The organism is Cupriavidus sp. FW305-46, from assembly GCF_058787075.1.
The window spans coordinates 1-56,467 of sequence record NZ_JBYSZI010000005.1 but is presented as its reverse complement, the minus strand read 5'-3'; the positions used below and the strand labels follow the sequence as shown (position 1 = coordinate 56,467).

Annotated in this window: 48 protein-coding genes and 1 other RNA gene (1 of these 49 cut by a window edge); 23 read left to right on the top strand and 26 right to left on the bottom strand. The window is 68.8% G+C overall.

Annotated features, from left to right (window positions below):
* The 3 genes in view from AC3WON_RS03740 to AC3WON_RS03730 are tightly spaced (at most 34 nt apart) and all read left to right on the top strand, a layout consistent with a single transcriptional unit that may run on beyond the window.
* Positions 1-901, top strand: partial view of a leucyl aminopeptidase gene (locus AC3WON_RS03740; RefSeq protein ID WP_492351175.1) — the 3' portion only. The gene continues 638 nt to the left of window position 1, outside the view; the window shows 901 of its 1,539 coding nt (coding positions 639-1,539); its start codon lies off the left edge, out of view; the stop codon is at positions 899-901.
* A gap of 34 nt (positions 902-935) precedes the next feature.
* Positions 936-1,370 (top strand): DNA polymerase III subunit chi, encoded by a 435-nt coding sequence (locus tag AC3WON_RS03735; protein WP_010814936.1) that lies wholly within the window; start codon positions 936-938, stop codon positions 1,368-1,370.
* Complete coding sequence (locus AC3WON_RS03730) at positions 1,367-1,846, top strand: hypothetical protein (RefSeq protein ID WP_492319698.1); 480 nt, start codon at positions 1,367-1,369, stop codon at positions 1,844-1,846. Before AC3WON_RS03735 ends, AC3WON_RS03730 begins: the two co-directional genes overlap by 4 nt.
* Before the next feature lie 104 nt (positions 1,847-1,950).
* On the opposite strand, the gene ilvD is transcribed toward AC3WON_RS03730, so the two are convergent.
* Complete coding sequence (gene ilvD / locus AC3WON_RS03725) at positions 1,951-3,624, bottom strand: dihydroxy-acid dehydratase (RefSeq protein ID WP_492351174.1); 1,674 nt, start codon at positions 3,622-3,624, stop codon at positions 1,951-1,953.
* Between the two features lie 169 nt (positions 3,625-3,793).
* Between ilvD and AC3WON_RS03720 the strand changes: the two genes are divergently transcribed.
* Positions 3,794-4,738 (top strand): LysR family transcriptional regulator, encoded by a 945-nt coding sequence (locus tag AC3WON_RS03720; protein ID WP_492319699.1) that lies wholly within the window; start codon positions 3,794-3,796, stop codon positions 4,736-4,738.
* A 72-nt stretch (positions 4,739-4,810) separates the two neighbouring features.
* Positions 4,811-5,629, top strand: a complete 819-nt coding sequence (gene lgt / locus AC3WON_RS03715) for a prolipoprotein diacylglyceryl transferase (protein WP_492351173.1) — start codon at positions 4,811-4,813, stop codon at positions 5,627-5,629.
* Positions 5,630-5,642: 13 nt separating this feature from the next.
* Here lgt and AC3WON_RS03710 read toward each other — a convergent pair whose 3' ends face one another.
* The gene (locus AC3WON_RS03710; protein ID WP_492319701.1) at positions 5,643-6,662 is read right to left on the bottom strand and encodes a M48 family metallopeptidase; all 1,020 of its coding nucleotides are present in this window, start codon (positions 6,660-6,662) and stop codon (positions 5,643-5,645) included.
* Positions 6,663-6,691: 29 nt separating this feature from the next.
* Complete coding sequence (locus tag AC3WON_RS03705; protein WP_492351172.1) at positions 6,692-7,786, bottom strand: YjgN family protein; 1,095 nt, start codon at positions 7,784-7,786, stop codon at positions 6,692-6,694.
* Positions 7,787-8,602: 816 nt separating this feature from the next.
* Here AC3WON_RS03705 and AC3WON_RS03700 point away from each other — a divergent pair.
* The 5 genes from AC3WON_RS03700 (at position 8,603) to AC3WON_RS03680 (ending at position 14,475) form a co-directional block, all read left to right on the top strand.
* The gene (locus tag AC3WON_RS03700; protein WP_011615942.1) at positions 8,603-9,322 is read left to right on the top strand and encodes a GntR family transcriptional regulator; all 720 of its coding nucleotides are present in this window, start codon (positions 8,603-8,605) and stop codon (positions 9,320-9,322) included.
* A 68-nt stretch (positions 9,323-9,390) separates the two neighbouring features.
* Positions 9,391-10,860, top strand: a complete 1,470-nt coding sequence (locus AC3WON_RS03695) for a malonyl-CoA decarboxylase domain-containing protein (protein WP_492319703.1) — start codon at positions 9,391-9,393, stop codon at positions 10,858-10,860.
* Positions 10,861-11,007: 147 nt separating this feature from the next.
* The gene (locus AC3WON_RS03690; protein ID WP_492351171.1) at positions 11,008-12,021 is read left to right on the top strand and encodes a Bug family tripartite tricarboxylate transporter substrate binding protein; all 1,014 of its coding nucleotides are present in this window, start codon (positions 11,008-11,010) and stop codon (positions 12,019-12,021) included.
* Between the two features lie 44 nt (positions 12,022-12,065).
* A complete protein-coding gene (locus tag AC3WON_RS03685; protein ID WP_492319705.1) occupies positions 12,066-12,848 on the top strand; it encodes an enoyl-CoA hydratase/isomerase family protein in 783 nt (260 codons plus the stop codon).
* Positions 12,849-12,921: 73 nt separating this feature from the next.
* The gene (locus tag AC3WON_RS03680) at positions 12,922-14,475 is read left to right on the top strand and encodes a malonate--CoA ligase (RefSeq protein WP_492319706.1); all 1,554 of its coding nucleotides are present in this window, start codon (positions 12,922-12,924) and stop codon (positions 14,473-14,475) included.
* A gap of 104 nt (positions 14,476-14,579) precedes the next feature.
* On the opposite strand, the gene AC3WON_RS03675 is transcribed toward AC3WON_RS03680, so the two are convergent.
* The 6 genes from AC3WON_RS03675 to AC3WON_RS03650 all read right to left on the bottom strand — a co-directional run bounded on the left by AC3WON_RS03675 (position 14,580) and on the right by AC3WON_RS03650 (position 17,995).
* A complete protein-coding gene (locus AC3WON_RS03675; protein WP_492319707.1) occupies positions 14,580-15,278 on the bottom strand; it encodes an SIMPL domain-containing protein in 699 nt (232 codons plus the stop codon).
* 114 nt (positions 15,279-15,392) lie between these two features.
* Positions 15,393-16,217, bottom strand: a complete 825-nt coding sequence (locus AC3WON_RS03670; RefSeq protein ID WP_492319708.1) for a sulfite exporter TauE/SafE family protein — start codon at positions 16,215-16,217, stop codon at positions 15,393-15,395.
* A gap of 52 nt (positions 16,218-16,269) precedes the next feature.
* Positions 16,270-16,752 (bottom strand): EVE domain-containing protein, encoded by a 483-nt coding sequence (locus AC3WON_RS03665; RefSeq protein ID WP_010814922.1) that lies wholly within the window; start codon positions 16,750-16,752, stop codon positions 16,270-16,272.
* A gap of 109 nt (positions 16,753-16,861) precedes the next feature.
* Positions 16,862-17,079, bottom strand: a non-coding RNA gene (gene ssrS / locus AC3WON_RS03660) — 6S RNA.
* A 266-nt stretch (positions 17,080-17,345) separates the two neighbouring features.
* A complete protein-coding gene (locus AC3WON_RS03655) occupies positions 17,346-17,678 on the bottom strand; it encodes a cell division protein ZapA (protein ID WP_035823521.1) in 333 nt (110 codons plus the stop codon).
* On the bottom strand, positions 17,675-17,995 hold the full coding sequence (locus AC3WON_RS03650) for a hypothetical protein (protein ID WP_010814920.1): 321 nt from the start codon (positions 17,993-17,995) through the stop codon (positions 17,675-17,677). Before AC3WON_RS03650 ends, AC3WON_RS03655 begins: the two co-directional genes overlap by 4 nt.
* A 582-nt stretch (positions 17,996-18,577) precedes the next feature.
* Between AC3WON_RS03650 and AC3WON_RS03645 the strand changes: the two genes are divergently transcribed.
* The 7 genes from AC3WON_RS03645 to AC3WON_RS03615 are packed head-to-tail and all read left to right on the top strand — an operon-like array spanning position 18,578 to position 25,430.
* On the top strand, positions 18,578-20,482 hold the full coding sequence (locus tag AC3WON_RS03645) for a TonB-dependent receptor domain-containing protein (protein ID WP_492351170.1): 1,905 nt from the start codon (positions 18,578-18,580) through the stop codon (positions 20,480-20,482).
* Positions 20,483-20,497: 15 nt separating this feature from the next.
* Complete coding sequence (locus tag AC3WON_RS03640; protein ID WP_492319710.1) at positions 20,498-21,505, top strand: FecCD family ABC transporter permease; 1,008 nt, start codon at positions 20,498-20,500, stop codon at positions 21,503-21,505.
* On the top strand, positions 21,502-22,344 hold the full coding sequence (locus AC3WON_RS03635; protein ID WP_492319711.1) for an ABC transporter ATP-binding protein: 843 nt from the start codon (positions 21,502-21,504) through the stop codon (positions 22,342-22,344). The genes AC3WON_RS03640 and AC3WON_RS03635 overlap by 4 nt, the downstream gene beginning before the upstream one ends.
* Positions 22,337-22,969, top strand: a complete 633-nt coding sequence (gene cobO, locus AC3WON_RS03630) for a cob(I)yrinic acid a,c-diamide adenosyltransferase (RefSeq protein ID WP_492319712.1) — start codon at positions 22,337-22,339, stop codon at positions 22,967-22,969. The genes AC3WON_RS03635 and cobO overlap by 8 nt, the downstream gene beginning before the upstream one ends.
* 33 nt (positions 22,970-23,002) lie before the next feature.
* The gene (gene cobT / locus AC3WON_RS03625; RefSeq protein ID WP_492319713.1) at positions 23,003-24,043 is read left to right on the top strand and encodes a nicotinate-nucleotide--dimethylbenzimidazole phosphoribosyltransferase; all 1,041 of its coding nucleotides are present in this window, start codon (positions 23,003-23,005) and stop codon (positions 24,041-24,043) included.
* Positions 24,040-24,864: an adenosylcobinamide-GDP ribazoletransferase gene (locus AC3WON_RS03620; RefSeq protein ID WP_051591649.1), complete on the top strand. Its 825-nt coding sequence runs from the start codon at positions 24,040-24,042 to the stop codon at positions 24,862-24,864. The genes cobT and AC3WON_RS03620 overlap by 4 nt, the downstream gene beginning before the upstream one ends.
* Complete coding sequence (locus tag AC3WON_RS03615) at positions 24,849-25,430, top strand: histidine phosphatase family protein (protein ID WP_492351169.1); 582 nt, start codon at positions 24,849-24,851, stop codon at positions 25,428-25,430. Before AC3WON_RS03620 ends, AC3WON_RS03615 begins: the two co-directional genes overlap by 16 nt.
* Here AC3WON_RS03615 and AC3WON_RS03610 read toward each other — a convergent pair whose 3' ends face one another.
* Genes AC3WON_RS03610 through cobU form a run of 4 tightly spaced genes read right to left on the bottom strand, consistent with a single transcriptional unit; the run spans position 25,431 to position 29,034 of the window.
* Positions 25,431-26,336 (bottom strand): cobalamin-binding protein, encoded by a 906-nt coding sequence (locus AC3WON_RS03610; RefSeq protein WP_492319715.1) that lies wholly within the window; start codon positions 26,334-26,336, stop codon positions 25,431-25,433.
* Between the two features lie 18 nt (positions 26,337-26,354).
* On the bottom strand, positions 26,355-27,374 hold the full coding sequence (gene cobD / locus AC3WON_RS03605; RefSeq protein WP_492351168.1) for a threonine-phosphate decarboxylase CobD: 1,020 nt from the start codon (positions 27,372-27,374) through the stop codon (positions 26,355-26,357).
* Positions 27,371-28,345, bottom strand: a complete 975-nt coding sequence (gene cbiB, locus AC3WON_RS03600; RefSeq protein ID WP_492351167.1) for an adenosylcobinamide-phosphate synthase CbiB — start codon at positions 28,343-28,345, stop codon at positions 27,371-27,373. The genes cobD and cbiB overlap by 4 nt, the downstream gene beginning before the upstream one ends.
* Positions 28,339-29,034: a bifunctional adenosylcobinamide kinase/adenosylcobinamide-phosphate guanylyltransferase gene (gene cobU / locus AC3WON_RS03595; protein WP_492319736.1), complete on the bottom strand. Its 696-nt coding sequence runs from the start codon at positions 29,032-29,034 to the stop codon at positions 28,339-28,341. Before cobU ends, cbiB begins: the two co-directional genes overlap by 7 nt.
* A gap of 42 nt (positions 29,035-29,076) precedes the next feature.
* On the opposite strand from cobU, the gene AC3WON_RS03590 reads away from it, so the two are divergent.
* Together AC3WON_RS03590 and AC3WON_RS03585 are read left to right on the top strand one after the other, a co-directional pair.
* A complete protein-coding gene (locus tag AC3WON_RS03590; RefSeq protein ID WP_492319718.1) occupies positions 29,077-30,597 on the top strand; it encodes a cobyric acid synthase in 1,521 nt (506 codons plus the stop codon).
* A 131-nt stretch (positions 30,598-30,728) separates the two neighbouring features.
* Positions 30,729-31,922, top strand: a complete 1,194-nt coding sequence (locus tag AC3WON_RS03585; protein ID WP_492319719.1) for a PepSY-associated TM helix domain-containing protein — start codon at positions 30,729-30,731, stop codon at positions 31,920-31,922.
* Between the two features lie 49 nt (positions 31,923-31,971).
* Here AC3WON_RS03585 and panC read toward each other — a convergent pair whose 3' ends face one another.
* The 3 genes from panC to AC3WON_RS03570 form a co-directional block, all read right to left on the bottom strand.
* Positions 31,972-32,820 carry a pantoate--beta-alanine ligase gene (panC, locus tag AC3WON_RS03580; protein ID WP_492319720.1) on the bottom strand — a complete coding sequence of 283 codons (849 nt, stop codon included), beginning with the start codon at positions 32,818-32,820 and terminating at the stop codon, positions 31,972-31,974.
* Between the two features lie 204 nt (positions 32,821-33,024).
* Positions 33,025-33,918 (bottom strand): segregation and condensation protein A, encoded by an 894-nt coding sequence (locus tag AC3WON_RS03575; RefSeq protein WP_492351166.1) that lies wholly within the window; start codon positions 33,916-33,918, stop codon positions 33,025-33,027.
* A gap of 31 nt (positions 33,919-33,949) precedes the next feature.
* Positions 33,950-34,141 (bottom strand): DUF3460 family protein, encoded by a 192-nt coding sequence (locus tag AC3WON_RS03570; RefSeq protein ID WP_010814904.1) that lies wholly within the window; start codon positions 34,139-34,141, stop codon positions 33,950-33,952.
* A gap of 167 nt (positions 34,142-34,308) precedes the next feature.
* On the opposite strand from AC3WON_RS03570, the gene AC3WON_RS03565 reads away from it, so the two are divergent.
* From AC3WON_RS03565 to bamE, 3 genes are read left to right on the top strand one after another with little or no spacing between them, the layout of a single operon-like run.
* Positions 34,309-36,111 carry an autotransporter assembly complex protein TamA gene (locus AC3WON_RS03565; RefSeq protein WP_492319722.1) on the top strand — a complete coding sequence of 601 codons (1,803 nt, stop codon included), beginning with the start codon at positions 34,309-34,311 and terminating at the stop codon, positions 36,109-36,111.
* 40 nt (positions 36,112-36,151) lie between these two features.
* Complete coding sequence (locus AC3WON_RS03560) at positions 36,152-40,300, top strand: translocation/assembly module TamB domain-containing protein (RefSeq protein WP_492351165.1); 4,149 nt, start codon at positions 36,152-36,154, stop codon at positions 40,298-40,300.
* Positions 40,301-40,343: 43 nt separating this feature from the next.
* Positions 40,344-40,892 carry an outer membrane protein assembly factor BamE domain-containing protein gene (gene bamE / locus AC3WON_RS03555; protein WP_492319724.1) on the top strand — a complete coding sequence of 183 codons (549 nt, stop codon included), beginning with the start codon at positions 40,344-40,346 and terminating at the stop codon, positions 40,890-40,892.
* Between the two features lie 15 nt (positions 40,893-40,907).
* On the opposite strand, the gene AC3WON_RS03550 is transcribed toward bamE, so the two are convergent.
* The 10 genes from AC3WON_RS03550 to AC3WON_RS03505 form a co-directional block, all read right to left on the bottom strand.
* Positions 40,908-41,873 (bottom strand): ABC transporter ATP-binding protein, encoded by a 966-nt coding sequence (locus AC3WON_RS03550; RefSeq protein WP_011615927.1) that lies wholly within the window; start codon positions 41,871-41,873, stop codon positions 40,908-40,910.
* A 17-nt stretch (positions 41,874-41,890) separates the two neighbouring features.
* Positions 41,891-42,937 (bottom strand): ABC transporter ATP-binding protein, encoded by a 1,047-nt coding sequence (locus tag AC3WON_RS03545; RefSeq protein WP_492351164.1) that lies wholly within the window; start codon positions 42,935-42,937, stop codon positions 41,891-41,893.
* Positions 42,934-43,827: an ABC transporter permease gene (locus AC3WON_RS03540; RefSeq protein ID WP_492319727.1), complete on the bottom strand. Its 894-nt coding sequence runs from the start codon at positions 43,825-43,827 to the stop codon at positions 42,934-42,936. Before AC3WON_RS03540 ends, AC3WON_RS03545 begins: the two co-directional genes overlap by 4 nt.
* Positions 43,820-44,731 (bottom strand): ABC transporter permease, encoded by a 912-nt coding sequence (locus AC3WON_RS03535; RefSeq protein WP_492351163.1) that lies wholly within the window; start codon positions 44,729-44,731, stop codon positions 43,820-43,822. Before AC3WON_RS03535 ends, AC3WON_RS03540 begins: the two co-directional genes overlap by 8 nt.
* Positions 44,732-44,800: 69 nt before the next feature.
* Complete coding sequence (locus AC3WON_RS03530) at positions 44,801-46,402, bottom strand: ABC transporter substrate-binding protein (RefSeq protein ID WP_492351162.1); 1,602 nt, start codon at positions 46,400-46,402, stop codon at positions 44,801-44,803.
* 59 nt (positions 46,403-46,461) lie between these two features.
* Positions 46,462-47,253 carry an IclR family transcriptional regulator gene (locus AC3WON_RS03525; RefSeq protein ID WP_492319730.1) on the bottom strand — a complete coding sequence of 264 codons (792 nt, stop codon included), beginning with the start codon at positions 47,251-47,253 and terminating at the stop codon, positions 46,462-46,464.
* Positions 47,254-47,374: 121 nt separating this feature from the next.
* Positions 47,375-49,108: an AMP-binding protein gene (locus AC3WON_RS03520; RefSeq protein WP_492319731.1), complete on the bottom strand. Its 1,734-nt coding sequence runs from the start codon at positions 49,106-49,108 to the stop codon at positions 47,375-47,377.
* Between the two features lie 46 nt (positions 49,109-49,154).
* Positions 49,155-52,481 (bottom strand): acetyl-CoA carboxylase family protein, encoded by a 3,327-nt coding sequence (locus tag AC3WON_RS03515; protein ID WP_492351161.1) that lies wholly within the window; start codon positions 52,479-52,481, stop codon positions 49,155-49,157.
* A 355-nt stretch (positions 52,482-52,836) separates the two neighbouring features.
* Positions 52,837-54,897 carry a methionine--tRNA ligase gene (gene metG, locus AC3WON_RS03510; RefSeq protein ID WP_492351160.1) on the bottom strand — a complete coding sequence of 687 codons (2,061 nt, stop codon included), beginning with the start codon at positions 54,895-54,897 and terminating at the stop codon, positions 52,837-52,839.
* Positions 54,898-55,183: 286 nt separating this feature from the next.
* A complete protein-coding gene (locus AC3WON_RS03505; RefSeq protein ID WP_492319734.1) occupies positions 55,184-55,822 on the bottom strand; it encodes a YiaD family glycine zipper/OmpA-like lipoprotein in 639 nt (212 codons plus the stop codon).
* Between the two features lie 340 nt (positions 55,823-56,162).
* On the opposite strand from AC3WON_RS03505, the gene AC3WON_RS03500 reads away from it, so the two are divergent.
* Positions 56,163-56,467 (top strand): iron-sulfur cluster assembly protein (locus AC3WON_RS03500; protein WP_492351159.1); only part of this gene is annotated, 305 nt, incomplete at its 3' end.

Sequence of the window (56,467 nt, the reverse complement as noted above, 5' to 3'; positions counted from 1 at the left end):
TATCTGCACGCCGACCTACCTGGCCAATACCGCCCGCGGCATTGCCAAGCGCCACAAGCTCAAGGCCGAGGTGCTGGGCCGCAAGCAGATCGAGGCCCTGAACATGGGGGCCTTCCTGGCCGTGACCAAGGGCAGCGAAGAGCCGCCGCAGTTCATCGTGCTGCGCTACGACGGCGCCGGCGCCAAGCAGGCCCCGGTGGTGCTGGTGGGCAAGGGCATCACCTTCGATACCGGCGGCATCTCGCTCAAGCCGGGCGAGGGCATGGACGAGATGAAGTACGACATGTGCGGCGCCGCCTCGGTGCTGGGCACGATCCAGGCCGTGGCCGAGATGGGCCTGAAGCTCAACGTCATCGCCGTGGTGCCGACCTGCGAGAACATGCCCAGCGGCATCGCCACCAAGCCGGGCGACGTGGTCACCAGCATGTCCGGCCAGACCATCGAGATCCTGAACACCGACGCCGAAGGCCGCCTGATCCTGTGCGACGCGCTGACCTATGTGGAGCGCTTCAAGCCGGCCGCGGTGATCGACGTGGCCACGCTGACGGGCGCCTGCATCATCGCGCTCGGCCACATCAACAGCGGCCTGTACGCGCGCTCCGACGCGCTTGCCGATGCCCTGCTGCAGGCCGGCCGCCGCGCCATGGACACCGCCTGGCGCATGCCGCTGGACGACGAGTACCAGGACCAGCTCAAGTCCAACTTTGCCGACATGGGCAATATCGGCGGCCGCCCGGCCGGCAGCGTGACGGCGGCATGTTTCCTGTCGCGCTTTACCGAGAAATACGACTGGGCCCACCTGGACATCGCCGGCACCGCCTGGAAGAGCGGCGCGGCCAAGGGGGCCACCGGCCGCCCGGTGCCGTTGCTGGCGCAGTTCCTGATGGACCGCGCGGCCTGATGGCGGCGGCAGGCAACAGAGGCAGCAAGGGTCCATGACGCGCATCGATTTCCACAGCAACGTGCCGGACGTGCTCGGCTATGTCTGCCGGCTGGTCCGCAAGGCCTACGGCGCCGGGCAGAAGGTGGTGATCCACGGGGCGCCGGCGCAGCTGGCGGACCTGGATGCGCGCCTGTGGACCTTCTCCGCGCTGGACTTCCTGCCGCATTGCGGGCTGGAAAGCCCCAATGCGGCGGTCACGCCGATCCTGCTGGCCGCCACCACCGAAGGCGTGCCGCATCACCAGCTGCTGATCAACCTGGCAGACCAGGCCCCGGCGCAGTTTGCCAGCTTCGAACGGCTGATTGAAGTGGTGGGCGCGGGCGATGCCGCGCGCGAGGCCGGCCGCCAGCGCTACCGTTTCTACCGCGAACGCGGCTATCCGCTGACGCACCACGACATCGGCCAGCCCAAGGGAGACGCCGCATGAGCGAACGCACCACCTCGCGGGTGATCCCGCGGCTCGATCCGAACGACAGCATCCCGCTGCTGACCGAGGTGTTCGAACTGCCGGACGCAGGGGCAGCAGCGCCGGCTGCCGCTGCGCAGGAGGGCGTGATCGATACCTTCGGCATGGCCGATTCGGGCCTGGTCATGCATGTCGGCGATACCGGCGACGCCGTGGCGGACGAGGGCGCCGCACCGGCGATGCCGGCAGATAGCGGCGCGCCGGGCGAGGACGACCTGCGCGCGGTGCGCACCGAGTTGCTGACGCGCGTGATGATGCGCTTCCGGACCGAATGGCCGCAGGTCGTGGCGGCCCATACCGAGGCCACGCTGCAGTCGCGCCTGGCGCCGCTGACGGCGCAACTGGCCAGCGAGCTGACGCAGTCGCTGGAGGCGCGGCTGGTGGAATGGCTGGATGCGACGCTGGAGGAGATCGAGAAGACGCCAGGTGAGGATTAACGGCGGCTGAAGGGCTGGAGCGGACCGGCGGGTCTCGACAGACGTCGGCAAACAAAAAAGCCTGCGATCGCTCGCAGGCTTTTTTGCATCAGCGCGGCCGAGAGTCAGTCCGTCACTGCACCCTTGCTCGCCGTCGACGCCAGCTTCGAGAATTTCGCCAGCACCCCACGCGTATAACGCGGCGCCGGCTGCTTCCAGTTGGCCCGGCGCCTGGCCAGTTCTTCATCCGCCACGTTCAGCTGCAGCAGCAGCTTGTGCGCATCGATGGTGATCGAATCGCCTTCCTGCACCAGCGCAATCGTGCCGCCCACATACGCTTCCGGCGCCACGTGGCCAACCACCATGCCCCAGGTACCACCAGAGAAGCGGCCGTCGGTAATAAAGCCGACCGATTCGCCCAGCCCCTTGCCGATGATGGCCGAGGTCGGGGCCAGCATTTCCGGCATGCCGGGGCCGCCCTTGGGGCCGAGGTAGCGCAGCACCAGGATGTCGCCGGCGTTGATCTTGTCGGCCAGGATCGCTTCCATCGCGCTCTGCTCGTCTTCGAACACGCGCGCCGGGCCAGTGATGACCGGGTTCTTCAGGCCGGTGATCTTGGCGACCGCGCCTTCTTCGGCCAGGTTGCCCTTCAGGATGGCCAGGTGGCCTTCGGCGTAGAGCGCCTTCTCGATCGGCAGGATCACGTCCTGGTCGGCACGCGGGGTGTCGGGAACGTTTTCCAGCTCTTCAGCCAACGTGCGGCCGGTGATGGTCAGGCAGTCGCCATGCAGCATGCCGGCCTTGAGCAGGACCTTCATGACCTGCGGGATGCCGCCGGCCTTGTGCAGGTCGGTCGCCACGTACTGGCCCGACGGCTTCAGGTTGCAGATCACCGGCACCTTGCGGCGGATGCGCTCGAAGTCGTCGATGGTCCATTCCACCTCGGCGGCGTGGGCGATGGCCAGGTAGTGCAGCACGGCGTTGGTCGAGCCGCCCGTGGCCATGATCAGCGCCACGGCATTCTCGACCGACTTGCGCGTGATGATGTCGCGCGGCTTGATGTCCTGCTTGATCGCCTCGACCAGCACGCGCGCCGATTCGGCGGCGCTGTCGACCTTCTCCTGGTCCGGGTTGGCCATGGTCGACGAGTACAGCAGCGACATGCCCAGCGCCTCGAACGACGAGCTCATGGTGTTGGCGGTGTACATGCCGCCGCACGAACCGGTCGACGGGCAGGCGTTCTTTTCCACGCCCTCGAAGTCTTCCTGGCTCATGCGGCCGGCGGTGAATTCGCCCACGGCCTCGAACGACGACACGATGGTCAGGTCCTTGCCCTTCCAGTTGCCCGGCTTGATGGTGCCGCCATAGACGTAGATGCCCGGCACGTTGGTGCGCGCCAGCGCGATCATGCCGCCCGGCATGTTCTTGTCGCAGCCGCCGATCACGACCACGCCGTCCATCCACTGGCCCTGCGCGGCAGTCTCGATGCAGTCGGCGATGACCTCGCGCGAGATCAGCGAGTACTTCATGCCCTCGGTGCCCATCGACATGCCGTCCGAGATGGTCGGGGTGCCGAACACCTGCGGGTTGGCGTCCGAGGCCTTGATCGCGTCGATGGCCGCATCGGCCAGGCGCTGCAGGCCCGCGTTGCAGGGGGTGATGGTCGAGTGGCCGTTGGCGATGCCCACCATCGGCTTGTCAAAGTCTTCCTTCTTGTAGCCGAGTGCGTAGTACATCGAACGGTTGGGCGAACGCGCCACGCCTTGCGTGATGTTCTGCGAGCGTTTGTTGAATGCCATGATGGGGAATCTCCGTGGGGTCTTCAGTGCCGCTCCGCGCTGCGCCCGAAGACCTGGAGGCACGAACGCACGGCGGCGATGTTGTGGGCCAAAGAATGACGCTTGCGTTTTGGAGTGTCAAATATATTATTTGACCTTTATTGAGTCGAAAAACATATCAGGAGCGCGTTTGGACCTGCGTCAGTTGCGTTACTTCATCACTGTGGCGGAAGAGTTGCATTTCGGCCGCGCGGCAGGCCGCCTGTCGATGACGCAGCCGCCCTTGTCGCAGCAGATCCAGGCGCTGGAAGAGGAAATCGGCGTGCAGCTGTTCGTGCGCACGCGGCGCTCGGTGGCGCTGACGCCGGCCGGCCAGCAGTGGCTGCCCGAGGTGCGGCGCGTGCTGGCCGATGCCGCGGCGCTGCCCGGGCTGGCGCAGCGGCTGGCGCGCGGCGAGGTGGGGTCGCTGTCGCTGGCCTTTGTCAGCACCGCCGACTACGGCATCCTTCCCGACTTGTTGCGGCGCTTTCGCGCCCGGCACCCGGAGGTGCAATTGCAACTGCGCGAGGCCACCAGCGACGTGCAGCTCGAGGGGTTGATGGAGGGGGCGATCGACGCCGGCCTGGTGATCCGGCCGCAGTTGCCGGCCATGCCGCACGGGCTGGCCTACCTGCCGCTGGTGAGCGAGCCGCTGGTGCTGGCCGTGCCCGACGGCTGGCGGCCGGCGGGCGCGGTGCTGGCGGGCGACGCCGCGGTGTCGCTGCGCGAGGCCGCCCATGAACCGCTGATCATCTTCCCGCGCCGAAGCGCGCCGGCGTTTTATGACATCATTACGGGCTACTATGCGCGCGAGGGCCTGGTGCCCGTGATCGCGCAGGAAGCCATCCAGATGCAGACCATCGTCAGCCTGGTATCGGCGGGCATGGGCGTGGCGCTGGTGCCGGCCTCGCTGTGCAACCTTCGCCGCACCGGGGTGTCCTACCTGGCGCTGCGCGAGGCCGGCCCGCAGATCGAGACCGGGCTGGTCTGGCGCGACGGCGCGTCTGCCGGCGTGGCGCCGGTGCTGCGCTCGTTCATCGATATTGCGACCGCGCTCGCGCAAGAAGCAGGCGCAGCCGGGCCCGCCCCTCGCTGACACGTCACCAATGTCACCGAGGCCACTGACAATACGCAGGCCGCGGCCTTTACAACCTCCATTCACGCCAACATGCTGATTCATCCCCAGTTCGACCCGGTTGCCATCCACCTGGGCCCGCTTGCCATCCGCTGGTACGGGCTGATGTACCTGGCCGGGTTCATCATGTTCCTGGGCTTCGGGCGCCTGCGCATCCGCCAGCCGCATATCGCGGCCAAGGGCTGGACCACGCGCGACCTGGACGACATGCTGTTCTTCGGCGTGCTGGGCGTGATCCTGGGCGGGCGGCTGGGCTATGTGCTGTTCTACAAGCCGTCGTACTACCTGGCCCATCCGCTCGAGATCCTCAAGGTGTGGGAAGGCGGCATGGCCTTCCATGGCGGCTTCCTGGGCGTGGTCGTGGCGATGTGGCTGTTCGGCAAACTGCGCCGGCGCCACTGGATGGAGGTGACCGACTTCATCGCGCCGATGATCCCCTGCGGGCTGGCCGCCGGCCGCATCGGCAACTTCATCAACGGCGAGCTGTGGGGCCGCGCCACCGACCTGCCGTGGGGCATGATCTTCCCGCAGGCGGGCGACAACATCCCGCGCCATCCGTCGCAGCTGTACCAGTTTGCCGGCGAGGGCGTGGCGCTGTTCATCGTCCTGTGGCTGTTCGCGCGCAAGCCGCGGCCGATGGGCGCGGTGTCGGGGGTATTCCTGATCGGCTATGGCGCCTTCCGCTTTGCCGCGGAATTCGCGCGCGAGCCCGACAACTTCCTGGGCCTGCTGGCGCTGAAGCTGTCGATGGGCCAGTGGCTGAGCCTGCCGATGATCCTGGCCGGCATCGCCATGGTGGTCTGGGCCTACCGGCGCCAGCCCGGCGCCGGCGCTTCACAGCCGGCGGCCTGAGAATCCGCCGGCGCTATTTGCCGGCGCGGCGCAAGGCGTCGATGCGCGCCTGCGTTTGCGGGTGGGTCGACATGAAGTCCTGGCCGCGTTCCGGCTCGGCGTCCGACGCCGCACCGCGCCGATTGTCCAGCCTGACCAGCACATCGGCCAGCGCCGCGGGCGGCAGGCCGTTGCGCTGCATGACCTCGATCGCAAAGGCGTCGGCCTCGCGCTCATGGTCGCGTGAATAGCGCAGCGTCAGGATCGCGGCCGGCACCCCGGCCAGCACCGTCGAGATATCCCCGAACAGGTAGGCCGACAGCGCCGCCAGCGCCGACCCCTGGATCACCTGCTGCAAGCCGTGCCGGTTGGCGACATGGCCGGCTTCATGGGCCAGCACGCCCATCATGCCGGCACCGGTGCCGGCCAGGCTGACCAGTTCGTCGGTGACCACGATGGTGCCGCCCGGCAGCGCCAGCGCATTGGCGCCGATCTCGCCGCCCTGGCGGAACAGGATCTGGTAGTCGTGGCCGGCATCGCGCGGGCGCTTCAGCGCCGCGAAGGCCGAGCGGATGCGTTGCTGCTCGGCGGGCGGCAGCTGCGTCGGCTTGACCATGCCGTTGTCCAGGCTCGCCAGCGTCAGCTTGCCGAGATGGGCCTCCACCTCGGGCGGCACCGTGCGCGCCATCATGCCGGCGCCCCATGGCAGCAGCACGTAATAGCCCAGCACCAGCACCGCCACCAGCCCCGCCACGGCCAGGCCGGCCAGGCGCCAGCTGTTCTGCGCGCGCGCCACCAGGCTGTCGCGATGGCCGGTGGCGGCCAGCAGGTGGTCTAAGGCGGCGTGGTCGGTGATCTCGCAGAAGGCGCCGTCGGCAAAGGTGACCAGCCGCGGCGCGCGGCGCACGCGCTCGGACACGCGCACGTCCGACAGCGGCGCGCGCCGCAGCTCGGCGCCGGAGTCGTCGCGCAGCACGGCCTGCTGCGCCTCAACGGCCAGCGTGGCCGGATGCGCGCGCGACGAGCGGCCATCGAAGAAGGTGACTGGGATCATGGTGCGGGCGGGGTCAGCGCACGGCGTGCTCAGAGCGCGATGTCGATGTCGTACCAGTCTACCGCCGCATCGCCCAGCGCACCGACTTGTTGCGCCTCGCCGGCCACGAAGGTGTCGAGCGGGCCCGCCGCCAGCATGGTCACGCATTCGAGCCGGTAGCGCGCCGAACGCACCCGCGCGAACGGCAGGTACAGGCCCAGCGTCAGCGCGATCGCGATCAGGTTGGTGACGAAGATAAAGACCATGCGGCCGGCCCCCACCTCGCTGCGGAACGCATGCGGCGCCAGCGTGGTGTGGCTCCACACGACATTCTGCAAGCGTGCCATCACGTAAGGGCTGACGGCCAGCAGCGCCAGGTAGAAACCGGTCACGCCGATGCCGAACGACAGCATCGCGCCCGCCTTGCCCGACGCGGTCACGCCCAGCACGAAGCCGGCCAGTGCCGCGGCCGCCACCAGCGCGACCATCACGCCGATGGCACGCAGGTAGACGCCATAGAAATCGCCCGCGCCGGCGTCGAAGGCAAACGGTGCGGTGCCGAAGCGGGTGTGGTTGTGCTGGTAGCGCTTGAAGCGCTGGTGCGCCAGCGGCCCAAGCAGGCCCAGCGTGGCCACCGCGGCCAGCGGCCACAGCACGAACACCTTGTAGGCATCGGCATCGCCGCCGGTGAAGGCGAAGCGCAGGCCGCGGTAGCTGGAGTTGGCCATGCGGAAACGCAATGAGCGCACCAGCAACAGGGGGAACACCGCCAGCAGCGCCACCAGCATCGCCAGCGCAAGGAAGGGCGAGACCGTCGAGGCGAACTGGAAGGCGAGCACCAGCGCGAACACGATGGCGCGGCCTTTCAGGATCGCGGACGGCTTGCCGTGGTAGTCAAAACTCGCGCCGTCGAGCCGCGTGTTGCGATAGAAATACTGCAGCGTGCGCACCTTGGCCCAGGCCGAATAAATGCCGAAGGTGACGATGGTCAGCAGTGCATTGACGATCCAGATACGGAAGTACTCTGAACCGGATCCGGTAAAGGACAGGCCCAGCGGCCGCGGCACGGCGTAGCGCGGCTCGGCAGGCGCCGGTGTCTCGTCTGCCGGGGTACCGGCCAGGGTGAAATCGCTGCCAGCTTGCATGGCGGAGCTCCAGTGTGTGTGGAAAGCGACAGTCAGGATTGCGGCCTCGGCCGCAGTTTCAGAAATGCAACCACTTTAGATCGGGCATTTGCGGCGATGCGCTCACATTCTCGCACTGATAAATAGCGACCACGGCACAATCTGCATATGCCATTGCCGCCAGGCGGGCACGCGTATAAGAAAATGTGGGAAAACCCTCGTAACACTCTAGAAACATCCTGTTACACTAGACGTATTCTGTAACAACTTTCCAATGCGTGTTGCCAATAAAATCAGTGACTTATTCACGCTGGCACGTAAATCGCTATCTTGATTGTTACAAAGATGAGCGGCAAGCCACAGCCGCCAACGGAAGTGCCAGGGAGGGAGTGACGGCTGACAGGCCACACTTGCCGGCACTTCACGTACAGCCAGGGCGACGGGAAAATCCGCGCGCAAGCGCGTTTCAAAGGGGGGCGCAGGGCCAGCGCCGGCAATCCATGGACCCACGCGGCAGATACTTTTGAAAGTACCCGCCGACGATGAAAAGCAGTACTGCAGTACTTTCAGGCGCGGGCGTTTCCTTGCAGGGAGGCATGGAAACGCCCGCCGCACCTCATATCGCACCCACGCCGTACCCCACGGACCGCATCTCGCCGGTCAACCACCAGAACACCACCACCCGCTCCGGCTTGTTTGCAGCGCAGCATCGAAATTCCTTGTATCGTTCGCGTCCTAATCCATAATTATGAATTATGGCTGACCGGGCGCATCTGCCTGGCCGACGCCAGATCGTGACCGGGACGCGTCGGTCACGCGATCCGACCCGGGGGAAGCATGCGCATCGTCCAGCAGGCGTTGTACCTGGAAGTGGCAGACCGGCTGCGCGCCATGATTGACGCGCATACGCTGGTGCCCGGCGCATGGATCGACGAGAGCGCGATGGCCGAAACGCTGGGCATCTCGCGCACGCCGCTGCGCGAAGCGCTCAAGGTGCTGGCCGCCGAAGGCCTGGTGCGGCTGGAGCCGCGGCGCGGCTGCTTCGTCAATGAGCTGTCCGAGCAGGACCTGGACGAGATCTTCCCGCTGATGGCACTGCTGGAAGGGCGCTGTGCCTACGAGGCCGCGCGCAACGCCACGCGCGCCGACCTGGACGCACTGGACGGCCTGCATGCCGACCTGGCGCGCTATGCGCAGGCGGGCGACATCGACGCCTACTACGAAACCAACTTCCAGATCCACGAATCGATCCAGCGGCTGGCCGGCAACCGCTGGCTGTCGGGCCTGATCAGCGACCTGCGCAAGGTGCTGCGGCTGTCGCGCCACAAGAGCCTGAAGCTGCCGGGCCGGATCCAGGAATCCTGCGCCGAGCACCTGTCCGTGTTTGCCGCGCTCAAGGCCCGCGACCCGGAAGGCGCCGAGGCGATGATGAAGACCCACCTGCTGCGCCAGCGCGCGGCGCTCAAGACGCTGGATGCCGGCGCCACCGCCGGCGCAGCCGAGGCCCAGGCCGTGCGCGCGCCGCCGGTGCTGCGCGTGGCCGGCGCCGAAGAGTAGCCGCGGCGCCGCAACCCCAGTCCGATGTTTTTCCCACATTCCGATCGATGCATCAAGGCAGGTACCGCATGAATTCCTTCGACACGGGTGACCAGAAGATCAGTGCGCCGCTGGGCGAAAGCGAGCCGGCAGGTTCCAAGTTCCTGTCGCGGCTGGGCCGCTGGTGGGGACGCAAGGGCGAGGGCGACGCCAAGGCCAGCGCCAAGGCCCCGGCAACGCCGGTCGATGGCGAGGCGCCGCTGCCGGCGCGCGCGGTGCGCCGCCAGCGCGAGCAGCTGCGGCTTTGCTTCGACGCGCGCCTGACCGATGGCGCCGCCAATGCCGCCGCGCAGGCATGGCAGGCCGAGTATGAGGCCGCCGGCGAGGCCACCCGGCGCGGCATGCTGGCGGTGCTGGGCGAAGTCGCCAGCAGCGGCGGCAAGGGCAGCGAAGAAGCCGGGGCCGACGGCGACAAGGGCGCGCGCGCCGCCCGCGCGCAGGCCGCGTCTTCGGGCCTGGCCCAGGCCCTGTCCAATGCGCGCATCCGCTTCTTCAAGCGGCTCGCCGCGCTGCACGGCCAGCGCGGCAACAGCGCTTGCGGCCTGCACTTCCTGATCCAGCTGCGCGCCGACATGCTGCGCTGGCAGCGCCGCATGCCGGGGCTGCGCCCGCTTGACGACGATCTCGAGGCGCTGTTCTCCAACTGGTTCGACGTGGGCCTGCTGGAGCTGCAGCCGATCACCTGGGATTCGCCGGCATCGCTGCTGGAAAAGCTGATCCGCTACGAGGCCGTGCATGAAATCGCTTCATGGACCGACCTGCGCAACCGCCTCGATTCCGACCGCCGCTGCTATGCGTTCTTCCACCCGCGCATCCCGCGCGAGCCGCTGATCTTTGTCGAGGTGGCATTCGCGCCGGAGATGGCGGCCAATGTCCATACATTGCTGGATGAAGCCGCGCCGCTGGAAGACCTGCGCCGCGTCAAGTGGGCCATCTTCTATTCGATCAGCAATACGCAGGCGGGCCTGCGCGGCGTGAGCTTCGGCAATTTCCTGCTCAAGCGCGTGATCGAGGAGGTCCAGCGTGAATTCCCAAAAGTGAATCAGTTCGCCACGCTCTCGCCGATCCCCGGGTTTGCCGACTGGCTGCGCAAGCAGGATGGCGATGCCATTGCGCGCGTGCTGGGCGACAAGCGCCTGGCGCGCTGGAGCGAGCGCCACGGCAAGGCGCCAGCGGACGGCGCCGGGTGGCTGGAGGCGCTGGTGCCGGACGCCGCCGATACCGTGATCCGCGATACCGCGATGACCCTGGCCGCGCATTTCCTGGTGCGCGAACGCAACCAGTCGATGCCCGCCGACCCGGTCGCGCGCTTCCACCTCGGCAACGGGGCCTGCGTGGAGCGGCTGAACTGGGGCGCCGACCTGTCGCGCAAAGGCCGCAGCCAGAGCTGCGGGATGATGGTCAATTATCTTTACGTGCCCGAGGCGCTGGATGACAATCTGGCACGCCTGGGCGCCGGCAACCCGCGCATCAGCCGTAGCGTCGGGAAGCTGCTGTGACCCTGGTCCGGTCACGCGGGTCGCCCCCGCACCCGCGGCGCCTGGCGCGCCGCGTTTTCTTGTCGGGACCTGAGCAGTAACTTCGCGCCGCGGCAGTGCCGCGCGGCCATCAGATTGACTTTCCGCAGAAGAGAGAGGAGACAACCAATGAATCGTCGTCAGTTCAGCCTGGCCGCGTGCGCGCGCGCAACAGGCGTGGCCCTGGGCCTGGCCGGCCTCGGCACCGGCGCAATGCTCGCCGCACCCGCAGCGCATGCCGATACCTGGCCGTCCAAGCCCGTCACCGTGATCGTGCCGTTTCCCGCCGGCGGCGGCACCGACGCCTTTGCGCGGCCGCTGACCGCGCAGTTGTCCAAGCAGCTCGGCAAGCAGTTCGTGATCGACAACCGCGGCGGCGCCGGCGGCACGGTCGGCGCCAGCATTGCGGCCAAGGCCGGGCCGGACGGCTACACGGTGTTCATCGGCGGCGCGCACCACGCGATTGCGCCGTCGTTCTACAAGAAGCTGGACTACGACATCGAGAAGGACTTCATCCCGGTCACGGTGATCGCTCAGCCGCCGCAAGTGGTGGTGGTCAATCCCAACCGCGTCAAGGCCAACACGCTGCAGGAGCTGATTGCCTACGCCAAGGCCAATCCCGGCAAGCTGAACTACGGTTCGGCCGGCAACGGCTCGTCGCACCACCTGGCGGGCGAGCTGTTCAAGCTCCAGACCAAGACCTTCATCACCCACATCCCCTACAAGGGTGCGGGCCCGGCGCTGTCCGACCTGATCGCGGGCCAGGTCGACCTGATGTTCGACGGCCTGGGCTCGTCGGCACAGCATATCCGCGCGGGCCGCATCAAGGCGCTGGCGGTGGCTTCGAGCAAGCGCTCGGCGGCGTTCCCCAACGTGCCGACCGCGGCCGAGGCAGGCGTGCCCAACTATGACGTGTCGACCTGGTATGCGATGTGGGTGCCCAAGGGCACGCCCAAGGAGATCGTCGACCGCCTGTATGCAGAGACCGAGAAGGCGCTGAACACGTCGGAGCTCAAGCAGGTCTGGCTTAACAACGGCTCCGAGACGCCGGCGTTTACGCAGGAGCAGTTCGCGCAGTTCCAGCACGCCGAGATTCGCCGCTGGGCCCAGGTGGTGCAGCAGTCCGGCGCCAAGATCGACTGACGGGGCGCCATGTCAACGCTGATCCGATGCAAGGGGGCGCGGCGATGAGCGGCACCGTATTGTTTGCCACGCAGGGCACCACCGCCACCGTGACGCTGTCGCACGCGGGCAAGCTCAACGCCATTTCCGCGCAGATGTGGCGCGAGCTGGCCGCGGGCTTTGCACGCCTGTCCGCCGATACCTCGCTGCGCTGCGTGGTGGTGCGCGGTGCCGACGGCAACTTTGCCGCCGGCGCCGACATTGCCGAGTTCCCGGCAGAGCGCGCCGACGAGGCCGCGGTGCGCCACTACCACATGGCCACCATCGCGCCGGCACTGGCGGCGGTGGCGCAATGCACGCACCCCACCGTGGCGATGATCGAAGGCGTATGCGTGGGCGGCGGGCTGGAAATCGCCTGCCACTGCGATCTGCGCATCGCCGCCTCGGACAGCCGCTTCGGCGTGCCCATCAACCGCCTGGGCTTCCCGATGGCGCCCGGCGAGCTGCAGGGCCTGCTGGCGCTGGCGGGCCGCGCCGCCGCGCTGGAGATCCTGCTGGAAGGCAGGGTCTTCGACGCCGCCGAGGCGCGCGACAAAGGGCTGCTGACCCGCGTGGTCGAGCCCGGCGCGCTGGCCGCTGAGGTCGAGGCCACGGCGCGCCGCATTGCCGCCGGCGCGCCCGTGGCCGCCCGCATCAACAAGGCCACCATCCGCCGGCTGGCGCCGCTGCCGGCACCGCTGTCGCCCGCCGAGCTGGACGCGCATTTTGCCTACGCCGAAGGCGCGGATCATGCGGAAGGGGTGGCCGCCTTCCTCGCGCACCGGCCACCGCAGTTCCGTGGGGAGTAGGGCACGCCGCCAGCACTGCTTCCACACGCCATTGTTTTCTTCGTTTTCCTCAGCCTTTCGTTCGATCCCCGACATGAACGCCAACCTGTTCGCCCTGTTCGAATCCCGCTTCCCCGCCGACCGCACCGCCTGCTGCATCGAGACCCATGACGGGCTGTACTACAGCTGGGACGACCTTGACCGCGCCACCGCCAAGCTCGCCAACCTGCTGGCCTCGCTGCACCTGCCCGAAGGCGCACGCGTGGCGGTGCAGGTGGAGAAGTCCCCCGAAGCGCTGTTCCTGTACCTGGCCACGCTGCGCGCCGGCTACGTCTACCTGCCGCTGAACACCGCCTACCAGGAGGCAGAGATCGACTACTTCGTCGGCAATGCCGAGCCGTCGGTGGTGGTGTGCAGCAGCAAGAATTTCGGCTGGGTGTCCAAGGTGGCGTTCCGCCACGGCGTCAACCACGTCTTTACCCTGGACGACGACCGCAGCGGCTCGCTGCTGTCGCGCGCGGCGGGCAAGTCAGATACCTTCGAGACGGTCGCACGCCAGGATGACGACCTTGCCGCCATTCTCTACACCTCCGGCACCACCGGCCGCAGCAAGGGCGCGATGCTGACGCACCGCAACCTAGCCTCCAATGCGCAGACGCTGCATGAATTCTGGGGCTGGCGCAGCGACGATGTGCTGCTGCACATGCTGCCGATCTTCCACGTGCATGGCCTGTTCGTGGCTTCGCATGGCGCGCTGCTGGCCGGTGCCAAGATGATCTGGGCGCCGAAGCTGGACATGGCACAGGTGCTGAAATTCCTGCCGCGCTGCACGGTCATGATGGGCGTGCCGACCTACTACGTGCGCATGCTGCAGGAGCCGCGCTTCGACGACGACACCTGCCGCCGCATGCGGCTGTTCGTGTCCGGCTCGGCGCCGCTGCTGCTGGAGACCTTCGATGCCTTCCGCGAGCGCACCGGCCATACCATCCTGGAACGCTACGGCATGAGCGAGACCGTGATGCTGGTGTCCAACCCATACGATGCCGCGCTGGGCGAGCGCATCGGCGGCACCGTCGGCATGCCGCTGCCGGGCGTGTCGGTGCGCGTGGTCGATGGCGAGGGCCAGCCGTGCACGCCGGGCGAGATCGGCAATGTCGAGGTCAAGGGCCCGAACGTGTTCAAGGGCTACTGGCGCATGCCGGAGAAGACCAGGGAAGAGTTCACCGAGGACGGCTGGTTCAAGACCGGCGACGTCGGCCGCTTCGGCGGCGCCATTGCCAGCCAGGCCGGCGAGCGCGCGGTGCCGGACAACTACCTGACCATCGTCGGGCGCAGCAAGGACCTGATCATCTCGGGCGGCTACAACGTCTACCCGAAGGAAATCGAGAGCTTTATCGACGAGATGCCAGGCGTGGCCGAGAGCGCCGTGATCGGCGTGCCGCACGCGGATTTCGGCGAGGCCGTGGTGGCAGTGGTGGTGCGCAAGCCGGGTGCGGATATCGATGAAGCGGCGCTGATCGGCACGCTCAAGGGCCGCATCGCCAACTTCAAGGTGCCCAAGCGCGTGCACGTGGTGGACGAGCTGCCGCGCAATACCATGGGCAAGGTGCAGAAGAACGTGCTGCGCGAGCAGTTCGCGGTGCTCTGAGGGTCTTTGGGAAAGGCTGAGCGACTTCAACTGCTGCGGGTTTGCTCCCTCTCCCGCAGGCGGGAGAGGGAGCAAACAGAGGGGCGGCAGCGTGCCCTTCTTCGTTACTTCAGCATCTGCACCGACCCGTTGACCGACACCGTCACCTGCGTCTTGCCGCCCTCAACCGGCACCGCCACCGCGGCGTCGGCCATCATGGCCTTGGCAGCACCGTACATGCGCGGCATCGGCGGCACCACGCCGGTTTCATTCAGGCTGACTTCGCGGATCGTGTAGCTGTTGTAGCCGAACAGCTTGGTGGTCGACTGCGCCTTGCTGCGGAACGAGGCGATGGCCTGCTCGGCCAGCTTGGCTTCGGCCGCCTCGCGCGCTTCGCGCGACAGCGAGAAGGCGATGTTCTGCACCTGCATCTGGCTGGCCAGCTCGCCAGCGAGCTTGGACACGGCCGAGAAATCGCGCGACTTCAGGATGACTTCGGAACGCCCGCGCCAGGTGCTGATGCGGCCGTTGCGGTCGGTGTTGGGGTGGATGGTGAAGCCGCCCGACTCGGCGGTCACGCCCTGGACGCGGCGCGCCTGCGTGATGACGGCCTGCGTCCGGGTCGACAGGCCCGAGGAAATCGCGGCCGGTTCAGCGCCTTCCTGCTCGGCGGCAAGCGTCAGGTGCACGATATCGGTCGGCACTTCGGTGACCGCCTGCGCGCTCAGCGAGAGCACGCCCGACGGCGTTTCAGTGGGGCCACCGTGCGCCGAGGCAACGATGGCGGTGGTGCCCAGCAGGGTGGCGGCAAGCCATTGTTTCATGTTGTTCTCCCGTTCAAACGTGATGGGTATCAGACGTGACCGGGTGCCCGATCGTTCCGCGACATTGCAAACGATTGTTGCGAAGCCGGCGCGGGCGCGCCTCCCCCGTCCGGGTCAGAATGCCTGCCAGGCCTTCCACAACATATAGCTTGCCAGGCACAGCAGCAGCGCGGCAAAGACCTTGCGCAACTGGCTCACATCCATGCGGTGCGCGGTGCGCGCGCCCAGCGGCGCGGTCATTACGCTGGCCGCTGCGATCACCAGCAGGGCCGGCAGGTAGAGATAGCCGAGCGATCCCGCCGGCAGCCCCGGCGTCTGCCAGCCGCTCCAGACATAGCCGGCCACGCTGGCCGCTGCAATCGGAAAGCCGAGCGCGGCCGAGGTCGCCACCGCGTTGTGGATCGGCACGTTGCACCACGTCATGAACGGCACCGAGACAAAGGCGCCGCCCGCGCCAACCAGGCTGGACAGGAAGCCGATCACGCCGCCCGCGCCCGCCATGCCGGCAAGGCCGGGCAGCTGCCGGCCGGGCCTGGGACGACGGTTGCGCAGCATCTGCAGCGCGGAAAACCCGACGAAGCCGGCAAACGCCAGCGACAGCCAGCTGGTCTTGAGCGCCGCGAACACCTTGCCGCCGCCGATCATGCCGCCGAGCACGATGCCCGGCGCCAGCGCCAGCACGATCGGCCAGCGCACCGCGCCGCGCTGGTGGTGCGCGCGCACGGACGACAACGAGGTGAACAGGATGGTGCCCATCGAGGTGGCGATCGCCATATGGACGATGGCCTCGTCGGCAACGCCCAGGCTGGTGAACAGCAGCGTCAGGAAGGGCACCATCATCATGCCGCCGCCGACGCCGAGCAGCCCGGCGCAGAAGCCGGTGAAAGCGCCCAGGGCAAGCAGGGCAGGAACCAGCACCGGCAGGTTGTCGAACTGCATCGTGTCTTCAGGGTTGTTGTGATCAGCCTTGCCTGGGCCGGCCGGGCAGGGTTCAGCGCATCAGCTTGCCGGTGATGAAGCGCCATTCGGCCGGTGTCACCGGCGTGATCGACAGCCGGTTGCCGCGACGCAGCACCACCATGTCGGCCAGTTCCTCATGCTCGCGCAACGCGGCCAGCGGGATCAGCGCGCTCTTGCGTTCGAAGCGCACGTCGACCAACAGCCAGCGCGGCGCGTCGGCCTTGGAGGCGGCGTCATAGTACGGGCTCTTGCGGTCGAACTGGGTGGGGTCGGGGTAGGGCACGGAGCAGACCTCGGCCAGGCCGGCAATGCCGGGCTCCGGGCACGACGAGTGGTAGAACAGCACGCCGTCGCCGATCCGCATGGTGTCGCGCATGAAGTTGCGCGCCTGGTAGTTGCGCACGCCGGTCCAGGGCAGCGTGCCTTCCCGGGCCAGGTCGTCGATGCTGGCTTCATCCGGTTCTGATTTCATCAGCCAGTACTGGCGGGCGCGTTGGTTCTGGTTCGGGCTCACGGCGCAGCTCAGGAATGGAAGCAGATCAGGGCGCCGCGTGCACAGCGTGTGCACGCGGACGCGCAGGCAAGAAAAAAGGCGATGGTTCAGAAAACCACCGCCTTTTTAAGGGGTCCCCGCCTTGGCCGCTGGGTCGGCATCCTGAACCCAAGTGAGGTTCAGAGTGGCTGCGGAAGTCGCATTTCGGGTACATCATCCACTCAGGGAGTCCAGGCCAGGCCCAGACTATGAATGCGACGACGCGCTCGCCCACGCGACATGATCCCGCACCATGCAATGCATATCGGTTCAAGGAGTTTATGACCCTCACGAACCAGGCAGGGAAACTGTCAAACGTCTGACTTTCCAGGCGCATCATCGTGCCCGGAAAACCGGATCCGCGTGCGGGATGTCAGACGTTTGCCGTTTCTGACTAGGATGGGATGAGAACGGCGGCCGGGCGCGATAACCTGGCCTGTAGCTGCACATCTATGGTGCCTCGTGCAGTCTGGCTACACTATACACCGCGTTGCAGGGCATACCAAGTCCACTCGCGCGTATCGTTACATTTTGCGCGGCAGCGCGGCATCCGCAGCACATCCCCCTTTCATTGCTCAGCCGCGCGTACCGGTGCCCACGTGCGCATACTGGCGCAGGGCTTCGTCGGCGCGGTCGTTGAGTTCGCGGATGCGCGCGCGGATGGCATCGACCGGGATCGCGCCCTCGGCCTGCTGCTTGCGCTGCATCGACAGCAGGTCCGAGGCGATGCTGATGGCGGCCATGACCGCCACGCGCTCCACGCCCTTGGCCGCGGTGCCGTTGCGCAGCTTGTTCATTTGCGTGTCGACCAGAGCCACGGCTTCGAGCAGCGCGGCCTCGTTCTCGGGCGCGATGGCAAAGCGGTAGGGCTGGCCGGCGATATTGACTTCGACTTGCTTGTTGCTCATGCGTGTTCTCCGGGAGCCTTGTGCGGCTCGGCGTCCTGCGCCGCAGCCTCTTCGCCGAGCAGGTCGAGCTGGCGCGTGTCGCTGGCAGTCGGCAGCTTGTCAAGGATGGACTGGATGCGCAGCTGCGCTTCCTCGATCTTGATATTGAGCAGTTCGCGGTCGGCTGCCATGGCCTCGCGCTCGCCGCGCAACTGCGCGGCTTCGCCCTCCAGCCGGGCGATCTCGTCGCGCAGCCGCTGGTTTTCCGCCGCCAGGGTGTCCGCATGGTGCAGCACGCGCCCGATCTTGGCGGCCAGTTGTTCGAGTTCGGTGAGCATAGGGCCTGTCATGATGGGAGAAGTGTCAGGTATCGCGATTCTAGCCGATGCGCCGGCTTGCACAATGCGGAGGAAAGGGTTTGTGACTGGCGACCCGCGTGGAAGTTGCAGGCTTCTGCACCTAAAACGCCACCAGAGTTGTGACAAAACACTACTGGCAGCCGCGTTGACGCGGGGGGCGAAACGCCCTAGACTCGCGCACGTTCCAGGTGCTCGCCCTTTTCGTCCCTGGCGAAAGGGCAGTTCAACGGGAAACAGGGAGCCGGGCCGGCTGCGCGCCGGACAGGCCAACCTGTGCTGCCCCCGCAACGGTAAGCGACCGCGGTGCGCATCTGCCAGACCCCGACATAGCCGACAGCCAGCCTGCCGGCAACGCCGCTGGCAAGGCCGGATTCCATTCCCGGCCACACGCACCGCAGGACCGGCCACACGCCACTGAACCGCAGGTTCGGGAAGGCGCCGGCCCAGTGTCGCCAGCCCGGATACCGGCCTGAACGCGGGCTGCCGCCCGTGCGCGGCACGCCTCATCGCCATATGGTCCGCGGGGGAACGGGCCCGGCCGTTCCTATCCAGTCCTGCATCATGCGTTCATCGCTCCACAGGTCGACCCGCCCGGCAACCCCGGCGGTGCGTCCGTCCGTGCCCGCCATCCTGGCGGCCATTGCCTCGTTCACCCTGGCTCCGGCCACTTCGTTCGCGCAGGCGGCCGACAGCGGCACCGACAGCCGCACCACGCAGCTCGCGCCGGTGGTGGTCACCTCCACCCGTACCGCGCAAGCCATTACCGAGGCGCTGCCTCACACCACGGTGGTGACGCAGCAGGACATCGTCAATTCGCAGGCGCCCGACCTGCGCACGCTGCTGCGCAACCAGGCCGGCGTGGAGTTCTCGGCCAACGGCGGCATGGGCACCAACACCACGCTGTTCATGCGCGGCGCCAACTCCAACCAGACCCTGATCCTGATCGACGGCGTGCGGGTATCGTCAGCGAGCAGCGGCACCGCGCAGCTGGCCAATATCCTGCCCGACCAGATCGAGCGCATCGAGGTGGTGCGCGGCAATGTGTCGGCGCTGTACGGCTCGGACGCCATCGGCGGCGTGGTGCAGATCTTCACCAAGAGCGGCGCGGGCCAGGCGCCGGCGGCCAATGCGCAGGTGGAATACGGCAGCAACAACACGCGCCAGGGCACGGTCGGCTATGGCGGCCAGGTCGGCGATACCTCGTTCAACCTGACCGGCTCGGCGTTCAAGACCGACGGCTTCTCGTCGATCAACACGAAGCAGGCGCCGCGCGCCAATCCCAACGACAACCCGTACGAGAACCAGAGCGTGTCGGGCCAGGTCAAGCACCGCTTCGCGCCGAACTGGGACGCGGGCTTCACCGGCTATTACTCGAAGAGCAAGCTGTCGTTCGACAGCGCCTTCGGCCGCCCGACCGACGACAACCGCACCAACAGCGAGCTGTACACGCTGTCGGCCTTCGTCAACGGCAAGGTGGGGGCGGACTGGTCCACCCATTTCAAGCTGTCGCAGAGCGAGGACCGCAGCGACACCTTCCTCAACGGCAGGCCCAACGGCACCTTCAATACCCGCAACCGCCAGTTCAACTGGCAGAACGAGTATGCGCTGGCCGCCAACCACACGCTGCTGTTCGGCACCGACTACCTGCAGCAGGAGCTCGACTCCAGCGCCTACGGCGCGCCCACGCGCAATGTGTTCTCGGTGTTCGGCGGCTATGACGGGCGCATCGGCAAGCACCAGCTGCAGCTCAACGCGCGCAACGACCATTATTCCGACTTCGGCAACCAGGGCAGCTTCCGCGCCGGCTACGGCTACTACGTGACCGATGCGCTCAAGCTGATCGCCAGCGTCAGCAATGCCTTCCGCGCGCCGACCTTCAACGAGCTTTACTTCCCCAACTTCGGCCAGCCGAACCTGCAGCCCGAACGTGCCAAGTCGGTCGAGGCCGGCGTGCAGTACGCCACCGCCAGCGCCGGCCTGCTGCGCGTGACCGCCTTCGAGACGCGCTACGACGACCTGATCGTGTCGGCGCAGCAGCCCAGCGGCATGTTCCTGGCGCAGAACGTCAACAAGGCCAAGGTGCAGGGCATCGAGGCTTCGTGGCGCGCCACCGTGTATGGCACCGACTTCGGCGCCAGCGTGACCTTCCAGAACCCGGTCGACGAGCAGACCAACACCCAGCTGCTGCGCCGCGCGCGCCGCCATGCCGCGCTCGACGTGGGCCGCGACTTCGGCAACTGGCGCTTCGGCGGCGAATGGCTGGTGTCGTCGTCGCGCATGGATTCCGGCTCGCGCCGGCTGGGCGGATACGGTATCGTCAACCTGAACGCCCGCTACAACATCGACAAGCAATGGTTCATCGCCGCCCGCGTCGAAAACCTGTTCGACAAGGATTACCAGCTCGCCTACCCCTACAACACGCAGGGGCGCGCGGGCTTCATCACGCTGGGCTGGCGCCAGCGATGAGCGCACGGGCGCGCCATGTCTGAGTTCCGGCGCGCCCTGGCGATCTGGCTGGTGCTGGCGCTCGCGGCGCTGCTGGCGTTCGCGTTGTCGCTGGCGCTGGGCAGCGTGCCACTCGATGCGCGCGAGCTCTGGCTTGCGCTCAGCGGTGCCGACACCGGCACCGCCGCAGCGATCGTGCGCGAACTGCGGCTGCCGCGCGCGGCAGCGGCGTTTGCCTGCGGCGGGCTGCTGGCCCTGTCCGGCGCGCTGATGCAGGTGCTGCTGCGCAACCCGCTGGCCGAGCCCTATGTGCTGGGCGTGTCGGGCGGCGCCTCCACTGCCGCGCTGCTGGCCATGCTGCTGCTGGCGCCGTGGTGGGGCGTGCAGGCCGCCGCCGCCGCCGGTGCACTGGGGGCGATGGTGTTGGTGGCGTCGCTGGCGCGGCGCGACCTGCTGCATCCGCAGGTGCAGGGCGGCCACCGCGAGGCGGGCGCCCGGCTGCTGCTGACCGGCGTGATCCTGGCCGCGGGCTGGGGCGCGGTCATTACCCTGATCCTTTCCATTGCGCCGGAGTCGCGCCTGCGCGGCATGCTGTTCTGGCTGACCGGCGACCTGGGCGGCACCGCCGCCTACGGCGGCGCGCTGGCCATGCTGGTGGTGGCGCTGCTGCTGGCCATGCCGATGGCGCGCGCGCTCAACGTGATGCTGCTGGGCGAGACCGTGGCGCAGTCGCTGGGCGTGCGCGTGGGCCGCGTGCGGCTGGCGACCTTCCTGCTGGCGTCGCTGTGCATTGCCGCTGCCATCACCACGGCCGGCTCGATCGGCTTTGTCGGGCTGGTGGTGCCGCACCTGGTGCGCCTCGCCTGGGGCAACGACCAGCGCCTGCTGCTGCCGGCCGCCACGCTGCTGGGCGGCGCGCTGCTGATGGCCGCCGACCTGATCGCACGCACCGTGGTCGCGCCCGCGCAGCTGCCGGTGGGCGTGATCACCGGGCTGCTGGGCGTGCCGACCTTCCTCTACCTGCTGCTGCGGAGGCCGCGATGAGCCAGGCCCCGCACTGGTCCCATCCGCTCACTGCCTGTCCGCAGCTCGTGCTGCGAGATGTGAAGCTGCGCACCGGCCAGCGCGTGCTGGTGGAGCGCCTGACGATGACCATCGGCGCGGGGCAGCTGTGGTGCATTGCCGGACCCAACGGTGCCGGCAAGTCCACGCTGATGACGGTGCTGGCCGGGCTGCGCCACGCCGACGGCGGCAGCGCGGAGATCGACGGCACCGCGGCGGCGCAGATCGCGCCGGCGGTGCTGGCGCGCCAGCGCGCCTACCTGCCGCAGGCCGTGCATGACACCTTCTCGATGTCGGTGCAGGATGCCGTGCGCGTGGGGCGGCATCCGCACCTGTCCGGCTGGGGCTGGACCGGGCGCGAGGATGACCGCATCGTGCACGAAGTGATCCGCGCGATGGATATTGAGGCGCTGGCCGCGCGCGATGTGCTGACCCTGTCCGGCGGCGAGCGCCAGCGCGCCTCGCTGGCCGCGGCGCTGGCGCAGCAGGCGCCGCTGCTGCTGCTGGACGAACCGGTCTCGCACCTGGACCTGCGCCACCAGATCCTGGTGCTGGAACAGCTGGCCGCGCTGGCCCGGGCCGGGCGCCATGCCATCGTGGTGATCCTGCACGACCTGACGCTGGCGCTGCGCTACGCCACCCACGCCCTGCTGATGGCCGAAGACGGCACTACGCTGCATGGCACTGCCGCCCAGGTGCTGACCCCTGAACACTGCTCGCGCGCGCTGCGCACCGCCATCGTCAGCGTCACCGACGGCGCGCATACTGCGCTGATTCCCGACGGCGCCGCCCCACCCATACCCGACACACGTCATGACTGATACCCAGACCCCCCCTGCAGAAGACCCGGACCGCGATGCCCGCCACAAGGCGCGCATGGAGCGCAAGAAAGAAATCGTCGACGCCAAGATTGCCGCCGCGCAGGATGAGCGCGGCGTGATCGTCATCACCACCGGCAACGGCAAGGGCAAGTCCAGCTCGGGCTTTGGCATGGTGGTGCGCGCGCTTGGCCACGGCATGCGCACCGGCGTGGTCCAGTTCATCAAGGGCGCGCAGCCCACCGGCGAAGAGATGTTCCTGCGCCGCTTCCCGGACGAGTGCGCCTTCCACGTGATGGGCGAGGGCTATACCTGGGAAACGCAGGACCGCGCCCGCGACGTGGCCAAGGCCGAGGCGGCCTGGGAAGTGGCGCGCGGCATGCTGCGCGACCCCGGCATCGGCCTGGTGCTGTTCGACGAACTGAACATCGCGCTCAAGCTGCACTATCTTGATGTGGAGCAGGTCATTGCCGACCTGCGCGCGCGCCCGCCGATGCAGCACGTGGTCATCACCGGCCGTGGCGCGCCGCCGGCCCTGGTGGAGGCGGCCGACACCGTCACCGACATGACGCCGGTCAAGCATGCCTTCCAGCAGGGCATCAAGGCGCAGCGCGGCGTCGAGATGTAGCCGCATCGTTTTTGAATACAAGGTCAACGCATCATGCAGTTTCCGGAAATCACTCCCCTCGACGATGCCCTGCGCCCCGAGCTGCAGGCCGCCATCGACGACAAGACCAAGCCGCTCGGCGCACTGGGCCGGCTGGAATCGCTGGCCTTGCAGCTGGGCCTGATCCTCGGCACGGCGCGGCCGGTGTTGCAGCGCCCGACGGTGATCGTGTTTGCGGCCGACCACGGCGTGGCCGACGCCGGCGTCAGCGCCTATCCGGCCGAGGTCACCGCGCAGATGGTGCAGAACTTCCTGTCTGGCGGCGCGGCGATCAATGTGTTCTCGCGCCAGCACGGCATTGCGCTGGAGATTGTCGACGCGGGCGTGCGCGTGCCGCTGCCGGCGGCACCGGGCCTGGTCAACTGCCGCATTGCCGACGGCACCCGCAACTTCGCCGTCGAACCCGCGATGACGCCGGAGCAGGCCGCCGCGGCGATGACTGCCGGCATGGCGCGCGTGCTGCGCCATGCGCAGCAGGGCTGCAACGTGATCGGCTTCGGCGAGATGGGCATCGCCAATACCTCGGCGGCCGCCTGCCTGATGCAGCGGCTGACCGGCCTGCCGCTGGCAGACTGCATCGGGCGCGGCACCGGGCTGGACGATGCCGGCCTCGCGCGCAAGCGCGAGGTGCTGGAGCGCGCGCTGGCGCTGCATGCCGATGCGCAGGCGCCGCTGGATGTGCTGGCCACCTTCGGCGGCTTCGAGATCGCGATGATGGCAGGCGCCTTCCTGGCCGCCGCCGCGAGCCGCATGGTGATCCTGGTCGATGGCTTTATCGCCACGGCCGCGCTGCTGGTGGCGCAGCGCCTGGACCCCAATGTGCTGCAGTACTGCGTGTTCACGCACTGCTCACATGAGCGCGGCCACCGTGCGCTGCTGGACCAGTTCGGCGCCGCGCCGCTGCTGGCGCTGGACCTGCGCCTGGGCGAGGGCACGGGCGCCGCGCTGGCGTGGCCGTTGCTGGCCTCGGCGGCGGCGTTCCTGAACGAAATGGCGACCTTCAGCGGCGCCGGCGTCAGCACCGCCTCGCCATGAGCGTGCCGTCCGACCCGGTGCCTGCACAAGGCAGCGCCGCCGGCGTGGCCGGCGAGTTGCGCTATTTCCTGACGGCGCTGGGCTACTTCACGCGCGTGCCGCTGCCGGGCTGGCTGGCGCGCTGGGCCGGATTCGAACCGCACTACCTGCACGCCGCCGCGCGCTACTTCCCGCTGGTCGGGCTGCTGGTGGGCGGCGTGGGCGCGCTGGTCACCTGGGGCGCGATGCTGTGGTGGCCGCCCGGCGTGGCCGTGCTGCTGGGCATGGCCGCCACGCTGCTGCTGACCGGCGCCTTCCATGAAGACGGCCTGGCCGATTGCGTCGATGCCTTCGGCGGCGCGTGGCAGCGCGAGGACGTGCTGCGCATCATGCATGACTCGCGCATCGGCGCGTTCGGTGCGATCGCGCTGGTGGTGGCGTTGCTGCTCAAGTGGCAGTTGCTGGTGGCGATCGCGGGGCGCGGCGGGTTGATGGTGCTGCTGGCGGTGATCGTCGCCGCGCACGCCGCCAGCCGCGCGATGGCGGTCAGCTATCTGGCCACGCTGACCTACGTGCGCGCGCAAGGCAAGGCCAAGCCGGTGGCGCAGAAGCTGGCCGGCGCCGGGCTGGCGTTCGCGCTGCTGTGCGGGCTGGTGCCGCTGTGGCTGGTGTCGCCGTGGTTCTGCGCGGCGGCAGTGGTCGCGCTGCTGGGGCTGCGCCTGCTGCTCGGCCGCTACTTCGTGCGCCGCATCGGCGGCTATACCGGCGACTGCCTCGGCATGGCCCAGCAGTGCGCCGAGATCCTGCTCTACCTGGTGGCCGCGGCATGGATGTGGTCCTGATCCGCCATGCGCAGCCGCAGGTGCCGGCGGGCACCTGCTATGGCTGCCTCGACCTGCCGCTGGTGGCGCCGCTGGCGCCCGCGGCGGCGCGGATCGCCGCGGGCCTGCCCACGCCGGATCGCATTGTCGCCAGCCCGCTGGCGCGCGCGCTCGGCACCGCGCAGGCGCTGGTGCAGGCGCTGCCGGGCGGTGCACCGGCCATCGACACCGAACCCCGGCTGCGCGAAATCGATTTCGGCAGCTGGGAGGGCGTCGCCTGGGATGCGATCGACCGCGCCGCGCTCGACCAGTGGGCGGCCGACCTGCTGCACGCGCGCCCGCATGGCGGCGAAGCGCCGGCGCAGGCGATGGCGCGGGTTGCCGGCTGGGCGGGAACGCTTGCCACGGATCGCGCCGAGTGTCTCTGGGTGGTCGGCCATGCCGGCCCGATGCGCATGCTGGCCGCGCACTGGCTGGGCGTGCCGCTGGCGACGACGGTCAACTGGGCGTTGGGCTTCGGGGCTAGTTGTGGCTTCACGCTGGGGCCGGGCGGGGTCCGGCTCGGCTGGTGGAACCGCGCCGCCTGATCAGCGTGCGGGCCGGCGCTTGCGCGCCGTGTCGAGGTCCTTGCAGATCAGCTCGGCGCCTTGCGCCACGCGCGGACCGGCGCGGTTGACCAGGTCGCCGTCGATCACGAACAGGTTGTTGCGCGCCACCGCCGTGACCTGCTTCCAGCGCCGCCACATCTCGAAATCCGGCAGCGGCTGATCCGAGCGCGTGGCGCCCATGCCCGCCGTCAGCATCGCCTCCGGGTTGCCCGCGATCACCGCTTCGACCGACACGGTCGGCACCAGCGGCGTCTCGGCCGCGAACAGGTTGCGCCCGCCGCACAGCGCCAGCATGTCGCTGACCAGGTGCTGGCCGTTGAGCGTCATCAGCGGCTGCTGCCAGACCTGGTAGAACACCGTCACCGGCGGGCGGGCCGCGTAAGTCTTGCGCAGCGTCTCCACCTGCTGGCGGAAGCCGTCGGCAGCGCGCCGCGCGGTGGCTTCGGTGCCCAGCAGCGTGCCGAGCTTCTCCATGTTCTCCGGGATCGCGGCCAGCCTGCGCGGCTCGCTGTAGAACAGCGGGATGCCGAGCGCGCGCAGGCGGTCGGTCTGCTTCTGCGCATTGCCGTGGCGCCAGACCACGATCAGGTCCGGCTTGAGCGCGGCGATGCGCTCCAGGTCCAGCGCCTTGTTGTCGCCCACGCGCGCGATCTCGCGCGCCTGCGGCGGGTAGTCGCTGTAGCTGACCGTGCCGACGATGCGGTCGCCGCCGCCGGCCGCGAAGATCATCTCGGTGACGTGCGGCGCCAGCGAGATCACGCGGCGCGCGGGCTGCGGCAGCGTCACCGTCTGGCCAGCGTCGTCGACGGCAGACACCGCGGCGGCGGCAGGCAGGGCTGCCAGCAGCAGCGTGGAAGCGATAACGGGCGTCAGGCGGTTCAGCATGGAATCGGGGAAAGTGGTTCAGGCAGTGACCGCGGCCAGTGCCGCTTCCAGCCGCTGCCAGGCGTGCGGCTGGTCCGGCGGCAGGCCCAGGCGCAGGCTCGGCGGACAGCCGCCGGCGGCGTCGAAGCAGCGGGTCCAGACGCCATGCTGCGCGAGCCCGTGCTGCAGCCGTGCGGCGTCGCCATGCGGCACCCAGCAGAACAGCGGATGCATCACCGGCGCCAGGCCATCGCGGTCCAGCAGCGCGGCCAGCTTCGCCCCGCATGCTTGCAGCCGCGCTCGGTTGGCATCGTGCCAGGCGTGGTCGGCCAGGGCGTGCCGCGCGACCTCGCGTGCCGGGCCCGATACGGTCCAGTGGCCCAGGCGCTCGCGCAGCGCGTCGAGCAGTGCCGGCTGCGCCAGCACGAAGCCGCAGCGGATGCCGGCCAGGCCATAGAACTTGCCGATCGAGCGCAGCACCACCAGGCCGGCCTTGCCGCTGTGCGCGGCCACCGAGCCATCGGGCAGGCAGTCGATAAAGGCTTCATCGACCAGCAGCGTGCCGCCGCGCGCCGCCAGCTTCGCGTGCCAGCGCAGCAGCGTTGCGGCGGGCAGCATGCGGCCGGTCGGGTTGTTCGGGTTCACGACGACGAGATGGTCGAGTTCGTCGGCCAGCGCCGCCTGCGTGAAAGCCGCTTCATCCAGCGGCACCACCGCATGGCCCGCGGCAGCGAAGGCCGGCGCGTATTCGCTGTAGCCGAGTGCGGCAATGCCAACGCGGCCCGGGCGCAGCAGACCCGGCAGCGTGCGGATGGCGGCCTGCGAGCCGGCGACGGGCAAGGCCCGCGGCGCGCCGCAGGCCTGCGCGGCCAGCTCGGCCAGTCCGTCGTCATCCTGCGGCAGCCGTTGCCACGCTTGCGCAGGCAGCGCCGGCACCGGATAGCCGTCGGGATTGATGCCGGTGGACAGGTCGAGCCAGTCGCCGGCGGGGCGGCCGTAGCGGCGCACCGCGGCAAGCAGGTCGCCGCCATGGCGGATCGGGGGCAGGGCGGTGTTCATGCCGGCGTGGCAAGCGCAAGGACGGCCAGCGCGCTGGCGCCTGCCAGCGCCAGCCACAGCCACAAGGTGCGCTCGACCAGCCGCAGGCAGGCCATCACGTGCGCGGCTTGCGGCGCAGGGCCGGCGCCCAGCGGCGGGCGTTGCTCGATCTCGCCGTGATAGCGCGCCGGGCCGCCGAGCCGCACGCCCACCGCACCGGCGCCCGCGGCCATCACGGGGCCGGCATTGGGACTCGACCATGCCGGCGCCTGCGTGCGCCAGCAATGCAGCGCCTGCGCGGTGGCGCCGAGCAGCGCATAGGACAGCGCGGTCAGGCGCGCGGGCACGAGGTTGAGCCCGTCGTCGATGCGCGCCGCGGCCCAGCCAAAATACAGCAGCCGCGGCGTGCGGTAGCCCCACATCGCATCGAGCGTATTGGCCAGCCGGAACACGATCACGGCGGGCGCGCCGCCGACCAGGAACCAGAACAGCGCCCCGAAGACCGCGTCGTTGCCGTTCTCCAGCGCCGACTCGCAGGCGGCACGGGCCAGTGCTTCAGCATCGGCATCGGCGGTGTCGCGCGAGACGATGCGCGCGGTCAGCGTGCGCGCGGCGGGCAGGTCTGCGGCGGCGAGGGCGGTGGCGATCGGGGCGATATGCTGGTGCAGGCTGCGCGCGCCGAGTGCCGCGTGCAGCGCCACCGCATGCAGCGCCAGGGCGGCAACAGGATGCAGGCTGGCCGCAGCGTCGACCAGCCACCATGCGAGCGCTGCCGGCACCAGCACCAGCACACACCAGCCGGCGAGACCGGCAAGGCGCTGGCGCCAGGGCGCGCCGCGGTGCGGCGCAGGGTTGAGCCGCCGCTCAAGTGCGGCAGCGATGCGGCCGAAGCCCACCAGCGGATGCCAGCGGCGCGGCTCGCCCAGCCAGCGGTCCAGCACAACGCCCGTCAGTGCCGCTGCCACGCATGCCGGCCAGGCCAGCATCAGCATGTGGGATCGGCGCCTTTCACCGCAACCGGAATGCCTGCCACCATCAGCCGCACGCAGTCGGCGGCGGCGGCCAGCTTCTGGTTCAGGCGGCCCAGTTCATCGACATAGAAGCGGGTGATGGCGCCCATCGGGATCACGCCGAAGCCGATCTCGTTCGAGACCAGGATCACATGGCCCGGCAGCGTCGGCAGCGCGGTGAGCAGCGCTTCGATTTCCTCGGTGAAGGCATCCGGCGGCGTGATCACGCCATGCTCAGGGTACGCGCGGCCGTCGGGGAAGATCAGATTGTTCATCCACAGCGTCATGCAATCCACCAGGATGCAGCCGTCGTGGCGCGCGTTGGCGTAGAGCGCATCGGCCAGGTGCACCGGTTCTTCCACCAGGCGCCAGTCGGCGGGGCGGCGGGCGCGGTGCAGGGCGATGCGGACCTCCAGCTCCTGGTCGGCGTGCGCCGGGTCCTGGTGCGCGGTGGCGATGTAGGTGACCGGGCCGCCGGTGATGGTGGCATGGTCGGTGGCGAGCTGTTCGGCGTAATGGCTCTTGCCGGAACGCGCGCCGCCCAGCACCAGGGTGAGCTGGCGGTTACCGTGTCCGCCGGCGGCACGCGGCTGGCTGGCGGTGTCGGGGGCGGAGGCGGGTGCGATGGCCGGGGTTTCCATCCGCGTATTGTAGCCGCCGCATCCGGGCATCGCACGGGGAGGTGTTGCAGGCACCGGTGCGATAATCCGCCAATGCAGACCGACTCCTCGCAATCCCTGCCGCCGGGTGCCCTGCGCGGCACGCTGATGGTCCAGGGCACGACTTCCGATGCCGGCAAGAGCACCATCGTGGCCGGCCTGTGCCGGGTGCTGGCGCGTGCCGGCACGCACGTGGTGCCATTCAAGCCGCAGAACATGGCGCTGAACAGCGCGGTCACCGCCGACGGCGGCGAGATCGGCCGCGCGCAGGCGCTGCAGGCACAGGCCGCGCGGCTGGCACCGCATACCGACATGAACCCGGTGCTGCTCAAGCCCAGCAGCGACACCGGCGCGCAGGTGATCATCCACGGCCGCGCGCGGCTGGACCTGGATGCGCGCGCCTACCATGCCTACAAGCCCGAGGCGATGAAGGCCGTGCTGGCTTCGCACACGCGCCTGGCGCAGGCCTATGAGGTGGTGCTGGTGGAGGGCGCCGGCAGCCCGGCCGAGGTCAACCTGCGCGAGCGCGACATCGCCAACATGGGCTTTGCCGAGCGCGTCGACTGCCCGGTGGTGCTGGTGGCGGACATCGACCGCGGCGGCGTATTTGCGCACCTGGTCGGCACGCTCGACTGCCTGTCCGACAGCGAACGCGCGCGCGTGACCGGCTTCATCATCAACCGCTTCCGCGGCGATATCGGCCTGCTGGAGCCGGGACTGGACTGGCTGGTGGCGCGCACCGGCAAGCCGGTATTCGGCGTGCTGCCCTACCTGCACGGCCTGCATCTCGATGCCGAGGACGCCATCATCGGCGCGCAAGCGGACAAGGCCGGCACGCCGGCGCAGCGCCTGCGCGTGATCGTGCCGGTGCTGCCGCGCATCGCCAACCATACCGACTTCGACGCGCTGCGCGCGCACCCGCAGGTGGACCTGCAGTTCGTCGGGCCCGGCATGCCGATCCCGCCCGCGGACCTGGTGGTGCTGCCCGGCAGCAAGAACGTGCGCGGCGACCTGGACTTCATCCGCGTCAATGGCTGGGACGCGGCGCTGGCCCGGCACCTGCGCTACGGCGGCAAGCTGATCGGGATCTGCGGCGGCATGCAGATGCTGGGGCGGCAGGTGCACGATCCCGATGGCCGCGAAGGCCCGGCCGGCAGCAGCGCCGGGCTGGGCTGGCTGGACTTCGAGACCACGCTGGCGGCAGAGAAGCAACTGCGCCAGGTCGGCGGCCGGCTGGCGCTGGATCAGGCCGATGCGCCGGTGCGCGGCTACGAGATCCACCTTGGCGTCACCACGGGCGCGGGGCTGGAGCAGCCGGCCCTGTGGCTCGAGCGCGGCGACGGCACGGTGCGGCCCGACGGCGCGCGCTCGGCCGACGGCCAGGTGCTGGCCACCTATGTCCACGGCCTGTTCGACGAGCCTGCCGGTTGCCAGGCGCTGCTGCGCTGGGCCGGGCTCGACGGCGCCCAGGCGGTGGACCTCGATGCATTGCGCGAAGCATCGATCGAGCGGCTTGCCGACACCATGACCGCGCACCTGGACCTGGAAGCGATGCTGGCGCCGCTGCGGCGCTGACGCACGCGGCACGGCCGCCTGGCAGGGCCCTGCTAGAATCGCGAATCTTTCGCATTTGCATTCTGCGTGGAGGTGGCTTGTGCGCCATATTCCACGCAGGCAGCGTCCGCTCAACGTACTTCAGCCCCCACATGGTCACCGGCCGCCTGCGCGTCGTCCTCGTCAAACTGCACCTGTATATCGGCCTGAGCCTTGGCCTGCTGTTCGTCCTGTTTGGGCTGACCGGCATGACCATCGCCTGGCGCGAAGAACTGGATGCCTGGCTCAACCCTGACCTGCTGGTGGCGTCCGCGCCGATGACGCAGCCGGTGTCGCCGGCCACGGTCCAGGCAGTGACCGAGCGGCTGGCCGCGCCCCCCTACGGCAAGCCCAACCTGCTGATGCTGCCGGTCCATGCCGACGGCGTCTTTATCGCCTGGTATCCGGTCAAGGGGCCCGACGGCGTGGTGCCGGGCCGCTCGCGCCAGGTGATGGTCGATCCGGTCACGCTTGCGGTGAAGGGCGAACGCGTCTGGGGCGAGGCGGGCCTGTCGCGCCGGCTGCTGCTGCCGACGCTGTTCCACCTGCATCGCTACCTGCTGTCGGGCGACACCGGCAAGACCATCACCGGCATCGCCGGCATGCTGCTGTTGCTGACCACGCTGGTGGGCGTGGCGGTGTGGTGGCCCAAGATGAAGCTGCGCTCGGTGGTGCAGGCGTTCCGCATCACCCATGGCGGATCATGGTCGCGCTTCAACTATTCGCTGCATCGCGCCGGCGGCATCCTGGCCGCGCCGGTGCTGGCCACCATCGCCTTTTCGGGCTGGTACCTGAACCTGCCGAAGTGGGTGACACCGATGGTGGCCGGCGTGATGACCGTGACGCCGCCGGTGAAGCACGTCTCGGCACCGGCGCCGGCCGGGGCCCGGCCGCTGGGCGCGGGCGAGATCATGGCGGCGGCGCAGGCCCAGTACCCGCAAGCGCAGGTGACCCGCATCAGCTTCCCGCGCAAGCCGGGCGACGCGTTCGAGATCCGGCTGCGCCAGCCCGGCGAGGTGCGCAAGGATACCGGTGCGACGCGGCTGTGGCTCGATGCCTGGAGCGGCAAGCCGCTGGGCGTGCGTGATCCGCAGCAGGCGCCGGCGGGGGACACGTTGCTGAACTGGCTGTTCCCGCTGCATACCGGCGAGGCCTTCGGGCTGCCGGGGCGGATCTTCATCACGCTGTTCGGGCTGGCGCCGCTGGCGTTTGCCGTGACCGGCGTGCTGATCTGGTGGAAGCGGCGGCGGGGACACCAGCGGCATGTGGTGAAGGCCGCACAGCGATCCGGCATGCGCCGGGCATGAAAAAAGCAGGCCGCCGGCCTGCTTTTTTTGTCTGGCGCGGCGCCGCCGCTCAGATTTCCAGGTTGTCGATCAGCCGGGTCGCGCCCAGCTTGGCGGCGGTCAGGATCACCAGCGGCTCGCCGGCGAGAAATTCCTCGCGCGTCGGCGCCTGCAGGTCGACGCGCTTGCGGATCGACACGTAGTCCGGCTTCCAGCCGCGCCTGGCCAGCGATTCCTTCGCATTCGCCTCGACCGCAAGCAGGTCGGCGGAAGCGCGGTCGCTGCCCAGCACGGTGTCGCGCACGTCATGCAGCGTGCGGTACAGCACCGGCGCCTCGGCGCGTTCGTCGGGGGTCAGGTAGCGGTTGCGCGACGACAGCGCCAGGCCGTCTTCGGCTCGGATGGTCTCGGCGGGGATGATGTCGATCGGCAGGGCAAACTGCTGCACCATGCGGCGCACGATCATCAACTGCTGGTAGTCCTTCTTGCCGAACACCGCCACGCGCGGCTGCGCGCACGAGAACAGCTTCATCACCACCGTGCACACGCCCTTGAAGAAGCCGGGGCGGAACTCGCCTTCCAGGATGTCACCCAGGTCATGCGGCGGCTCGACGCGGTATTCCTGCGGTTCGGGGTACATATCGCGCTCGGACGGCGCGAACAGCACGTAGACGCCTTCCTTCTGCAGTTTTTCGATATCGTCCTGCAGCGTGCGCGGGTACTTGTCGAAATCCTCGTTCGGGCCGAACTGCAGGCGGTTCACAAAGATCGATGCCACCACCGGGTCGCCGTGCTGGCGCGCCAGGCGCATCAGCGACAGGTGGCCTTCATGCAGGTTGCCCATGGTGGGGACGAAGGCAGCGCGGTTCTGGCCGCGTAGTTGGTCGCGCAGCTCTTGGATGGAGGAAATGACTTTCATCTGCCTTGGTGTGCTGGTCGTGGTAGGTGTGACCCGGGCGCCGGTCCGTCGAGGGGCGGCACATGGACTACCGGTCTCGGCCTTCTGTCGGGCGCGGGGCCTTCTGGCACTTGCCTGCGGGGCCTGCACCGTGGGCCATTTGACCGGCTGTCGGCGGATTGTAGAACATGTTGGGACGGGGCCGGACCCCGCAGCGCGGGTGGGTCAGGTCGGGCTGTACGCCAATCGCACATAAATTGGTGCGAACGGTTCGGCCTGGGTGATCTCCACCAGCGCTTCGCGCGACAGCTCCAGCATGGCGATAAAGTTCACCACCACCACCGGCACGCCCTTGCCGGAGCGCACCGCGTCCTCGAACAGCTCGGAGAATTCCATGAAGCGCGCGTGCTGCAAGCGGCGCAGGATCTGGCTCATGTGCTCGCGCACCGACAGTTCCTCGCGCGAGATCTTGTGGTGCTGGTTGAGCTTGGCGCGCTTGAGCACATCGGCCCAGGCGGCCTGCAGGTCGATCGTCTCCACTTCCGGGAAGCGCGGCGCCAGGCTCTGCTCGATATACACCTGCGAGCGCAGGAAGTCGCGGCCCAGCTGCGGCACCGTGTCCAGGCGCTGCGCGGCCAGCTTCATCTGCTCGTATTCCAGCAGGCGGCGCACCAGCTCGGCGCGCGGGTCCTCGGCCTCATCGTCGCTGTCGGCCTTCTTGACCGGCAGCAGCATGCGCGACTTGATCTCGATCAGCATGGCCGCCATCAGCAGGTATTCGGCGGCCAGCTCGAGGTTGGTCTTGCGGATCTGCTCGATGTAGGACAGGTACTGCCGGGTGACCTGCGACATCGGGATGTCGAGGACATTGAAGTTCTGCTTGCGGATCAGGTACAGCAGCAGGTCCAGCGGGCCCTCGAAGGCTTCCAGGAAGATCTCGAGCGCATCCGGCGGGATGTACAGGTCCTGCGGCAGCTTGAACAGCGGCTCGCCGTACAGGCGCGCGAAGGCCATCCCGTCGACCATGTCGGCGGGGCCGGCAGTGCCGGCTGCAACGGCCGGGGCCACGGCAGGCAGCTCGACGGGCAGTGGCAGCTTGTCCTGGTCGCCTGCGCTCATGGGCGGCGTGCGCTCGCGGGGGCGGCGGGAATCAGTTGTCCTGCGCGTAGACGTATGGCTTCTGCGCCACGCGCGAAGCTTCGGCGCGGGCGCGCTCTTCCAGGTCGATCGGCGACTTGTCCCACAGCAGGGCACGGCCGTCGCGCTGTTCGGCCTCCAGCGTCGGGCGCTCTTGCTTGAGCTGCTTCAGGAACTGGGTGATATCGGATTCGTAGATGGCCATGTTCAACCGTGATGCGCCCGCGCGGGCGCCAGATAGGTACAGTGGGCCACGATTTTACAGTATCGGCCCCCCGGGATGCATCCAGGCCGGGTGCAAGGCGCCGGAAAGTTCCGGGCACAAGGCCGGGTGTGGTCAAATACCGACTTTGTATGTGTGGACAATCGGCGATGCCGCAAGACACCGCTATTACCGCTGACTCTGCTGGCCGCGCGCGCGTGGCCGTTCGCTTACTGGCCGCGCTGGGCGCGGTGCTGGCGCTGGCGGCCGCCCCGGCGCGCGCCGCCTACAAGGTCGAAGTCGAGGCGCCCAAGCCGATCCGCGAGATGCTGGAAGAGCATCTGGACCTGGCACGCTACCAGGACCGCGCCGACCTTTCGCCGGACCAGCTCGACTATATGATCGAGACCGTCGGCGAGCAGGTGCGGGCGTTCACCTCAACCGAGGGCTACTTCGACCCGACCACCACCACCCGCGTGGAAGGCGAGGGCGACAAGCGCGTGGTCCACGTGATGGTCGACCCCGGCGCGCGCACGCTGATCCGCAATGTCGACGTCCAGGTGACGGGCCCGGCGGCCACGCGCTCGCCCGAACAGGTGGCCGAGCTGCAGGCCAAGTGGGGACTGCCGGTGGGCGAGCCGTTCCGGCAGGGTGACTGGGACAAGGCCAAGGAGGACGCGCTGGTCACGCTGCAGAGCCACAACTACTACGGCGCGCGCCTGGCCGCGTCGCAGGCGCGCGTGGAGCCGGACGACCAGCGCGCGGACCTGTCCGCGCATTACGCCAGCGGCCCGGCCTACCTGCTGGGGCCGCTGAAGGTGACCGGCACGCGCCGCTATCCGGAACAGATCATCTACAACGTCAACCCGCTGAACGAGGGCGAGCCGTACCGCGTGGAGCGGCTGCTCGAGCTGCAGCGCGCGATCCAGAACCAGCCGTACTTCTCCAACGTGCAGGTCGACCTGGAACCGCCCCCGGACGCCGACAAGGCGGCAGACGGCGTGGTGACCGCGCCGGTCTCGGTGCGCGTGCGCGAATATCCGGCGCACCGGCTCAACAGCGGCGTGGGCTTTACCACCGACACCGGCGCGCAGGTCGAAGGCCGCTATTCGTACTACAACCTGTTCAACCGCGCCTGGACCTTCGACTCGCAGGCGCGGCTGGAGCAGAAGCGCTCCTATCTGTTCGCCGAGGCCGCGATGCCGCCGGACCGGGGCAACTACCGCAACAGCGTGTACAGCAGCTACGAGCGCACCATCGACATCGAGAACACCGACACTACCAGCCTGCGCGCGGGCCTGAAGCGCTCGCGCTCGCGCGAGAAGTACGATGTGACGACGTCGCTGGATTTCTACTACGACAAGCTGCTGCCGGATGGCCAGGCCAGCCAGATCAGCAAGGCACTGGTGCCGGCCTTTGCCTGGACGCGGCGCGACGTCGACAATCCGGTGTTCCCGCGCCGCGGCAACGTCATCAGCACCCAGATCGGGGTGGCCGCCAGGGGTTTCCTCAGCGATGCCACCTTCCTGCGGCTGTACGGCCGTATCCGCCAGTACATACCGGTGGGCAAGCGCGACCTGGTGGTGGCACGGCTGGAACTCGGTGCCGACCTGACCGGCGACAGTTCCAGCCAGATCCCGGCCACGCTGCGCTTCCGCGCCGGCGGCACCGATTCGATTCGCGGCTACACCTACCAGTCGATCGGCACGCCCAGCGGCTCCAGCATCTTGCCGGCCAAGTACCTGGGCACCGGCAGCCTGGAGTACCAGTACTGGTTCAAGCCGGACTGGGGCGTGGCGGTGTTCTGGGATCTCGGCACCGCCGCCGACAACCTGCGCGGCGTGACCATCTACAACGGCGTGGGCGTCGGCGTGCGCTGGCGCACGCCGGTGGGCCCGCTGCAGCTGGACGTGGGCTACGGCATCCAGGAGCAGCAGTTCCGCCCGCATATCTCGCTGGGGGTGGCGTTCTGATGCGGCACCCTCGTCTTTCACGCCTGACCCGGATGCAGGCATGAGCGCCCACGATCTGCCTTCGGTGCCCGGCAGCGATTCGGCCCGGACTCCGACCCCGCCCGCGCCGCGCAGGCGGCGGCGGTTGTGGCGCGTGCTGGCCTGGCTGGCCGGCATCCTGCTGCTGCTGATGGTGGCGCTGGCGGCGGCGGGCGTGGCGGCGCTGCGCACCGAGACCGGCACCCGCCACCTGTGGACGCTGGCCACGCGGCTGTCGGCCGGCATGCTCAGCGGCCGCCTGGAAGGCGGCACCGTGGCGCACGGCCTGCGCCTGCGCGACGTGGTGTTCGCCAGCGGCCAGACGCGCGTGGCGGTGGACCGCGTGGATGGCAACTGGGTGCTCGGCTGGCAGGCACGGCGCCTGCACGTGCAGTGGCTGCGCATCGGCAAGGCCGAAGTGAGGCTCGGCCCGTCCGAGCCGAGCACCGAGCCGATGCAGAAGCCCACCTCGCTCGAACTGCCGCTGGCCATCGATGTCGATTCGCTGACGCTTGAGCGGCTGTCGCTGCTGCAGGGCACGGCGCCCACGGCCGAGCCGATGGTGTTCAGCAACCTGGCCGGCGCGCTGCACAGCGACGGCCAGCGCCACCGCGTCAGCGTGGACAAGCTGGAAACACCGTACGGCAAGCTGGCGGCCAACGCCCAGGTGGGCGCACGCGCGCCGTTTGCGCTCAGCGCCGAAGCCTTGCTGGAGAGCAGCTGGCAGGATGAGTCCTTTGCCGTCAACGCCACCGCCAAGGGCAACCTGGACGCGCTGCGCGCCGAGCTGCAGGCCAGCGGCGACCGCATCCACCTGCGCGCCGGCGTCGACCTGACGCCGTTCGGCAAGGTGCCGTTCACGCACCTGCTGGTCGATGGCGATCGCATCAACCCGCGCCTGTTCAGCCCGTCGGCGCCCCAGGCCAACCTGACCGTGCATGCCGAACTGCGGCCGGTGGGCGGCGTGGCGGCGGCTGCCGGCGCGCAGGCGGCCAGCGCCGTGGCGGCATCGGCGCCGCCGGCGGCATCGGGGGTCTCCGCATCCGCCCCTGCCGCTGCGCCTGCGCCCGCACCGCTGGCTGTCGCCGGCGACATCGAGATCCGCAACCTGGAAGCCGGTCCGCTGGACAAGGAGCGACTGCCGGTGCAGTCGGTGCGCGCCCATGTCGAGCTGAGCGAGATGGCACAGGCCGTCTCGGACCTGCGCGTGGCGCTGGCCGGCAAGGCCGAGATCTCCGGCGGCGGTTCGCTGCGCGGCGGCCGGGGCGGTTTCGACCTGGACGTGCGCAGGCTGGACCCGGCCGCGCTGCATGGCTCGCTGACCAGCGCCAGCCTGTCCGGCCCGGTGGTGGTGCGGATGGAGCCGGGCCGGCAAAGCGTGGCGCTGGACCTGTCGGGCGGGCCGCTCAAGCTTTTCGCCGATGCCAGCATCGATGCCGAGGCGCTCACGCTGGCCACGCTGCGCGCCGCGGTGGGCCCGGGTCTGCTGACCGCGGAAGGCAAGCTCGGCCTGAAGGACAAGCAGCCGTTCAGCTTCAAGGGCAAGCTGGCCTCGTTCGATCCCTCGCGCCTGGCCAAGGTTGCCGCGGGCCGCATCAATGCGGACTTCACCGCGACCGGCGAGATCGCGCCCGAACTCGGTGTGGCGCTGGATTTCGCCGTGCATGAGAGCGAATACGCGGGCCTGCCGATGACCGGCGGCGGCAAGGTGCGCCTGGCGGGCGAGCGGCTCTTGCCGAGCGAGGCTTCGCTGAGCATGGCCGGCAACCAGGCCAACCTGCGCGGCAGCTTCGGCGCGCGCGGCGATGCGCTCAAGCTGGCGGTCGATGCGCCGCAGCTGGAGCGGCTCAAGTTTGGCGTGGCCGGCAAGCTCAAGCTCGACGCCACCATCACCGGCACGCTGAAGAAACCCGAAGTGGTGGCCGACTACAACGCGCAGGCGCTGGAAGTGGGCCCGCACAAGGTGGCCAGCGCCAGCGGCCGCGCCGAGGTGCGTGGCGGCCTGGACGGCCCGCTCTCGGTGCAGCTGGCCGCGCGCGACTACCGCGGCCCGCAGGCCAGCCTGAGCACGCTCGACGCCACGCTCAACGGCACCCAGGCCAACCATACCTTCGACGTCAAGGCGGCCGGCAGCCTGAACAAGCGGCCATTGCAGCTGGCGCTGGCGGGGCAGGGCGCGTGGAAGGGCAAGGACGGCTGGAACGGCACCATCCGCACGCTGGAAGAGCGCGGCACCGTCAACCTGCGCCTGGCCGCGCCGACGCAGCTGCTGGTGGCCGACCAGCGCGTGCGCCTGGGCGCAGCGCGCCTGCTGCTGGACCGCGCCACGCTGACCATCGACAGCCTGGACTGGGACCACGGCCGCATCCGCAGCGCGGGCAGCCTGGACGGCCTGCAGGTGGGCCATGTGCTGGAGCTGATGGAAACCATCACCGGCGAGAAGCCGCCGGTGCGCTCCGACCTGGTCATCGACGGCCGCTGGAACCTGGCGCTGGCCGAGACCGCGACCGGCTTTGCCGAACTGCGGCGGCGCAGCGGCGACCTCTCGGTCAACGCCGGCCGGGGCTTCACCACGCTCGGCCTGGGCGAGACCAGCCTACGCGCCGACGCCGGCGGCAACCGCATCGCGCTGCGCGGCGGCATGGTGTCGGGCCGCATCGGCAAGGTGGTGGTGGACGCCTCCGCCGGACTGGTGCAGGAGCAGGGGCTGCAGACCGTGGGCCCGGCCTCGACCCTGGGCGGCACGGTCACCGTCGACGTGCCGCGGCTGAAATCGCTGGAAGCGCTGACCGGCCCGCAGTACGCCTTCGACGGCAAACTGGCCGCGGCGATGCGCCTGGCCGGCACGATCGGCGCGCCGCTGCTGACCGGCACCGTCGACGGCGACAACCTCGCCGTCACGCTGTACGACCTGGGCCTGCGCCTGACCGACGGCACCGTGCGCGTGGTGCTGGACCAGAACACGGTCGAGCTCAAGCACGTGGAATTCCACGGCGGCGACGGCAAGATCACCGCCACCGGCAACGTCAAGCTGGGCGAGGCCGATCCCAACCTGACCGGCAAGATCGTCGCCGACAAGCTGCAGCTGTTCGCCAGCCCCGAGCGCACGCTGGTGGTCTCGGGCGATGCCACCATCGCCAACGAGAACAAGCAGGTCGTGATCCGCGGCAAGATCCATGTCGACCGCGGCCTGTTCGACCTGCCCAAGGCCGGCGCGCCGGTGCTGGGCGACGATGTGGTGGTGATCCGGCGCAAGGACCAGCGCGCCGTGAAGACTGCCGCCACGCAGGCGCCGGAGACCAAGCCGGCAAGCAAGTTCAGCCCGGTGATCGACCTGACCGTGGACCTGGGCAACAACTTCCGCTTCCGGGGCGCGGGCGCGGACCTGTTGCTGGCCGGCCAGATGGGTGTCAAGAGCGAACCCCTGGCACCGATGAAGGCCACCGGCACGGTGCGCGTGACCGACGGCACTTATGAAGCCTTCGGGCGCAAGCTCGACATCGAGCGCGGCATCATCAACTTCAACGGCCCGATCGACAACCCGAACATGAACATCCGCGCCATGCGCCGCAACCAGGAAGTGGAGGCGGGCGTGGAGGTGACCGGCACGGTGCGGCTGCCGCGCGTGCGGCTGGTGTCGGAACCCAATGTGCCGGATGAGGATAAGCTCTCGTGGCTGATGTTCGGCTACGGCGCCGAAAGCGCCGGTGCCGGCCAGCAGCGCCAGCTGGGTGGTGCCGCGCTGGGCGGCGCGGCGCTGGGCATGATCGGCGGCAAGGCCGGCAAGGGCATCGTGCAGCATTTCGGCATCGACGAATTCTCGATCGGGCCCAGCACCGCGGGTCTCAATGACCAGCAGGTGGTCAGCATGGGCAAGGCCATTACCGAGCGTATGTCGGTAGGCTATGAGCAAAGCCTGACATCGGCCTCGAACGTGGTGAAGCTGACCTGGCAGTTTTCACGGCGCTGGTCGCTGATTGCCAAGGGCGGGTCCATCAACGGTTTGTCGGTCTTGTTCAACCGCCGCTTCGACAGCTGGGCGAACCTGTTCAGCGGGACCTCGGGTCGCAGCGACACCAGAAGGAGCCAGCAGGATGAGAGCCAGCCAACCAGTCCCGACAGCGCGGCACAGGCAGCCTCGGCAGCCATCGCCGAGCCCGTGCGCCGCTGACGGACGCCCCGCAACTTTCGCGTCGCCGCGACGCCTTGCCGCCATGGGACTCTTTGCCTCTTTGCTTGCGCTGTTCGGCTGCGACCAGCAGAAGGTCGATGAAGCCATGAAGAAGGCGGGCGACACCGCCCGCAACACCTGGAACGCGATCAAGCCCGACAGCGAGCTGTTCAAGGGCATCGTTCCCGGCCAGTCCACCGAGGAAGACCTGCGGCGCCAGGCCGGCAAGCCGGAGATCGTCTGGGAAGAAGCGGACGGCGGGCGCCGGCTTGAATACCCGCGCGGCCCGGAGGGCACTACCACCTGGATGGTCACCATCAGCGCCGATGGCAAGGTCGCGAAGATCGAGCAGGTGCTGTCAGCCGAGAACTTCGCCCGCGTGCGCGCCGGCATGAGCAAGGACGACATCCGCCGCTTGCTGGGCAAGCCCACCAAGGTGGAGGCGTTTGCGCTGAAGAAGGAAGAGGTATGGGGCTACCGCTGGATGGAAACCTCCACCGACAAGGCCTTCTTCAACGTGCATTTCAACAGCGACGGCACCGTCACCACGACCTCGCGCAGCGACGATCCGTCGAAGATGCAGGGCGGCTGACGCGCGCCCCGGTCGTCAGTGGAGCAGGTGGCAGGCGGCCACGTGCGCCGGCGCGGCTGAGCCGGCGGCCGGGTCCAGCCGCAGCATGCGGGGGATCTCGGTGGCGCAGGCCGGCACCGCGCGCGGGCAGCGCGGATGGAACTTGCAGCCCGCTGGCGGGTTCAGCGCCGAGCCGATATCGCCCAGGATCAGCCCCTCGGCCGGCTGGTGGTCGGGGTCGGGCCGCGGCGCCGAGCCCAGCAATGCCTGCGTGTAGGGGTGGCGCGGGGTGCTGAACACCGCCGCGCTGGGCCCGCTTTCGGCCATATTGCCCAGGTACATCACGCCCACCGCCGAGCTGAAGTGCTCCACCAGCGCCAGGTCATGGGCGATCACCACATAGGCCAGGCCGAAGCTGCGCTGGATATCGGACAGCAGGTTGACGATCTGCGCCCGGATCGAGACATCCAGCGCCGAGGTGGGCTCGTCCAGCACGATCAGCCGCGGCTGCAGCGCCAGCGCGCGCGCCACGGCAATGCGCTGGCGCTGGCCGCCGCTGAACTCGTGCGGGTACAGGTCGAGCGCGCCGGGCGGCAGGCCGACGATCTCCAGCAGCTCCAGCAGCCGCCGGCGCAGCGCGGCGCGGTCGCCGCCCTGGCCGTGCGCAAGCAGCGGCTCGGCCAGCAGCATGCCCACTTTCAGGCGCGGATTGAGCGACGAGGACGGATCCTGGAACACCGCCTGCACCTGGCGCCGGTAGCCCAGCACGCCCTTGCGGTCCAGCGCCAGCACGTCCTGGCCGTCGAAGCGGATGGTGCCGGCGCTAGGGCGCTCAAGCAGCAGCAGCTGCCTGGCGATGGTGGTCTTGCCGCAGCCGGACTCGCCCACCAGCGCATAGGTCTGGCCGGCATCCACGGCAAAGCTGACGCCGTCGACGGCGCGCACGGTGCCGCCGCCGCGCGCGGGGAAATGCTTCTTCAGGTTTTCGACTTCGAGCAGCATGGCCGCCTCCTGGGTTCTCAGCCGGCCGACGCCAGCCAGCAACTGACCTTGTGGCCCGATTCAAGTTCGATCTCGGGGGGATAGGCGTCATCGCACAGCGGCTTGCGGTGCGGGCAGCGCGCCGCGAAGCGACAGCCGTGCGGCGGGTCGATCAGGCTGGGCGGGCTGCCCTGGATGGCGTAGAGCCGCTCGCGCTTTTCGCCGAAGTGGGGAATGGCCTGGAGCAGGGCCTGCGTGTAGGGATGCGCGGGGCGCTGGTACAGCGTGCGCACATCGCCGGTCTCGACAATGCGCCCGGCGTACATCACCGCGACCCGGTGGCAGATGCTGGCTGCCACGCCCAGGTCGTGCGTGATCAGGATGATGCCGACACCGGTCTGCGCCTGGATCTTGCGGAACAGCGCCATGATCTGCACCTGGATGGTCACGTCCAGTGCCGAGGTGGGCTCGTCCGCCACCAGCAGGCGCGGCGCGCTGGCGATGGCCATGCCGGTCACCACGCGCTGGCGCATGCCGCCGCTGAACTGGTGCGGATAGTCGTCCAGCCGCGTCTCGGGCGAGGGGATGCGCACGCTGTCCAGCACCTGCACCACCTGGCGCCGGCGCGCCTCGCGGCTGTCGGCGCGGCCGTGGTAGCGCAGCGGTGCGCCGACCTGGTCGCCCACCGTGAAGACCGGGTTCAGCGAGGTCAGCGGATCCTGCGAGATCATCGCGATCTTGCGGCCGCGGTACTGCGTGCTCATGGTCTTCTCGGGCAGCTGCAGCAGGTCAACGCCATCGAGCAGCACCTTGCCGCCCAGTTGCACGCCGCCCTGGCGCGGCAGCAGGCGCAGGATCGACAGGATGGTCATGGACTTGCCGGAGCCGGATTCGCCCACCACGCCCAGGGTCTCGCCCTCATGCACGTGCAGGTCGACCCCGTCCACGGCGCGCACCGTGCCGCGGCGCAGTCCTAGGTGCGTGGTCAGCCCCTGCACCGACAGCATGGGCGCGCCGCGGGGGGAGCCCCCGGCGGCGGACGTGGGCGACGGGCATTGCGTCACGTGCGGATCGGGGCCGGTCATAGCTGCCTCCTTTTCGGGTCGAAGTGGTCGCGCAGCCAGTCGCCCAGCAGGTTGGACGCCAGGCAGGTGGCCATGATGGCCAGTCCGGGCATGGTGATGGCCCACCATGCGTTGGTGATGTAGTTGCGCGCATCGGCCAGCATCAGCCCCCACGACACATCGGGTTGCTGGATGCCCAGCCCGAGAAAGCTGAGCGAGGCCTCGAAGATGATCACCTGGCCCACCTGCAGCGTGGCCAGCACCAGCAGGGTGTTGAGCAGGTTGGGCAGCAGGTGGCGGCGGAAGATGGTGAGCGTGCCGCAGCCGGCCACGCGCGCCAGCGCCACGTAGTCGCGCTGCTTGAGCGACATCACCTCGCCGCGCACGATGCGCGCGTACCAGGTCCAGTAGGTCACCACGATCACCAGCACCACGGTGTTGAAGCCCGGGCCCAGCACCGCGGCCAGCACCAGCGCCAGCGCCAGCGCGGGGATCGACATCTGGATATCGACCAGCCGCATGATGAGCGCGTCCAGGCGTCCGCCGAAGTAGCCGGCCAGCATGCCGGCGGCGGTGCCGATGCCGCCCGAGATCAGGATCGCGTACAGCGCGACCACCAGCGAGATGCGCGTGCCGGCCATGATGCGCGAGAGCAGGTCGCGCCCCATGTTGTCGGTGCCCAGCGGATAGGCCCAGCTGCCGCCCGCCAGCCAGGCCGGCGGCTGGAAGGCCAGGCCGAGGTCGAGGCCGTTGGGGTCGTGCGGCAGCAGCGCCTCGCCGCCGACGGCGCAGACCAGCAGCACGGGGAAGATTGCCAGCGCAAACCAGGGCAGGCCACCCAGGTCACGCCGCTGGCGCTTGCGGGCCGGCGCCGCCGTGGCGCTGGCAGGAGGAACGGCGATCTCAGGCATGGCGGATCCTCGGGTCGATCAGGCCGTAGCTCAGGTCGACCAGCAGGTTGGACAGCACGAACAGCACGGAGGTGAGCATCACGCCCGCCTGCACCACGGGAAAATCGCGCGCGAACACGGCCTCGACCACGGTGCGGCCGACGCCTGGCCAGGCGAAGATGACTTCGACCACGAAGGCGCCGCCCAGCATCGCCGCGAAGTACACACCGAGGATGGTCACCAGCGGAATCGCCGCATTGCGCAGCGCGTACTTCCAGATCAGCACGTGCTCGGGCAGGCCCATGGCGCGGCCCATGCGGATGTAGTCGCTGTCCAGCACATCCAGCATGGCCGAGCGCACCACGCGGGTCTGCGCGGCCACCGGATACCAGCCCAGCGCAATCGCGGGCAGCACCAGGCTGTTCCACGATTCGCGCCCGAACGCGGGCAGCCAGTTCAGCTGCACCGCGAAGAACAGGATCAGCAGCAGTCCGACCCAGAAGTTGGGCATGGCCTGGCCGAGCATGGCGAAGACCTTGGCAAAGCGGTCGAACCAGGAGCCGCGGTAGACCGCCGACAGCACGCCGAACGGCACCGCCATCGCAATCGAGAAGCCCAGCGCGGCCAGCGCCAGTTCCACCGTGGCCGGCAGCCGCTCCAGGATCAGCCCCAGTGCCGGTTCCTGCCAGCGGTAGGAGTTGCCGAAGTCGCCGGTGACGGCATGGCCGAGGAAGACCAGGTACTGCGCCACCAGGGGCTGGTCCAGGCCGAGATGGCGGCGCGTTGCCTCGATCACCTGCGGCGGCGCGTCGGCCGGCAGCAGCAAGGCAAGCGGGTCGCCGGACAGGCGCGAGATCAGGAAGATGATCACGCTCGCGCCAAGGATGCTGATCAGGCCGTGCAGCAGGCGTTTTGCAATAGGCATGACAGGCTCCGTCGGAGATTCGTCAGCGGGGATGCCGCGTCCGGCACGGGCGCCGGGCGCGGCGGCGGATCAGCGCTGCTTCCAGCTGACTTCCTGGAACGAGCGCCAGTAGTCGCGGATGGGCCAGGGCACGTAGTTGATCTTGTTGTCGCGCCAGGCAAAGGTCACCAGCGGCCGGTAGGTCGGCAGGCCGCCCAGCACGCGCTCCTGCTTGAGCCGCGCGATCTGGCGCAGCAGCGCGGTGCGCGCCGCGGGGTCCATGGTCTGACGCTGCTTCTCAAGCAGCGCGTCGACCTCGGGGTCGCTGGTGTAGGAATAAGTGCCCCAGCCGCCGCCGCTCTGGTAGCTGTGCAAATGGCCGGACCAGGCCAGTCCCGGGTCGCCGGGCAGGCCCTGCGACCACATCCAGCTCAGCACGCCGTCCATCTCCGGCGGGCCTGAGCGGCCGCGCTTGCCCAGGCTGATCCAGGCCCCGTACTCCAGGTTGCGCACCTGGCAGCGGATGCCCACGGAACTCAGGTAGGCATACATGGCTTCGCCCACTTCCTTCACGCCCGGTTCGCGCGGCGTGGTGAGGTTGTAGCAGGGGGTCTCGAAGCCATTGGGGTAGCCCGCCTGCCTGAGCAGCTCGCGCGCACGCTTCTGGTCGAAGGCGTAGGGCTTGAGTTCGGGGTCGTAGCCATTCGACTCCTTGCCCACCTGCGCATAGCGCTCGCCCTGGCCGAACAGCACGCGCTTGATGATGGCGTCGACGTCGATGGCGTGCGCGGCCGCCTGCCGCACGCGCACATCGTTGAACGGCGACTTCGGCATCTGCGTGTTGAAATTGAGGAAGAGGTTGTTGCCGCTCACCAGCGTGACGGTCTTCACGCCCGGCATCTTCTTGAACTCTTCGACCATCGAAGGCGGTACGTTGTCGATGAAATCGACCTTCCCGGTCTTGAAGGCCGCCACCCGGGTCAGGTCCTCGGGAATCACCTTGATGGTCAGGTCCTTGACGCCGGGCCGCTTTTCCTTGTTCCAGTAGCCGTCAAACGCTTCCAGCTTCAGCTCGTCCTTGACCGTGCGCGAGACAAACTTCCATGGGCCGGTGCCGACCGGCTTGCGGGCGAACTCTTCTTCGCCGACCTTCTGGATGTACTTCTTGGGCATGGCCCACAGCTGCATGTTGCCGACGATGAACTGCGCATCCGGCTCCTTGAAATGCAGCCTGAAGCGGTGCGCATCCACGATCTCGAAACGCTCGACCGACGAGACATAGTGCGAGAAGAAGCTGCTCTTGGGGTCGCGCTGGCGTTGCCAGGAGAACTCGAGGTCCTCGGACGTCAGCGGGTCGCCGTTGTGGAAGCGCACGCCCTTGCGCAGCTGCACGTCGAGCACGGGCTTGCCGTCCTTGCCGGTTTCCAGCTTCCAGTTCTCCGCCAGCCAGTTCTCGTCCTTGAGCGCGGCATTGCGGCGCACCAGCATCTCGAAGATCTGGCCGACAAAGTAGTGGTCGACGCCGGCCGAGATCTTGACCGGATCGAGCGTGGTCGACTCCGCGCCGAAGGCGACGGTGAGGCTGCCGGTGGCCGGCGAGGGCGGGGCGGCCTGGGCCGCGGGGATGGTGGCGGCGGCCAGCATGCCGGCCAGCAGGCGGCGCCGGGCGGCGTCGGTCAACTTCACTTGCATGGTGCTCCTCCTGTTGCGCCGTCTCGTGGCGGCGCTGTTGGTGTGGATAACGGATGCGCTCAGCGCGGGAAGCTGCCTTCCAGCTGGCGTACCACCTCCAGCAGGCGCGGGCGCACCTCGTCGAGCAGGAATGAAGGGGACAGGCGGAACGACGGTCCGCCCACGTTGAGGGCCATGGGCGGCATGCCATGGCCGGGCTCGAAGCCGCGCGCGATGCCGTTGACGTCTGGCTGCCAATCGCCCATCGAGCAGGTCACGCCCAGGGTGAGGTGGTCCGCCAGGCCCTGTTCGATGCCCTGGCGCAGGCGCGGCCACGCCATGTCGTCGACGTCGCGCACCTGTTCCATGAAGGCCTGCCGCTCTTCGTCCGGCACCACCGCCAGCCAGGCGCGGCCGATGGCCGAGGTGGCGACCGGAATGCGCGAGCCGGTATCGAGCGTCAGCGCAATCGCGGCGCAGCTGCGGCAGTGCTCGACATAGATCATCGAGAAGCGGTCGCGCGTGCCCAGCGACACCGTGCCGCCGGAAAAGTCCGCCAACTCCTGCATCAGCGGTCGCGCCACCTTGCGGATGTCCAGCCGCGACAGCATGGCGCTGCCCAGCCGCAGGCAGGCCGTGCCCAGGCTGTACTTGTGGCTGCCTTCGGCCTGCGCCAGGTAGCCCAGCCGGGTCAGGGTGGAGGTCAGGCGCGATACGGTCGACTTGGGCAGCCCGCAGCGCCGGGCGATTTCCTGGTTGCCCAGCACGCGGTCGCTGGTGCGGAAGCAGGCCAGCACTTCCAGCCCGCGCGCCAGCGCGGTGACGAAGTGGCGGTCTTCCTTGAAGGCATTGCCGGTGGATCGGTCCTGCATAACCGTTGGCTCCCTCGTTGTGCCGTTGCACGCCAGCCGCGCTTGTTCGACGCGCAGGCGTGCCGGACGCGCGCGCGGCGTCCTGGTCCGGTACGGCGGTACTACCCGACAGCGGTCCCGTTCAGCCGCCGGCCTCGGTATCCAGCAAGGCCTGCAGCTCGACCTTGCGCACCTTGCCGGTGGCGGTCAGCGGGAACTCGGGCAGGATGCGGATCTCGGGCACCTTGTAGACCGCCATCTGCTCGCGGCACCATGCATGCAGCGTGTCGGCAGTGATGCCGTCGGCGTGCTCGGCGCGCAGGCGGATAAAGGCCACCGGCACCTGGCCCTTGTCCGGGTCGGGGCGGCCCACCACGGCCGACCCCAGCACCGCCGGGTGGCGCGACAGCAGCACCTCCAGCTCGGACGGGAACACGCTCATGCCGCGCACCTTGAGCATCTCCTTGCGCCGTCCCAGGAAATGCAGGTAGCCCGCCTCGTCATAGGCGCCGATATCGCCGGTGCGGAACCAGCCGTCGCGGAATACCTCGGCATCGACGTCGGGGCGGCCCCAGTAGCCCTTGAACAGCGACGGCGTGCTGACCACGATCTCGCCTTCCTCGCCGACCGGCAGCACCGCGCCGGTGTCGAAGTCGCAGATCTTGATGCGCGTGCCCGGCACCGGCAGGCCGACAAAGACCGGGCGGCCGCGCAGGTCCATGTCGTCGTCCTGCATGCCGGTGGTGAAGGTGTCGCTGGTATGGGTCTCGGTCATGCCCCAGGCGCCTTCGGCAATGATGCTGCCGGTCAGCGCGTGCCAGCGCTGGCGGATGTCGGGGGTGATCTTGCGGATGAACGAGGCGGCGCGCGTGTGCTGCAGCGAACGCAGGTCGTAGCGGCCGGATTCGGGGTGGTTCATCAGTTCGACCGCGTTGTCCACCACCACGAAGGTGCGGTTGACGCGATAGCGCTCGATCGCGGCCATTACCGCCACCGGGTCCCAGCGCGCCAGCAGCACCACGGTCGCGCCGCTGAAGATCGGATAGATCAGCCCGAGGTTCTCGCCCGCGATCCAGAACATCGGCAGGAAGTTCAGCATCACGTCGTTCGAGCCCTCTGCCAGCCGTTCCGCATCGACACCGCCGGTGAGCGCGTAGGAAGCCGCTGCGGTGTAGACCATGTCGCGCTGCGTGTGCATGCAGCCTTTGGGCAGGCCGGTGGTGCCGCCGGTGTAGTTCAGCGCGGCCAGCGCGTCCATGTCGACCGGGGGCAGTGCGACCGGCGTGGTGTCGCGCAGCGCCTGCAGCAGGTCGATGGTGCCTTCCACTGCCAGCGGAGGCGCGTCGAGGCCCGCTGGCAGCGGCAGGTCCGGCTGCGCCGGCAGCATCGCGCCGGCACTGGTGGTGTAGACGGTGTGCAGCCGCGTCTGTGCGCGCACCGACATCAGCAGCGGCGCAAGCTGGTCCTGCACGATGGCGGTGGTGGCGCCGGCATCGTTCAGTTCGTAGACCAGCTCCTGTTCCTTGAAGAGCGGGTTGACCGGCACATAGACCGCGCCCAGCTTCAGGATACCGTAGAAGACCACGTGGAATTGCGGGCAGTTGCCCATCATCACCGCCACCCGGTCGCCCGCGCCCACGCCGCGGTCCTTGAGCAGCGCGGCGCAGCGCTCGGACAGGTCGTCGAGCTCGGCATAGGTCACGGTGGTGCCGTACCAGACCAGCGCGGCGTGGTCCGGGCGCTTGCGCGCCCACGCGCGCAGGTAGTCGCCCAGCGGAGCCTCGCCATGGGGATAGACCGGTGCATCGGGCAGGCCTGCGGGCCAGATCTTGCGATGCCGGGCTTCCAGGTCCTCGAAGAACGCCTGTTCGTTCATCTGCTGTCTCCTCTTGCTTTCGCTCTGGTTCTGTCTGCCGCCGCGCCTACCAGGCGTCGACGAAGGTGCGCATCGGGCGCTGGGGATTGGCGGCACCGGCCTCGAGCCCGCTGACCACCCACTGGCGGGTGGCGGCAGGGTCGATCACGGCGTCGAGTTCCAATGCCGCAGCGGCGTTGATGGCATGGCCGCGCTCGTACATCTGCGCCACCAGCTGCTGGTACAGCGCATCGCGCTGCGGGCCGGCCGGCAGCGCTTCCAGCTCCTTGCGGAAGCCCAGCCGCACCGCGCCCTCCAGGCCCATGCCGCCGAATTCGCCGGTTGGCCACGAGACCGTGAAGGTCGGCGCGCGGAAGCCGCCCGCGGCCATCGCCATCGCGCCCAGGCCGTAGCCCTTGCGCAGCACCACCGCCAGGAACGGCACGCGCAGCTTGGCGCCGGCGACGAACATGCGCGACACATGGCGCACCTGGGCGCGGGCCTCGACCTCCGGGCCCACCATGAAGCCCGGAGTGTCGATCAGCGATACGATCGGCAGCCCGTGCGCATTGCACACCTGCATGAAGCGCGCGGCCTTGTCGGCGGCGTCGGCATCGATGGCGCCGCCGAGGTGGCGCGGGTTGTTGGCGAGAATGCCCACGGGCCGGCCTTCGATGCGCGCCAGCGCGGTGTGGATGCCGGTGCCGAAGCCGGCGCGCAGTTCCAGCACGCTGCCCGCGTCGGCCAGGCCGGCGATGGCGGCGCGCGTGTCATAGACGCGCAGGCGGTTTTCCGGCACCACCTGGCGCAGCGCCAGCGCGTCAGGCGCCTGCCAGTCGTCGACACGGCCCTGGAACATCGACAGGTAATGCCTGGCCGCGGCCACCGCGTCGGCCTCATCGTCGACCAGCAAGTCGACCACGCCGTTGTGGTACTGCACCGTGGCCGGGCCGATGTCCTCGGGGCGGAACACGCCCAGGCCGCCGCCTTCGATCATGGCCGGGCCGGCCATGCCGATGTTGGCGTTGCGCGTGGCGATGATCAGGTCGCAACAGCCCAGCAGCGCGGCATTGCCGGCAAAGCAGCGCCCGGAGGCGATGCCCACCACCGGCACTTCGCCGCTCAGCTCGGCGAAGGCGGCGAACGAAGGCTGGTACAGGCCGGCCACGGTGGGGAAGTCGATGTCGCCCGGGCGGCCGCCGCCGCCTTCGGCAAAGATCACCGTCGGCAGCCGGTTCCGCAGCGCCACCTCCAGGATGCGGTCGGTCTTGATATGGTTGCGCTTGCCCTGGGTGCCGGCCAGCACGGTGGCGTCGTAGGCCAGCACCGCGCAGCGCGCGCGCTCCGGTGCGAACAGGCTGCCGTTGACGGCGCCGGTACCGGTGATCAGCCCGTCGGCAGGGGTGTTGGCGATCAGGTCGGCCTCGCTGCGCCGGCTGGCCTGTGCCGCCAGCGCCAGGCCGCCGTATTCGCGGAAGCTGCCGGCATCGCACAGGTCGTCGACGTTCTCGCGCGCGGTGCGCTGGCCGCGCGCATGGCGGCGTGCCACGGCCTCGGGGCGGGCCGCGTCGTACAGGAAGGCATGGCGGTCGAGCACGCGCTGCAGGTCGGCGCGGATCGCTGACGGGTCGGTGTGCTCGGCCTCGCCGTCGGCATGGGCGCCAGCGTCGGCAGGCTCCAGCACCAGCATGACCTGGCCCTCGGCGACTTGCTCGCCGGAAGCGGTGCGCAGGTCGATCACGCGGCCCGCGTGCTCGGCCACGATGGCATGTTCCATCTTCATCGCATCGAGCACGGCCACGGTCTGGCCAGCCTTGACCAGGTCGTTCTCGCGCGCCAGTTCGATCACGCGTCCGTTCATAGGCGCGCGCACCGCGCACAGGCCCTCGCCCAGTTGCTCCTCGAAGCTTGCCGTGCTGGAAGGTGCCGCCACCCTGGGGGGGCTGCCTCCTGCGAGGGCCTGCCGCGCCGCGTCGTGCGCCGCAATCTGCGCGGCGCGTTCCAGCAGGGCGGGCAGCGCGGCTTCCATATAGCGCGTATGCACGTGCTGGCTGGCAAAGTCGTCGCGCTCGGCCAGCGCCCGCAGCAGGTCGAGGTTGGTGGCGATGCCGCCGATATTGAATTCCCCGAGCGCGCGCTGCAGGCGCCGCACTGCGTCAGCGAAGTTGTCGCTGGCCGAGGTGACGATCAGCTTGGCCAGCAGCGTGTCGTAATGCGCGGACGGTGCATAGCCGGTATAGCCGTGGGTGTCGACGCGCACGTCCGGCCCGGTGGGCGGATCGAAGCGCTCCAGCCGCCCCTGTGCCGGGCGTGCCAGCCCTTGCGCATCGGTGGCCTCGGCATTCACGCGCACCTGGATGGCATAGCCGCGCACGCGCGGCGGGTGCTGCGGGTCCAGCCCCAGTTCCGCCAGGCGCCGGCCTTCGGCCAGCCCCAGCTGCACGGCCACCAGGTCCATGCCGGTGACCTGCTCGGTGACGGTGTGCTCGACCTGCAGGCGCGGGTTGGCTTCGATAAAGACAAAGGGCAGGGCCGCGCCATCGCGGCGCGCACCGTCCTCGGGCTCTTCGACCAGGAATTCAAACGTGCCCAGGCTGCGGTAGCGCGCTTCGCGCGCGAGCGTGCAGGCGGCATCGACAATGCGCTGGCGCAGCGCCGGATCGAGCGCCGGGCTGGGCGCGATCTCGACCACTTTCTGGAAACGGCGTTGCAGCGTGCAGTCACGCTCGCCCAGTGCGATCACATGGTGGCCGTCGCCGGCGATCTGCACTTCGATATGGCGCGCGCGGGCCACCAGCCGTTCGGCGTAGATGGCATCGATGCCGAAGGCCGAGCGTGCTTCGGAGCGGCAGCGCGCATAGGCTTCGGGCAGCGCGTCGCGCTCGCGCACCACGCGCATGCCACGCCCGCCGCCGCCGCCCACCGCCTTGAGCACCACGCCGGCGCCGTCCTGTTCGTCGAAGAATGCGGTCACCGCATCGAGCGTGGCGCCGCCCGCGGTGGCGGGCATCACCGGTACGCCGCAGCGCGCGGCCAGCGCCAGCGCGCGGCCCTTGTCGCCGAACAGGGCCAGCTGCTCGGGCTCGGGGCCGACAAAGACGATCTCCGCGGCTGCGCAGGCGCTGGCAAAGTCGGCGCGCTCGCTGAGAAAGCCATAGCCAGGGTGGATGGCGTCGCAGCCGGTGGCGCGCGCTGCGCTGATGATGGCGGGAATGTCGAGATAGGCAGCGGCCCCCTGGCCCTGCAGCGCAACAGCTTCGTCGGCCAGCAGGCGGTGCCGGCTGGCATCGTCGTCGGTGGCATAGACCACCACGGTGGCGATGCCAAGGTCTCGTGCGGCGCGTTGCACGCGCAACGCGATCTCGCCACGATTGGCGATCAGGAGCTTCTTCACAAATGTCCCCTTCCATGCGAAGCGGCATCGCGCAAGCAGCGTTGCGTGGCCGGCTTCTGTTTTTTGGTTTGTGATTCTGCGAGGTGGAATCTACGCGGCTCGTCCAGGGGTCACAAGCGCGATGCGCCGGAACCATGTATGACATGCCGCGCGTGCATAGCGCGGGAGCAAGGGGGAGGGGGAAGGGCTGCCCGTTCTGTTCTGCATTGCAGAATCTCGGGCGGTGTGGCGGGTCGATCCAGAGGCCTGGCTGGCCTTGGATCGATACCGGTGGAACGCGCGGAACATGGCGTTACCGCGGATTTGCCGCCCTCTCCCGCCAGCGGGAGAGGGGAACGGCGATGAGTGCCCTGCTTCAGCCGATGCGCATGCCCGGCACCGCGCCCTCGTGCGGCTCCAGGATATACAGGCCCGGCGCGGCCTTCTCATCCGCCGCAGACGCAGCCAGCACCATGCCTTCGGACACGCCGAACTTCATCTTGCGCGGGGCCAGGTTGGCCACCACCACGGTCAGCTTGCCGACCAGCTGCTCCGGCGTGTAGGCCGACTGGATGCCGGAGAACACATTGCGGGTGCGGCCTTCGCCCAGGTCCAGCGTCAGCTGCAGCAGCTTGTTCGAACCTTCCACCTTCTGGCATTCGACAATCTTCGCGACGCGCAGGTCCACCTTGGCGAAGTCGTCGATGGTGATGGTGTCGGCGATCGGCTCGATCGCCGCGCCCGCGGCGGCCGGCGCCGCGGTTGCCTGCAGCGATTCGCGGTTGGCAGCCAGCAGCGCATCGACCTGCTTGGCATCGACGCGCGTCATCAGGTGCTGGTAGGCCTGCACCGGGCTGGCAGCCGACAGCTGCTTGTCGATGGCACGCCAGTCCAGCGGCTCGACGTTCAGGAAGCGCTCAACGCCGGCAGCCACGTTCGGCACCACCGGCTTCAGGTAGACCGTCAGCAGGCGGAAGGCTTCCAGCGAGACCGAGCATGCCGCATGCAGCGCCGCGCGCTTGTTTTCGTCCTTGGCCAGTTCCCACGGCTTCTCGGTGTCGACGAAGGAGTTGACCGCATCGGTCAGCTCCATCACCAGGCGCAACGCCTTGCTGTACTCGCGGGCTTCGTAGAGGTGTGCGACCTGCGGTGCGGCCTGGCGCAGCTGCTCGAGCAGCGGGTGGGCCAGCGCGGCCTCGTCGACCTTGCCTTCGAAGCGCTTGACCAGGAAGCCCGCGGCGCGGCTGGCGATATTGACGTACTTGCCGATCAGGTCGCTGTTCACGCGCGCAATGAAGTCATCGAGGTTCAGGTCGAGGTCTTCCATGCTCGCGTTGAGTTTGGCGGCGAAGTAGTAGCGCAGCCATTCCGGGTTCATGCCGGTGTCGACATAGCTCTGCGCGGTGATGAAGGTGCCGCGCGACTTGCTCATCTTGGCGCCGTCCACGGTCAGGAAGCCGTGGGCGAACACATTGGTCGGGGTGCGGTAGCCCGAGAAGCGCAGCATCGCCGGCCAGAACAGCGTGTGGAAGTACAGGATGTCCTTGCCGATGAAGTGGTACTGCTCGGCGGTGGAATGCGGGCCGACCCAGGCGTCGAAGTCGATGCCCTTCTTCGCGGCCAGGTTCTGGAAGCTGGCGTAGTAGCCGATCGGGGCGTCCAGCCACACGTAGAAATACTTGCCGGGCGCGCCGGGGATCTCGAAGCCGAAGTAGGGCGCATCGCGCGAGATGTCCCAGTCGGACAGGGTCGAGGCCTCGCCCTCGGCGCCCAGCCATTCCTGCATCTTGTTGGCGGCTTCGGGCTGGGCCAGGTCGGCCACCCATTCGCGCAGGAAGGTCTCGCAGCGCGGATCGGACAGCTTGAAGAAGTAATGGGCCGACGACTTGCGCACCGGCGTGGCGCCGGACACCACCGAATACGGGTTCTTCAGGTCGGTCGGCACGTAGGTGGTGCCGCAGACCTCGCAGGAGTCGCCGTACTGGTCCTTGGCGCCGCACTTGGGGCACTCGCCCTTGATGAAGCGGTCCGGCAGGAACATGTTCTTGACCGGGTCGAAGAACTGCTCGACCTCGCGCTCGGCGATCAGGTCCTCGGCCTTCAGGGCCAGGTAGATCTTTTCGCACAGCTCGCGGTTTTCTTCCGCGTCGGTGCTGTAGTAGTTGTCGAACGACACCAGGAAGCTGTCGAAGTCGCGCTTGTGCTCGGTCCAGACGCGGTCGATCAGTGCCTTGGGCGTGATGCCTTCCTTCTCTGCGCGCAGCATGACCGGCGTGCCGTGGGTGTCGTCGGCGCCGACGTAGTAGACCTCGTTGCCCATCATGCGCTGGAAACGCACCCAGATATCGGTCTGGATATATTCCACCAGGTGGCCGATATGGATCTGGCCGTTGGCATAAGGCAGGGCGGATGTGACGAGGATGCGACGTGCGGTCATAAACAGGAGCCGGTCAGGAGCGGGGAAGTATCAGGGGACGGCGCCAGCCAGGAGGGGAGGCGCGTGCCGGGAAGGGGCTATTTTAGCAACTGGCCAGCGCCTGCGCGCGGTTCCGCATGGCGGAATGACGAAGCCGGCGGATCCGTTCGGCCAAAAAAAAGCGCCGGTCAGAGCCGGCGCAGCTTTCCACAACGGAAAAGGAGGAGAAATCAGGTACCGCCCGGGAGGTCAGCCACCCATCGCGAGCCAGCAACGGTGGCAAGCGGCACCTGTTTCTATGACTAGGTCATCCTTGAATTGGTTTCAAAAAAATTTCGACGCGGCGATTTTGTGCCCGTCCGGCCTCCGAGCCGTTGTCCGCAACTGGCTGGGATTGCCCGCGCCCTTCGGCCGTCAGGCGGTTGCGTGCGACGCCGCGATCACCCAGGTAGCCGGCCACGCTCTGGGCGCGGCGCTGCGACAGCTGCATGTTGTAGCTGGGGTTGCCGGTGCTGTCGGTATGGCCCACCACGTTGGCGCTCACGTCCTGGTGCTGGCCCAGGGTCTGCGCGACCTGGTCGAGCACCGAGCGGAACGACGGCTTGATGGTGGCGCTGTCGGTATCGAAGGTAACCTGGCTGGGGATGTTGACCTTGAGCGTGCCATCCGGCTGCTCGGTGATCTGGGTGCCCGTGCCCGCGGTGTCCTTGTTCAGCTTGCCGCGGATGGCGTTCCAGTTGTAGCCGGTTGCGCCGCCGATGGCACCGCCCACTGCCGCGCCCACCAGCGTGCCGGTGGTATTGCCGCCGATCAGGTTGCCAAGCCCGGCGCCGACCGCGGCGCCCACGCCGGTGCCGACTGCCGTATGGGTCTGCTGTTCAGTGGCGCAACCTGCGGCCAGCAGCGTGGCAGCGGCGAGCGAGACAGTAACGAGCTTGATCTTCATGCTTTCTCCTTCTGATGTTCCCGTAAATGTTCTTGGTACCGCATCGCGATGGTAACGCCAAGGCTAGCGGCAGGTAACCCTTTGTACGCGTCGGGCCCGGCCGGTGCTGGCAACCGCCTGCGATGCCGGCGTACCGGGCCGTCCAACCGCACTACAATATGGATATGGCGGCGCGCGCACAAGTGCAAGCTTGTGAGATTTGTAAATGTCTGTAATCCCACACCCAATGCAGGGTATTGCGCGCGGATTTCCGGCGTTCATGGCCGGTGCTGCATACTTTGATACATTAGGCGCAGGCCATCATGCGCCAATCCCCCAAATCATCGAAGCGGAGTTTGTCTTGAGCGTCAGCACTGAGCAGGTCACCGAAGCCCTGCGCACCGTCATCGATCCCAATACGGGCAAGGACCTGGTGTCCACCCGCTCGGCCAGGAATATCCGCGTCGACGGCGGCGATGTCTCGCTGGAAGTCGAACTCGGCTACCCCGCGAAGAGCCAGTTCGATCCGATCCGCAAGCTGGTGGTTGCTGCGGTGCGGCAAGTGCCGGGCGTGAGCAATGTCAGCGTCGCCGTGACCATGAAGATCGTCGCGCACGCGGTGCAGCGCGGGGTCAAGCTGCTGCCGGGCGTGAAGAACGTGATTGC

What these genes read in the sequence shown, in the direction of transcription:
- AC3WON_RS03705 (WP_492351172.1), bottom strand. Translation starts at nt 7,786, where the DNA reads ATGCAAGCTGGCAGCGATTTCACCCTGGCCGGTACCCCGGCAGACGAG.
- AC3WON_RS03550 (WP_011615927.1), bottom strand. Translation starts at nt 41,873, where the DNA reads ATGCTGCTCGAAGTCGAAAACCTGAAGAAGCATTTCCCCGCGCGCGGC.
- AC3WON_RS03620 (WP_051591649.1), top strand. Translation starts at nt 24,040, where the DNA reads ATGAGCGTGCCGTCCGACCCGGTGCCTGCACAAGGCAGCGCCGCCGGC.
- AC3WON_RS03670 (WP_492319708.1), bottom strand. Translation starts at nt 16,217, where the DNA reads ATGCAGTTCGACAACCTGCCGGTGCTGGTTCCTGCCCTGCTTGCCCTG.
- AC3WON_RS03570 (WP_010814904.1), bottom strand. Translation starts at nt 34,141, where the DNA reads ATGGCCATCTACGAATCCGATATCACCCAGTTCCTGAAGCAGCTCAAG.
- AC3WON_RS03685 (WP_492319705.1), top strand. Translation starts at nt 12,066, where the DNA reads ATGAGCGGCACCGTATTGTTTGCCACGCAGGGCACCACCGCCACCGTG.
- AC3WON_RS03735 (WP_010814936.1), top strand. Translation starts at nt 936, where the DNA reads ATGACGCGCATCGATTTCCACAGCAACGTGCCGGACGTGCTCGGCTAT.
- AC3WON_RS03675 (WP_492319707.1), bottom strand. Translation starts at nt 15,278, where the DNA reads ATGAAACAATGGCTTGCCGCCACCCTGCTGGGCACCACCGCCATCGTT.
- cobO (WP_492319712.1), top strand. Translation starts at nt 22,337, where the DNA reads ATGACTGATACCCAGACCCCCCCTGCAGAAGACCCGGACCGCGATGCC.
- AC3WON_RS03640 (WP_492319710.1), top strand. Translation starts at nt 20,498, where the DNA reads ATGTCTGAGTTCCGGCGCGCCCTGGCGATCTGGCTGGTGCTGGCGCTC.
- AC3WON_RS03505 (WP_492319734.1), bottom strand. Translation starts at nt 55,822, where the DNA reads ATGAAGATCAAGCTCGTTACTGTCTCGCTCGCCGCTGCCACGCTGCTG.
- AC3WON_RS03540 (WP_492319727.1), bottom strand. Translation starts at nt 43,827, where the DNA reads ATGCCTGAGATCGCCGTTCCTCCTGCCAGCGCCACGGCGGCGCCGGCC.
- AC3WON_RS03610 (WP_492319715.1), bottom strand. Translation starts at nt 26,336, where the DNA reads ATGCTGAACCGCCTGACGCCCGTTATCGCTTCCACGCTGCTGCTGGCA.
- cbiB (WP_492351167.1), bottom strand. Translation starts at nt 28,345, where the DNA reads ATGCTGATGCTGGCCTGGCCGGCATGCGTGGCAGCGGCACTGACGGGC.
- AC3WON_RS03520 (WP_492319731.1), bottom strand. Translation starts at nt 49,108, where the DNA reads ATGAACGAACAGGCGTTCTTCGAGGACCTGGAAGCCCGGCATCGCAAG.
- AC3WON_RS03585 (WP_492319719.1), top strand. Translation starts at nt 30,729, where the DNA reads ATGGTCACCGGCCGCCTGCGCGTCGTCCTCGTCAAACTGCACCTGTAT.
- cobU (WP_492319736.1), bottom strand. Translation starts at nt 29,034, where the DNA reads ATGCCCGGATGCGGCGGCTACAATACGCGGATGGAAACCCCGGCCATC.
- AC3WON_RS03650 (WP_010814920.1), bottom strand. Translation starts at nt 17,995, where the DNA reads ATGCTCACCGAACTCGAACAACTGGCCGCCAAGATCGGGCGCGTGCTG.
- AC3WON_RS03645 (WP_492351170.1), top strand. Translation starts at nt 18,578, where the DNA reads ATGCGTTCATCGCTCCACAGGTCGACCCGCCCGGCAACCCCGGCGGTG.
- AC3WON_RS03700 (WP_011615942.1), top strand. Translation starts at nt 8,603, where the DNA reads ATGCGCATCGTCCAGCAGGCGTTGTACCTGGAAGTGGCAGACCGGCTG.
- AC3WON_RS03590 (WP_492319718.1), top strand. Translation starts at nt 29,077, where the DNA reads ATGCAGACCGACTCCTCGCAATCCCTGCCGCCGGGTGCCCTGCGCGGC.
- AC3WON_RS03710 (WP_492319701.1), bottom strand. Translation starts at nt 6,662, where the DNA reads ATGATCCCAGTCACCTTCTTCGATGGCCGCTCGTCGCGCGCGCATCCG.
- bamE (WP_492319724.1), top strand. Translation starts at nt 40,344, where the DNA reads ATGGGACTCTTTGCCTCTTTGCTTGCGCTGTTCGGCTGCGACCAGCAG.
- panC (WP_492319720.1), bottom strand. Translation starts at nt 32,820, where the DNA reads ATGAAAGTCATTTCCTCCATCCAAGAGCTGCGCGACCAACTACGCGGC.
- cobT (WP_492319713.1), top strand. Translation starts at nt 23,003, where the DNA reads ATGCAGTTTCCGGAAATCACTCCCCTCGACGATGCCCTGCGCCCCGAG.
- AC3WON_RS03635 (WP_492319711.1), top strand. Translation starts at nt 21,502, where the DNA reads ATGAGCCAGGCCCCGCACTGGTCCCATCCGCTCACTGCCTGTCCGCAG.
- AC3WON_RS03530 (WP_492351162.1), bottom strand. Translation starts at nt 46,402, where the DNA reads ATGCAAGTGAAGTTGACCGACGCCGCCCGGCGCCGCCTGCTGGCCGGC.
- AC3WON_RS03545 (WP_492351164.1), bottom strand. Translation starts at nt 42,937, where the DNA reads ATGACCGGCCCCGATCCGCACGTGACGCAATGCCCGTCGCCCACGTCC.
- AC3WON_RS03525 (WP_492319730.1), bottom strand. Translation starts at nt 47,253, where the DNA reads ATGCAGGACCGATCCACCGGCAATGCCTTCAAGGAAGACCGCCACTTC.
- AC3WON_RS03695 (WP_492319703.1), top strand. Translation starts at nt 9,391, where the DNA reads ATGAATTCCTTCGACACGGGTGACCAGAAGATCAGTGCGCCGCTGGGC.
- AC3WON_RS03535 (WP_492351163.1), bottom strand. Translation starts at nt 44,731, where the DNA reads ATGCCTATTGCAAAACGCCTGCTGCACGGCCTGATCAGCATCCTTGGC.
- AC3WON_RS03565 (WP_492319722.1), top strand. Translation starts at nt 34,309, where the DNA reads ATGCCGCAAGACACCGCTATTACCGCTGACTCTGCTGGCCGCGCGCGC.
- AC3WON_RS03560 (WP_492351165.1), top strand. Translation starts at nt 36,152, where the DNA reads ATGAGCGCCCACGATCTGCCTTCGGTGCCCGGCAGCGATTCGGCCCGG.
- metG (WP_492351160.1), bottom strand. Translation starts at nt 54,897, where the DNA reads ATGACCGCACGTCGCATCCTCGTCACATCCGCCCTGCCTTATGCCAAC.
- cobD (WP_492351168.1), bottom strand. Translation starts at nt 27,374, where the DNA reads ATGAACACCGCCCTGCCCCCGATCCGCCATGGCGGCGACCTGCTTGCC.
- AC3WON_RS03575 (WP_492351166.1), bottom strand. Translation starts at nt 33,918, where the DNA reads ATGAGCGCAGGCGACCAGGACAAGCTGCCACTGCCCGTCGAGCTGCCT.
- AC3WON_RS03655 (WP_035823521.1), bottom strand. Translation starts at nt 17,678, where the DNA reads ATGAGCAACAAGCAAGTCGAAGTCAATATCGCCGGCCAGCCCTACCGC.
- AC3WON_RS03690 (WP_492351171.1), top strand. Translation starts at nt 11,008, where the DNA reads ATGAATCGTCGTCAGTTCAGCCTGGCCGCGTGCGCGCGCGCAACAGGC.
- AC3WON_RS03615 (WP_492351169.1), top strand. Translation starts at nt 24,849, where the DNA reads ATGGATGTGGTCCTGATCCGCCATGCGCAGCCGCAGGTGCCGGCGGGC.
- ilvD (WP_492351174.1), bottom strand. Translation starts at nt 3,624, where the DNA reads ATGGCATTCAACAAACGCTCGCAGAACATCACGCAAGGCGTGGCGCGT.
- AC3WON_RS03730 (WP_492319698.1), top strand. Translation starts at nt 1,367, where the DNA reads ATGAGCGAACGCACCACCTCGCGGGTGATCCCGCGGCTCGATCCGAAC.
- AC3WON_RS03680 (WP_492319706.1), top strand. Translation starts at nt 12,922, where the DNA reads ATGAACGCCAACCTGTTCGCCCTGTTCGAATCCCGCTTCCCCGCCGAC.
- lgt (WP_492351173.1), top strand. Translation starts at nt 4,811, where the DNA reads ATGCTGATTCATCCCCAGTTCGACCCGGTTGCCATCCACCTGGGCCCG.